This is a genomic window from Fodinicurvata sp. EGI_FJ10296, from assembly GCF_040712075.1.
Lineage (GTDB): Bacteria > Pseudomonadota > Alphaproteobacteria > DSM-16000 > Inquilinaceae > JBFCVL01.
Map to the genome: position 1 here is coordinate 113,897 of NZ_JBFCVL010000003.1, position 55,833 is coordinate 169,729.

Annotated in this window: 62 protein-coding genes and 1 pseudogene (2 of these 63 only partly in view); 31 read left to right on the forward strand and 32 right to left on the reverse strand. The window is 61.1% G+C overall.

Annotated elements, in window-relative coordinates; genetic code table 11:
• The 3 genes from ABZ728_RS06670 to ABZ728_RS06680 form a co-directional block, all read right to left on the reverse strand.
• Positions 1-240, reverse strand: the beginning of a protein-coding gene (locus ABZ728_RS06670; protein ID WP_366655264.1) for an ABC transporter permease. 645 nt of this gene lie to the left of the window's left edge; only the first 240 of its 885 coding nucleotides appear in the window; the start codon lies at positions 238-240; the stop codon falls past the left edge of the window.
• Between the two features lie 9 nt (positions 241-249).
• Complete coding sequence (locus ABZ728_RS06675; protein WP_366655265.1) at positions 250-1,191, reverse strand: ABC transporter permease; 942 nt, start codon at positions 1,189-1,191, stop codon at positions 250-252.
• A 65-nt stretch (positions 1,192-1,256) separates the two neighbouring features.
• Positions 1,257-2,885 carry an ABC transporter substrate-binding protein gene (locus tag ABZ728_RS06680; RefSeq protein ID WP_366655267.1) on the reverse strand — a complete coding sequence of 543 codons (1,629 nt, stop codon included), beginning with the start codon at positions 2,883-2,885 and terminating at the stop codon, positions 1,257-1,259.
• A 260-nt stretch (positions 2,886-3,145) separates the two neighbouring features.
• Between ABZ728_RS06680 and ABZ728_RS06685 the strand changes: the two genes are divergently transcribed.
• The gene (locus ABZ728_RS06685) at positions 3,146-3,793 is read left to right on the forward strand and encodes a cupin domain-containing protein (RefSeq protein WP_366655268.1); all 648 of its coding nucleotides are present in this window, start codon (positions 3,146-3,148) and stop codon (positions 3,791-3,793) included.
• Between the two features lie 73 nt (positions 3,794-3,866).
• Here the strand turns inward: ABZ728_RS06685 and ABZ728_RS06690 are convergent, their stop codons facing one another.
• The 13 genes from ABZ728_RS06690 to ABZ728_RS06750 form a co-directional block, all read right to left on the reverse strand.
• Entirely contained in the window at positions 3,867-4,172 is a 306-nt protein-coding gene (locus ABZ728_RS06690) for a DUF4387 family protein (protein ID WP_366655269.1), read from the reverse strand.
• A gap of 3 nt (positions 4,173-4,175) precedes the next feature.
• Positions 4,176-5,549, reverse strand: a complete 1,374-nt coding sequence (locus ABZ728_RS06695) for an acyclic terpene utilization AtuA family protein (protein WP_366655271.1) — start codon at positions 5,547-5,549, stop codon at positions 4,176-4,178.
• A gap of 13 nt (positions 5,550-5,562) precedes the next feature.
• Positions 5,563-7,497, reverse strand: a complete 1,935-nt coding sequence (locus ABZ728_RS06700) for a TRAP transporter permease (protein ID WP_366655272.1) — start codon at positions 7,495-7,497, stop codon at positions 5,563-5,565.
• Between the two features lie 117 nt (positions 7,498-7,614).
• Positions 7,615-8,583, reverse strand: a complete 969-nt coding sequence (locus tag ABZ728_RS06705) for a TAXI family TRAP transporter solute-binding subunit (RefSeq protein WP_366655274.1) — start codon at positions 8,581-8,583, stop codon at positions 7,615-7,617.
• Between the two features lie 4 nt (positions 8,584-8,587).
• Complete coding sequence (locus ABZ728_RS06710; RefSeq protein ID WP_366655276.1) at positions 8,588-10,006, reverse strand: amidase; 1,419 nt, start codon at positions 10,004-10,006, stop codon at positions 8,588-8,590.
• Positions 10,003-10,203, reverse strand: a complete 201-nt coding sequence (locus ABZ728_RS06715) for a hypothetical protein (RefSeq protein ID WP_366655277.1) — start codon at positions 10,201-10,203, stop codon at positions 10,003-10,005. Before ABZ728_RS06715 ends, ABZ728_RS06710 begins: the two co-directional genes overlap by 4 nt.
• The gene (locus ABZ728_RS06720) at positions 10,200-11,018 is read right to left on the reverse strand and encodes an IclR family transcriptional regulator C-terminal domain-containing protein (protein WP_366655279.1); all 819 of its coding nucleotides are present in this window, start codon (positions 11,016-11,018) and stop codon (positions 10,200-10,202) included. The genes ABZ728_RS06715 and ABZ728_RS06720 overlap by 4 nt, the downstream gene beginning before the upstream one ends.
• A 367-nt stretch (positions 11,019-11,385) precedes the next feature.
• Entirely contained in the window at positions 11,386-12,414 is a 1,029-nt protein-coding gene (locus tag ABZ728_RS06725; protein ID WP_366655281.1) for an acetamidase/formamidase family protein, read from the reverse strand.
• 78 nt (positions 12,415-12,492) lie between these two features.
• The gene (locus tag ABZ728_RS06730) at positions 12,493-12,930 is read right to left on the reverse strand and encodes a hypothetical protein (protein WP_366655282.1); all 438 of its coding nucleotides are present in this window, start codon (positions 12,928-12,930) and stop codon (positions 12,493-12,495) included.
• A 151-nt stretch (positions 12,931-13,081) separates the two neighbouring features.
• Positions 13,082-14,011: a VOC family protein gene (locus ABZ728_RS06735; protein WP_366655283.1), complete on the reverse strand. Its 930-nt coding sequence runs from the start codon at positions 14,009-14,011 to the stop codon at positions 13,082-13,084.
• A gap of 238 nt (positions 14,012-14,249) precedes the next feature.
• Positions 14,250-14,486 (reverse strand): HigA family addiction module antitoxin, encoded by a 237-nt coding sequence (locus tag ABZ728_RS06740; protein ID WP_366655285.1) that lies wholly within the window; start codon positions 14,484-14,486, stop codon positions 14,250-14,252.
• A 108-nt stretch (positions 14,487-14,594) separates the two neighbouring features.
• Complete coding sequence (locus ABZ728_RS06745) at positions 14,595-14,906, reverse strand: BrnA antitoxin family protein (protein ID WP_366655287.1); 312 nt, start codon at positions 14,904-14,906, stop codon at positions 14,595-14,597.
• The gene (locus tag ABZ728_RS06750) at positions 14,887-15,114 is read right to left on the reverse strand and encodes a BrnT family toxin (protein WP_366655289.1); all 228 of its coding nucleotides are present in this window, start codon (positions 15,112-15,114) and stop codon (positions 14,887-14,889) included. Before ABZ728_RS06750 ends, ABZ728_RS06745 begins: the two co-directional genes overlap by 20 nt.
• Before the next feature lie 647 nt (positions 15,115-15,761).
• Between ABZ728_RS06750 and ABZ728_RS06755 the strand changes: the two genes are divergently transcribed.
• The gene (locus tag ABZ728_RS06755) at positions 15,762-16,904 is read left to right on the forward strand and encodes a hypothetical protein (protein WP_366655290.1); all 1,143 of its coding nucleotides are present in this window, start codon (positions 15,762-15,764) and stop codon (positions 16,902-16,904) included.
• Between the two features lie 392 nt (positions 16,905-17,296).
• Positions 17,297-18,145: a DUF4238 domain-containing protein gene (locus tag ABZ728_RS06760; RefSeq protein ID WP_366655292.1), complete on the forward strand. Its 849-nt coding sequence runs from the start codon at positions 17,297-17,299 to the stop codon at positions 18,143-18,145.
• Positions 18,146-18,539: 394 nt separating this feature from the next.
• Here the strand turns inward: ABZ728_RS06760 and ABZ728_RS06765 are convergent, their stop codons facing one another.
• From ABZ728_RS06765 to ABZ728_RS06810, 10 genes are all read right to left on the reverse strand, one after another.
• Positions 18,540-18,779 carry an AlpA family phage regulatory protein gene (locus ABZ728_RS06765; protein ID WP_366655293.1) on the reverse strand — a complete coding sequence of 80 codons (240 nt, stop codon included), beginning with the start codon at positions 18,777-18,779 and terminating at the stop codon, positions 18,540-18,542.
• Positions 18,779-19,237, reverse strand: coding sequence for a helix-turn-helix transcriptional regulator (locus ABZ728_RS06770; protein WP_366655295.1), 459 nt, complete (start codon positions 19,235-19,237; stop codon positions 18,779-18,781). Before ABZ728_RS06770 ends, ABZ728_RS06765 begins: the two co-directional genes overlap by 1 nt.
• A gap of 2 nt (positions 19,238-19,239) precedes the next feature.
• Positions 19,240-19,500 carry a hypothetical protein gene (locus ABZ728_RS06775; protein ID WP_366655297.1) on the reverse strand — a complete coding sequence of 87 codons (261 nt, stop codon included), beginning with the start codon at positions 19,498-19,500 and terminating at the stop codon, positions 19,240-19,242.
• A complete protein-coding gene (locus tag ABZ728_RS06780) occupies positions 19,487-20,722 on the reverse strand; it encodes a hypothetical protein (RefSeq protein ID WP_366655298.1) in 1,236 nt (411 codons plus the stop codon). Before ABZ728_RS06780 ends, ABZ728_RS06775 begins: the two co-directional genes overlap by 14 nt.
• Complete coding sequence (locus ABZ728_RS06785; RefSeq protein WP_366655299.1) at positions 20,719-21,537, reverse strand: hypothetical protein; 819 nt, start codon at positions 21,535-21,537, stop codon at positions 20,719-20,721. Before ABZ728_RS06785 ends, ABZ728_RS06780 begins: the two co-directional genes overlap by 4 nt.
• Positions 21,534-21,953, reverse strand: a complete 420-nt coding sequence (locus ABZ728_RS06790) for a hypothetical protein (RefSeq protein ID WP_366655300.1) — start codon at positions 21,951-21,953, stop codon at positions 21,534-21,536. Before ABZ728_RS06790 ends, ABZ728_RS06785 begins: the two co-directional genes overlap by 4 nt.
• Positions 21,953-22,654 (reverse strand): hypothetical protein, encoded by a 702-nt coding sequence (locus ABZ728_RS06795; RefSeq protein ID WP_366655302.1) that lies wholly within the window; start codon positions 22,652-22,654, stop codon positions 21,953-21,955. The genes ABZ728_RS06790 and ABZ728_RS06795 overlap by 1 nt, the downstream gene beginning before the upstream one ends.
• 137 nt (positions 22,655-22,791) lie before the next feature.
• The gene (locus ABZ728_RS06800) at positions 22,792-23,073 is read right to left on the reverse strand and encodes a hypothetical protein (protein WP_366655303.1); all 282 of its coding nucleotides are present in this window, start codon (positions 23,071-23,073) and stop codon (positions 22,792-22,794) included.
• 175 nt (positions 23,074-23,248) lie between these two features.
• Entirely contained in the window at positions 23,249-24,037 is a 789-nt protein-coding gene (locus ABZ728_RS06805) for a helix-turn-helix transcriptional regulator (protein WP_366655304.1), read from the reverse strand.
• Between the two features lie 265 nt (positions 24,038-24,302).
• Entirely contained in the window at positions 24,303-25,136 is an 834-nt protein-coding gene (locus tag ABZ728_RS06810) for a hypothetical protein (protein WP_366655306.1), read from the reverse strand.
• Between the two features lie 58 nt (positions 25,137-25,194).
• On the opposite strand from ABZ728_RS06810, the gene ABZ728_RS06815 reads away from it, so the two are divergent.
• The 12 genes and pseudogenes from ABZ728_RS06815 (at position 25,195) to ABZ728_RS06870 (ending at position 31,531) form a co-directional block, all read left to right on the forward strand.
• Positions 25,195-25,458, forward strand: a complete 264-nt coding sequence (locus tag ABZ728_RS06815) for a hypothetical protein (RefSeq protein WP_366655307.1) — start codon at positions 25,195-25,197, stop codon at positions 25,456-25,458.
• On the forward strand, positions 25,455-26,039 hold the full coding sequence (locus tag ABZ728_RS06820; RefSeq protein ID WP_366655308.1) for a hypothetical protein: 585 nt from the start codon (positions 25,455-25,457) through the stop codon (positions 26,037-26,039). Before ABZ728_RS06815 ends, ABZ728_RS06820 begins: the two co-directional genes overlap by 4 nt.
• Before the next feature lie 59 nt (positions 26,040-26,098).
• Positions 26,099-26,695 carry a GapR family DNA-binding domain-containing protein gene (locus tag ABZ728_RS06825; RefSeq protein WP_366655309.1) on the forward strand — a complete coding sequence of 199 codons (597 nt, stop codon included), beginning with the start codon at positions 26,099-26,101 and terminating at the stop codon, positions 26,693-26,695.
• Positions 26,692-26,946: pseudogene (locus ABZ728_RS06830) on the forward strand (DUF2312 domain-containing protein); the annotation flags it as partial. The gene ABZ728_RS06825 and the pseudogene ABZ728_RS06830, both read left to right, overlap by 4 nt.
• Positions 26,947-27,128: 182 nt before the next feature.
• Positions 27,129-27,515 carry a hypothetical protein gene (locus tag ABZ728_RS06835; RefSeq protein WP_366655311.1) on the forward strand — a complete coding sequence of 129 codons (387 nt, stop codon included), beginning with the start codon at positions 27,129-27,131 and terminating at the stop codon, positions 27,513-27,515.
• Positions 27,515-27,952 carry a VRR-NUC domain-containing protein gene (locus tag ABZ728_RS06840; protein ID WP_366655313.1) on the forward strand — a complete coding sequence of 146 codons (438 nt, stop codon included), beginning with the start codon at positions 27,515-27,517 and terminating at the stop codon, positions 27,950-27,952. Before ABZ728_RS06835 ends, ABZ728_RS06840 begins: the two co-directional genes overlap by 1 nt.
• Positions 27,949-28,353 carry a hypothetical protein gene (locus ABZ728_RS06845; protein ID WP_366655314.1) on the forward strand — a complete coding sequence of 135 codons (405 nt, stop codon included), beginning with the start codon at positions 27,949-27,951 and terminating at the stop codon, positions 28,351-28,353. Before ABZ728_RS06840 ends, ABZ728_RS06845 begins: the two co-directional genes overlap by 4 nt.
• Positions 28,350-29,024: an MT-A70 family methyltransferase gene (locus ABZ728_RS06850; RefSeq protein WP_366655315.1), complete on the forward strand. Its 675-nt coding sequence runs from the start codon at positions 28,350-28,352 to the stop codon at positions 29,022-29,024. The genes ABZ728_RS06845 and ABZ728_RS06850 overlap by 4 nt, the downstream gene beginning before the upstream one ends.
• A 111-nt stretch (positions 29,025-29,135) precedes the next feature.
• On the forward strand, positions 29,136-30,449 hold the full coding sequence (locus ABZ728_RS06855) for a DnaA N-terminal domain-containing protein (RefSeq protein WP_366655317.1): 1,314 nt from the start codon (positions 29,136-29,138) through the stop codon (positions 30,447-30,449).
• Positions 30,450-30,471: 22 nt separating this feature from the next.
• Complete coding sequence (locus ABZ728_RS06860) at positions 30,472-30,756, forward strand: LapA family protein (protein ID WP_366655318.1); 285 nt, start codon at positions 30,472-30,474, stop codon at positions 30,754-30,756.
• Entirely contained in the window at positions 30,753-30,929 is a 177-nt protein-coding gene (locus ABZ728_RS06865) for a hypothetical protein (protein WP_366655320.1), read from the forward strand. Before ABZ728_RS06860 ends, ABZ728_RS06865 begins: the two co-directional genes overlap by 4 nt.
• Entirely contained in the window at positions 30,926-31,531 is a 606-nt protein-coding gene (locus ABZ728_RS06870; RefSeq protein ID WP_366655322.1) for a hypothetical protein, read from the forward strand. Before ABZ728_RS06865 ends, ABZ728_RS06870 begins: the two co-directional genes overlap by 4 nt.
• Positions 31,532-31,602: 71 nt before the next feature.
• Here the strand turns inward: ABZ728_RS06870 and ABZ728_RS06875 are convergent, their stop codons facing one another.
• Positions 31,603-32,064: a thermonuclease family protein gene (locus ABZ728_RS06875; protein WP_366655324.1), complete on the reverse strand. Its 462-nt coding sequence runs from the start codon at positions 32,062-32,064 to the stop codon at positions 31,603-31,605.
• Between the two features lie 1,040 nt (positions 32,065-33,104).
• Between ABZ728_RS06875 and ABZ728_RS06880 the strand changes: the two genes are divergently transcribed.
• Positions 33,105-36,368, forward strand: a complete 3,264-nt coding sequence (locus tag ABZ728_RS06880) for a site-specific DNA-methyltransferase (protein ID WP_366655325.1) — start codon at positions 33,105-33,107, stop codon at positions 36,366-36,368.
• 6 nt (positions 36,369-36,374) lie between these two features.
• On the forward strand, positions 36,375-39,176 hold the full coding sequence (locus ABZ728_RS06885; protein WP_366655326.1) for a BPTD_3080 family restriction endonuclease: 2,802 nt from the start codon (positions 36,375-36,377) through the stop codon (positions 39,174-39,176).
• A 39-nt stretch (positions 39,177-39,215) separates the two neighbouring features.
• On the opposite strand, the gene ABZ728_RS06890 is transcribed toward ABZ728_RS06885, so the two are convergent.
• From ABZ728_RS06890 to ABZ728_RS06900, 3 genes are all read right to left on the reverse strand, one after another.
• Positions 39,216-41,231, reverse strand: coding sequence for an ATP-binding protein (locus ABZ728_RS06890; protein WP_366655328.1), 2,016 nt, complete (start codon positions 41,229-41,231; stop codon positions 39,216-39,218).
• Positions 41,228-42,517, reverse strand: coding sequence for an SIR2 family protein (locus ABZ728_RS06895; RefSeq protein WP_366655329.1), 1,290 nt, complete (start codon positions 42,515-42,517; stop codon positions 41,228-41,230). The genes ABZ728_RS06890 and ABZ728_RS06895 overlap by 4 nt, the downstream gene beginning before the upstream one ends.
• Positions 42,518-42,676: 159 nt before the next feature.
• Positions 42,677-43,567 carry a hypothetical protein gene (locus ABZ728_RS06900; RefSeq protein ID WP_366655331.1) on the reverse strand — a complete coding sequence of 297 codons (891 nt, stop codon included), beginning with the start codon at positions 43,565-43,567 and terminating at the stop codon, positions 42,677-42,679.
• Between the two features lie 435 nt (positions 43,568-44,002).
• Between ABZ728_RS06900 and ABZ728_RS06905 the strand changes: the two genes are divergently transcribed.
• From ABZ728_RS06905 to ABZ728_RS06955, 11 genes are all read left to right on the forward strand, one after another.
• The gene (locus tag ABZ728_RS06905) at positions 44,003-44,569 is read left to right on the forward strand and encodes a hypothetical protein (protein ID WP_366655333.1); all 567 of its coding nucleotides are present in this window, start codon (positions 44,003-44,005) and stop codon (positions 44,567-44,569) included.
• A gap of 427 nt (positions 44,570-44,996) precedes the next feature.
• The gene (locus ABZ728_RS06910) at positions 44,997-45,611 is read left to right on the forward strand and encodes a Terminase small subunit (DNA packaging protein Nu1) (protein WP_366655334.1); all 615 of its coding nucleotides are present in this window, start codon (positions 44,997-44,999) and stop codon (positions 45,609-45,611) included.
• Positions 45,559-47,601, forward strand: coding sequence for a terminase gpA endonuclease subunit (locus tag ABZ728_RS06915; RefSeq protein WP_366655336.1), 2,043 nt, complete (start codon positions 45,559-45,561; stop codon positions 47,599-47,601). Before ABZ728_RS06910 ends, ABZ728_RS06915 begins: the two co-directional genes overlap by 53 nt.
• A gap of 12 nt (positions 47,602-47,613) precedes the next feature.
• Entirely contained in the window at positions 47,614-47,817 is a 204-nt protein-coding gene (locus tag ABZ728_RS06920; RefSeq protein ID WP_366655338.1) for a phage head-tail joining protein, read from the forward strand.
• Positions 47,817-49,397: a phage portal protein gene (locus ABZ728_RS06925; RefSeq protein ID WP_366655340.1), complete on the forward strand. Its 1,581-nt coding sequence runs from the start codon at positions 47,817-47,819 to the stop codon at positions 49,395-49,397. Before ABZ728_RS06920 ends, ABZ728_RS06925 begins: the two co-directional genes overlap by 1 nt.
• Positions 49,381-50,424, forward strand: coding sequence for a head maturation protease, ClpP-related (locus ABZ728_RS06930; protein WP_366655342.1), 1,044 nt, complete (start codon positions 49,381-49,383; stop codon positions 50,422-50,424). Before ABZ728_RS06925 ends, ABZ728_RS06930 begins: the two co-directional genes overlap by 17 nt.
• A gap of 4 nt (positions 50,425-50,428) precedes the next feature.
• Entirely contained in the window at positions 50,429-50,800 is a 372-nt protein-coding gene (locus tag ABZ728_RS06935; RefSeq protein WP_366655343.1) for a head decoration protein, read from the forward strand.
• Between the two features lie 12 nt (positions 50,801-50,812).
• A complete protein-coding gene (locus tag ABZ728_RS06940) occupies positions 50,813-51,871 on the forward strand; it encodes a major capsid protein (RefSeq protein WP_366655345.1) in 1,059 nt (352 codons plus the stop codon).
• Positions 51,868-52,200 carry a head-tail joining protein gene (locus tag ABZ728_RS06945; RefSeq protein ID WP_366655347.1) on the forward strand — a complete coding sequence of 111 codons (333 nt, stop codon included), beginning with the start codon at positions 51,868-51,870 and terminating at the stop codon, positions 52,198-52,200. Before ABZ728_RS06940 ends, ABZ728_RS06945 begins: the two co-directional genes overlap by 4 nt.
• The gene (locus ABZ728_RS06950; RefSeq protein ID WP_366655348.1) at positions 52,197-53,024 is read left to right on the forward strand and encodes a hypothetical protein; all 828 of its coding nucleotides are present in this window, start codon (positions 52,197-52,199) and stop codon (positions 53,022-53,024) included. The genes ABZ728_RS06945 and ABZ728_RS06950 overlap by 4 nt, the downstream gene beginning before the upstream one ends.
• A gap of 4 nt (positions 53,025-53,028) precedes the next feature.
• Entirely contained in the window at positions 53,029-53,526 is a 498-nt protein-coding gene (locus ABZ728_RS06955) for a phage baseplate assembly protein V (RefSeq protein ID WP_366655350.1), read from the forward strand.
• Positions 53,527-53,542: 16 nt separating this feature from the next.
• Here the strand turns inward: ABZ728_RS06955 and ABZ728_RS06960 are convergent, their stop codons facing one another.
• Both ABZ728_RS06960 and ABZ728_RS06965 read right to left on the reverse strand, forming a co-directional pair.
• Complete coding sequence (locus ABZ728_RS06960) at positions 53,543-53,986, reverse strand: hypothetical protein (protein WP_366655352.1); 444 nt, start codon at positions 53,984-53,986, stop codon at positions 53,543-53,545.
• A gap of 5 nt (positions 53,987-53,991) precedes the next feature.
• Positions 53,992-54,339: a hypothetical protein gene (locus ABZ728_RS06965; protein ID WP_366655354.1), complete on the reverse strand. Its 348-nt coding sequence runs from the start codon at positions 54,337-54,339 to the stop codon at positions 53,992-53,994.
• Positions 54,340-54,483: 144 nt separating this feature from the next.
• On the opposite strand from ABZ728_RS06965, the gene ABZ728_RS06970 reads away from it, so the two are divergent.
• The 3 genes in view from ABZ728_RS06970 to ABZ728_RS06980 are tightly spaced (at most 14 nt apart) and all read left to right on the forward strand, a layout consistent with a single transcriptional unit that may run on beyond the window.
• On the forward strand, positions 54,484-54,780 hold the full coding sequence (locus ABZ728_RS06970; protein WP_366655356.1) for a PAAR domain-containing protein: 297 nt from the start codon (positions 54,484-54,486) through the stop codon (positions 54,778-54,780).
• A gap of 14 nt (positions 54,781-54,794) precedes the next feature.
• The gene (locus ABZ728_RS06975; RefSeq protein ID WP_366655358.1) at positions 54,795-55,136 is read left to right on the forward strand and encodes a GPW/gp25 family protein; all 342 of its coding nucleotides are present in this window, start codon (positions 54,795-54,797) and stop codon (positions 55,134-55,136) included.
• On the forward strand, positions 55,133-55,833 hold the 5' portion of the coding sequence (locus ABZ728_RS06980) for a baseplate J/gp47 family protein (RefSeq protein WP_366655359.1). 214 nt of this gene lie beyond the right edge of the window; the window shows 701 of its 915 coding nt (coding positions 1-701); its start codon is at positions 55,133-55,135; its stop codon lies beyond the right edge, outside the window. The genes ABZ728_RS06975 and ABZ728_RS06980 overlap by 4 nt, the downstream gene beginning before the upstream one ends.

Sequence of the window (55,833 nt, forward strand, 5' to 3'; positions counted from 1 at the left end):
GCCATACATATCGGTGCCGAACCAGTTGCTGGCGCTGGCGCCCTGCAGCCGGTCGATGGCGTTCTGCCGCAGCGGATCCGCGACGCCGAAATACGGCCCGACGAACGACGCGAACGCCATGATGAACAGCACCACCAGGCCGAACAGCATGGTCGGATTGCGGCGCAGGCCGTCGCCCATGGAGGCGAAGGTTTCGGCCACCCGGCTGGACACCGTCAGGTCCCTTGTCTCGGCGCTCATGCGTTGGCCTCAGTACCGGATGCGGGGATCGAACAGGACATAGCTGAGATCCACCAGAAGATTGAGCAGGACATAGGCGAAGGAGAACACGAGGATCACGGCCTGGATGACGGGATAATCGGTCCTGAGCACCGCATCGACGGTCAGCCGCCCCAGCCCGGGGATCGCGAACACGCTTTCGGTCACCACCACACCCCCGATCAGCAGCGCGACGCCGAGACCGATCGTGGTCACGATCGGCACCATGGCGTTTTTCAGCGCGTGCTTGATCAGCACCTTGTGTGTCGGCACGCCCTTGGCATAGGCGGTGCGGATATAATCCTCGTTCAGCACTTCCAGCATCGTCGCCCGGGTCATGCGCGCAATCAGCGCCATGTAGACAACCCCCAGCGTGATCGCCGGCAGCGTGATATGAAGCAGAAATTCCCATGGGTTGACGAACAGGCTGGTATAGCCCTGCACCGGAAACCAGCCGAGTTGCATCGATCCGCCGGCAATAAGGAAATAGCCCAGCACGAAGACCGGCATCGAAAAGCCCATGACGGCAAACGCCATGACGATCCGGTCCAGCCAGCCGCCCGCCTTCCAGGCGGCGATGACACCCAGTGGTATGGCGCAGGTGACCGCGATGGCGATCGTGCACAGGGTCAGCAGCAGCGTCGGCTCCACCCTTTGACCGATCAGCCGGGTGACCGGCAGGCCCGAATAGATCGAGGTGCCGAGGTCGCCCTGCAGCAGCGAGCCCAGCCAGCTGCCGAACTGCACGATCAGGGGCTGATGAAGCCCCAGCTGACGGCGGATCTCCTCGACCTCTTCCGGTCCGGCGAAGTCACCGGCGATGATCACCGCCGGGTCGCCCGGACTCATATGGAGCATCAGGAACACGAAGACCGCCACTATCCCCATGATGGGGATAGTGGCCAGGACGCGTCGAATGACATAGGCAAGCATGCGGCTTTGTTACCCTTGTCTGGTCATGGAGTGCGACGGCGCCCTATGGGTCTTCATCCGGGGGGTCATTCGACTTCGATGTTCCAGAAGAACGGCACCGGCGTGTTCATGACGCCCGTCACGTTATCCCGATAGGCTGTCGGCTGATAGTACTGACCGGTCGGGATATAGGGGACGAAGTCGTACAGTTCCTGCTGCAGTTCTTCCACGACCGCCATCTGGGCGTCGAAGCCCTCGGCCCGGGCGAAATCGTCGCGAAGCTGTTCGATCGTTTCGTTCTCGGGCCAGCCGAACCAGGCATCGTCGCCGGAACCGGAAACCGAGATGTTGCTGATCGGGTTCAGCTGATCGACGGCCAGCCACCAGGTCGGGAAGATGTTCCAGCCACCCTCCTCCGGCGCCTCGCGAACGGCCCGGCGCGAGGTCATGGTCGCCCAGTCCATGGCGACCAGCCGTACATTCATGCCGATTTCGCGCAGCGCCTGCGCCGTGACCAGCGCCTGACCGTGGGCCACGGGAGTGTCGGTCGGATCCAGGATCAGCACCTCGCGGCCATCGTAATCCGACTGTTCGAGCAGCGCGCGCGCCTCGTCCAGGTTCTTTTCCTCAAGCGGCTCGCTGCCGACATCCGTTTCGTACGGGCCGCCGCACATGAAATAGGCACCGCAGAATTCCTCGAAATATTCCGGATTGCCCAGGATGGCGTACATGTAATCGCTTTGCTGAACCGCCATCATCAGCGCGCGGCGGGCGTAGACGTCATCGAAAGGCGGGTGCAGGAAGTTCGGCCGGATGACGCCCTGCGATCCCAGAGGATCGATCAGCTCGATGTTGATCCCCGAGTCCTGTTCCAGCATCGGCAGAAGATCGACCGGCGGTTCCTCGTAATAATCGACCTCGCCGGCCAGCAGCGCCTGGGTCGCCGTGGACGCATCGGGGATGTAATGCCACTCGACCCGGTCGACATTGGCAACCTTGCCGCCGGCCGCATAACTGGCGGGTTCGTCGCGCGGGACATAGTCCTCGAAACGCTCGTAGACGACCCGGTTGCCCGGCTGCCATTCCTCCTCCACGAAGCGGAACGGGCCGGAGCCGATAACCTCCTCGATCTGCGTGTTGGGGTCCGTCTCGGCCAGGCGTTGCGGCATGATGAACGGAACGTTCGACGAGATCTTGCCCAGCGATTCCAGCACCAGGCCATACGGTTCAGACAGCGTCAGCGTGAATGTCAGGTCGTCCACGGATTCGATGGAGTCCGTGAAATCCATCAGCTTCTGGCCCATGCCGTCGCGCGCCGCCCAGCGCTCCAGCGACGCGACCGCATCGTCCGCGGTCACCGGCGCGCCGTCGTGGAACGTCATGCCTTCGCGCAGGGTGAAGGTATAGACCAGACCGTCGTCGCTCACCTCGTGGGTGTCGACCATCTGCGGCTGCACTTCGAGATTTTCGTCCAGGGCGAACAGCGTGTCCCAGACGAGATAGCCGTGATTGCGCGTGATATAGGCCGTCGTCCAGATCGGGTCGATGTTGCGCAGATCGGCGTGCGGCACGATGCGCAGAACGGACTCCTCGTCATCCGCCACCGCGGGTGTCGCCAGCGTGGCCGCCGCGACCAGCGGAACGGCAAGCAAACTCGCGCCCAGCATGGTTCTCAGGCCAGACGAGGGAGTCCGACTGCGAAGACTGTACGTCATAATCCGCCTCCTTGTTCGTTTCGTTCTCATTGAACCTGGCTGGCAATGAGGAGCCTTCGCCCCCTGGTTGCCGACCCGATCCCGGACGATCGTTCATCGAGTTTCTCATTCACCCGTACCATCGTACCGCGACATGATGCAAGTCACTTTCCCGCAGGGCAATGCCATTGACAAGCAGCGACCGGCACCGGTTATTTTGCCGACTGCAGGTCCGCTTCTGCGGGGCCGACACCCATGACGACCGCAACCGGGGCAATGGAATGAACCGCGCTTCAAGGGCCGAAAGCCGGGATACCGGGGAGGATGAAGGGGTCGTCGAGGGGCCGGTGGGCGAAGCGAATCCGCCCGACGCCATCGATATCGGAACACGGCTGAAGCATGCGCGCCGGGTGCGTGGATTGAGCCTCAAGGAGGTTGCATCCAGCGCTGGCTGTTCGGAAGGCTATCTGTCGAAGATCGAGAACAACAAGGGCGCACCGTCCCTGACCATGCTCCACCGCATCGTCCGGGTACTCGGCATCAATCTGGGATCATTGTTCGAGAACGCCGACAAGCCGCCGGATGCCGTGCTGCGCCAGGGCCGCCGGCCAGTGGTCGATCTCGACCCGCTGCGCCGGGGCGACGGCCTGAAGCTGGAACGCATCGTGCCCTATTCGGAACGGCACCTGCTCCAGTGCAATATTCATATCATCGAACCCGGCGGCGGCAGCGACGGCCAGATCCAGCACGAGGGCGAGGAGGTCGGCTATGTCCTGTCAGGCCGGATCGAACTGCACCTCGACACCGAAACCCATATCCTGACGCCGGGCGACGCGTTCTATTTCCCGTCGGTGCGGCTGCACGGATACCGCAACATCGGCGACGACGAAGCCCGCATCCTGTGGGTCAACACACCGCCGACGTTCTGACAGAACCGTCAACCGGCGGGGAACGGGCAAACCTGTCCCCGCGCCCGACGGCAGGCGCTGATTCAACGCGGTGTCAAAGCGGCAGATCCATGATCAGCGCGTGATACTGGGCGCCATAGATGTCGCTGTCGGTCAACGATCCCGATGAAGCCGCACGCGGGAACGTGATCTTAACGGCGTTCGCCTTTTCATAGAAGATGACGGCCACTGCCCCTTTTTCGCAGTGGAGCAGGGTTTCCAGCTTTTCGGCCCCGAACAGATCGCTATTCCTGAACCGTTCGAAATCGGTCTGGTCCTTGAAAATGACGTCGATCGTCGCGAGGAAAGCGCCCGCGTTCTTCGATCGCACCGTCGTGGCAACATCCTTGAGGCGCGGCATTCGTCACACTTCCGAAAAGGTGATGGGGAAAATTTCGCAGGGATCGTCCAGTTCCATCGCGTGCCAGAGGGAGAATTCCCAGGCCGACCCGACGGAAATATCGGATGGAGAGAATGGCATCGCCAGATTGCCGGAACTCGAAAGGCGTCCCTTGAATTCCGTATGCATCCCGATGTACCGGGCCTTTGCGAGTACGGAAGCGGCAATTTCCTCCGTCCGGCCGACCACGTCGAGCACAAGACCGAGTTCGTGTCCCGGCTCGCTTCGCCGCGGTTCCAACGGGCCCAGGACGCCGTCCAGCCCGTAGCGCCGGATCGTTAGCGTCCAGTCGGAGTCCGCGATGCCGAGATTGCGCGCTTCGGTGACCACCCTGTCGTTCATGGCATCGCAGAAAGAGTGAATTTCCTCGATCAGCCGGCTGTCGCGAATGCCGGCAATCATGATCGACCGGTGGCCGACACACCGCACACCTTCCAGTTTGACCGTGTATTTTTCCGCCCGATTGTACTGCGACCCGGTCACCCGGACCCGCCGGTCGTCCAGCGCGGTATAGGTGGCATCACGGGTATCGACCACGCCTGACGGCTCGATGAAATCGTATGGCGAGGGGTTCTCGTACAAGGTATGGGCGGCGACGCTCTCCGGCGTGCATCGCTTGTCCGGGTGCCCGGGCTCGACCTCGAATCCGTCGTCGTCCAGGTGGCCGATAACGCAATCCTGACCGATCTTGGGCCGGACGATCGCTCCGCCGCATTCGATGGTCTTGCCCAGGTGCCAGGCCGGGCCGGCGGGATACCCCTGCATAAGCGGTATTGCCGCGAACAGCGCACTGTCGGAACACCGGCCGGCCAGAACGACATCCGCACCACCGCGAAGCGCGGCTTGCAGAGGCTCCGCACCCATCATGGCGACCATGACATCCGTTTGGTCAAGCGTCTCCGGCGTCAACGGCGGGACGTTCTCCAGAGGCCGTATCCGATCCTGCTTCAAACGTTCGGCCACGAGATCCCGATCCGGCACCGATGAGATCACCGCCAGTTTGAAATGCAGGCCGCGTTCGGCGGCGATTTCACGGATCAGCCGCTCCAGAATGGCGACATGGGGTGTCGCACCGCCACCGCCGGCCGATCCGATGATCACCGGCACGCCGACGCGACGCGCGCCTGCCAGCATGATCTCGAGATCGCGCCGCAGCGCCTGTTCGGAGACGTACGGCTTGCCGGCACCGAGATACCATGGACCCGGGTCCATGGAACCGGCATCACAGGCGATGAAATCGATGCCTGATTGCAATCCGGCGTCAAAAGCCGTTTCTGTAAAACCGTATCCAAGGCAGCCTGAGACGGCCAGCATTCGAATGCCGCGTTTTTCGCTCACGGTGATCTTCTCCCTATGGGGCATTGCTTTGTGGAACTGGACTGGGAGCCTCGCGGCTTGAACGCCAATACTGCCAGGCGACGACACCCCCTCCGACAGTAAGACCGATCATGTCCGTCGCAAGGCCCGGATAGAGCAAGGCCCCGGCGGCGACAAAGGCGGCCAGTCGCTCGGCTGCACTCATCGGCCGGATCAGGCATCCGAAAGTCGCCGCGGCAATCAGGCAGGCGCCGATCGCCGCCGTCATGACGGCCCATGCCACGCCGCCGGCGCTGCCGATGAACAGCAGCTCTTCGTGAAAGACGAACATGTACGGGACGATGAATGCCACGATCGCCAGTTTGCACGCGGTCACAGCCGTTCGCTGAGCGCCCGACCCCGCGATCGCCGCAGCCGCATACGCCGCCAGCGCGACCGGCGGCGTGATGGCCGACATGACGGCGAAATACAGGATGAACATATGGGCCGAGATCTGGCTGGCGCCCAGATCGATCAGGGCCGACGCGCCCAGCGACGCGATGAGAATATAGGCCGCGGAGGTCGGCATGCCCATTCCCAGTATGATGCAAGTAACCATTGCGATCATGAGACCGAAGAGAAGATATCCACCGCTGAAATTGACGATCATGCTGGAAAAACGAAAACCGACGCCGGTTTGCGTGAACGCGCCTATGACGATCCCTGCGCAGGCGCAGGTGACGCCGATCTGAACGGATTGGCGTGCGCCCCGGATCATGGCGGCAACGACGCGGCCGGGCGTCAGTCTGTGCTCGCGCTTCAGCCACGAAACCGGTATCAGCATGACGATGGCGGCGAAACAGGCGTACATCGGGGTATAGCCGGAAATCAGCAAGGTCAGCAGCAGCGCGATCGGCGACAGCAGAACGCCTTTGCGGATCAGCAGCGCCAATGCGCTCTCGGTCTTGTCGCCGGCATGGATGCCCAGATTGTCGCGCACGGCAATGAAATGCACGGCAGCGAGTACGGACAGAAAATACAGTGCCGCCGGAATCGTGGCATGGCCGATGATCGAGACATAGGGAATGCCCGTATTTTCCGACATCAGAAATGCCGCAGCCGCCATGACCGGGGGCATGATCTGCCCGCCATTCGACGCCGCTGCCTCTAGCGCGCCCGCCATGTGGGGCTTGTAGCCGGCGCGTTTCATCAACGGAATGGTAAACGTGCCCGTCGTCGCCACATTGGCGACGCCGCTGCCTGAGATGGATCCGACAAAGGCACTTGCAAGGACCGTCGCCTTCGCCGGACCACCGCGCGTCCTGCGCGTCGTGGCAAAGGCAAGATCGGTCAGGAATTCGCCGATCCGCGAGACTTCGAGAAAGGCCGCGAACAGGATGAACAGGACAATATAGGTCGACATCACCGCAATCGGCGTTCCGAATACGCCTTCGAGCTGGAGCGCCTGAAAGGAAATGATCTGGTCGATGGAAAAACCGCGATGGGCAAAGGTCCCCGGCATCGACTGACCGAAATAGGTGAACAGCAGACCCAGCATGGCCAGCATCGGGATGATCATTCCGACCGCACGCCGTGTCGCCTCGATGACCACCACCATGATAGCGCCGCCCGCAACCAGGTCGGTCGTCGTAAAGCGGCCGGCCCGTCGGACGAAGGCATCGAAATCCCACAGGATATAGCCGCACGCGGCGATCGCCACCGTCAGCAGTATGGCGTCGATCGTCGTGCCCAGCATCCGGCCGGGCACCCGAAACGGATAGATCAGGAAGCAGAGCGACAGCAGAAACGCCACATGAACGGTCCGGTGCCACTGTGCCGGCGGCGTGCCGAAATATCCGGTCCACAGGTGATAGGCCGCCATGGCGAAAGCGATCGCTGCGATAATCCAGCCGCGCCGCGTATTCTCGATCACGCCTTGACGAACGGGCGACAACGATCGGAGCCAGTCCTGCATTTTTGCCGAAATCATCAATGCCCCATCCCGGCGCGGCGCGGCTTTGCTGGCGCACCGCGCCGTCCGGATTATGACGTGTCAGATGTGACCGTCGTCGATCTGGATCAGTCGATCTGGATCAGTCGATCTGGATCAGTCGATCAGCCCGGTTTCCCGGAAGTAGCGCTCGGCGCCTGCATGGAACGGTGCATTTTCCATTCCGTCCATGGCAGTTTCCGGCGTGATGCCTTCCGCCGAGGCATGGACCGAAGCCAGCCGATCGCGATTTTCCAGCAAGGTCCGGGTGATGTCGTAAACGAGATCTTCGTCGAGATCGCCGTTCACGATCAAAGCCGTCGCCACCGTCAGAACGTCGACCGGCTCGTCCTGGCCTTCGTAGAGGCCGCCGGGCAGTTCGGTGACATAATAGGCCGGATAGGCGCTGGTGATTTCCTCCAACTTGTCGTCGGCGATCGGCAACAGCCTGATCGGCTGGGTCGAGGCGAGATCCATGAAGAACGCCGCCGGTGCGAAGGTGATCGACCCGTGCCAATCCAGATGGCCGTCCTTGATCAGGTTCACCGCTTCGCCGGACGAGGTGTAGTTGATCTGCCCGCCAGCGGCTTCGATGCTGTCATAAGACAGGCCATGCGCGTCGAGCAGGATCTGGGTCAGGATTTCGCCGCCGAAGCCCACCTGACCGGGGGAAAGGCGCGCGTCGGCAAGGTCCTCGACCGCCTGTATGTCGCTGGAAGCCGGCACGCCCATCTGGAAGTACAGCGGGAACATGCTGAACATGACTTCAACATTGTCGTATGACCCTTCGTCGAACGGCGCCTCGCCGGCCCAGGCGGCGAACGGGTCGGTGGCGAAAACGAAACCGATCTCAGCGGTGCCGTCACGGACGTCGCGAACGTTATTGGCCGATCCGCCCGGCGTTGCGGTGACATTGATGCCGTCCAGGTTCTCGTTCAGCACTTCCGCCATCGCGCCTGCCAGCGGATACCACGACCCGCCGGTACCGCCACTGGTGATCGTGATGAATTGCGTCTGTGCGGCTGCGGTGCCCGCACCGAGCAACAGTACGGCGGCAGAAGCCGTGCTCAGCAGTTTCGTATTCATTCAATTACCTCCTGTCCTGAAGTTGAAAGATTGTTTGGGCCGATTCCGCCCCCGCGGCGGACATCAGCCAGCGAGCGACGGCGAGAATCCGCCGCTCGGCATGGGGTTTGCCGACGATCTGCATCCCGATGGGCAGACCGTGCCCGTCGACGCCGATGGGGATCGACGCAACCGGCAGGCCGAGATAGCTGAAAGGTCTTGTCAGCCGGGTGATTTTGGCAACGACCTCGAACACGGCATCGCCGCGCTCCATATCGGCGTCGACACGGTTCGGAATTTCGACGGGAATCGTGGGGCAGACGAGAACATCGGCTTTGGCGAACGCGGTTTCGATCACGTTCCTCAAGATGCGGCCGCGAAGTGTCAACGCCTCGGCATAGCGCTGCGCCGGGATCAGAAATCCCGGTTCGGTGCGCGTATAGACGGCCTTGCTGTAGGACTGCGGCGACCGCGCCATGCTTCTGGCGTGCAGCGTTGCCGCCTCCACCTTGGATATTGCATCGCCCAGCGCATAGGTCAGCGCAAGATGTGGCAGGTCGACGTTTTCGCGGATTGTCAGACGCTCGCCCAGCAGCGCGATCGACCGGCCCCATGCGTCGGCAATCGGGGCATCCAGATCGCCCAGAAGGCTTGGGGCGATAACACCGATCCGGGTCGCGGTCGGCATCAGCAACCTGCCGCTGGCCGCATCGCGCTCATCGACGGCCGATCCCGCGATGACGGATGTCACAGTCATCGCATCCTGCGCATTGCGTGTCAGCGGCCCCACGCAATCCAGGCTTTGAGCGCGCGGAAACGTCAGGTCCGCAGGCGCCAGGCCGTATGTCGGCTTCAGCCCGACGCACCCATTCGCCGAAGCCGGCAGCCTTATCGAACCGCCCGTATCAGAGCCGAGACTGGCAAACACCACACCGGACGCCACCGCCACGGCTGAACCGGACGATGAGCCGCCGGAAATGTAATCGGGATTCCAGGCATTCAGGCAATCGCCGAAATGCGGATTCTGTCCCGTCGGGCCCGCCACCATTTCGCTGAGATGCAGCGTGCCGATCGTGATGCTTCCCGCCGCTTCCAGCCGTTCGATCGCCGACGCCGTCCCACGGGCCGTGCGCGGCAGGTCGACGATGGATCCAACGGTCGGCGTGTAGCCGTCGATGACAAAGCAGTCCTTGTGTGCCATGGGAATGCCATGCAGCGGCCCGCGTCGATCGGCGGGAAGCGCGTCGAGCGCGTCGGCCCTGGCAAGGGCGCGGTTCGTCCATATCTGAAGAAACGCGTTATGCGATGCCGTGATCTTCTCGGCCCGTGCCAAAGCGGCTTCCGTTATGGCCCGCGCAGAGATATTTCCCGCTCTCAAGCGCAAAGCCGCGTCGGCCATCGAGCCATCCAGCAGCTTTTCAGCGTCGCCGGTGCCCGCCGTCACAGGTCCTGCCCTTCATCGGCCATATCCACCAGCGCAACGCGGAAATCATCGATGCGGTCCCATGGCTCAAGCATTTCCGCAGACGCGTCGCGGATCCGGTCGTTAATCGCCTGGGCCTCACGCTCGGGCCGGCCGGTCGTCGCGCGGCTCGTGATGCCGTGCCATTCGGAAAGGGCGTCGGGCGTCGTTTCCATCATTGATTCCTCGAAGCAGCTTTCGCGGCCTTGATGGGCGCGAAGCGCCGGCCGCCGATGCGGGTCGCCAGGGCGTCGCCCTGTTCGACAAGTGAACACAATGCAGCCTCGCGGCGCTTGCCGGTAAGGCGCTCGCTGATCGCCAGACAGCTCAGCGCGGCGATCGGACGGCCGCTCTGATCCAGGATGGCCACTGCCAGGGCGCTCATGCCGGCCACGATGTCGCCGGCGCTTTCGGCAAAGCCGTTTGCACGGGTGGTCGCCGTCAACGACCGCAATCGATCCTTGGTGAAGGAAGGAAACGACTGTCGCGCCGCCTCGTCTTCCTCGATAACGCGCTCGACCGCCGCATCCGGCATGGCAGCCAGCAACGCCATCGAATGTGCGCCGCAACCCAGTGGCCGTGTCACCTTTACCTTCAGGTTCATCGGCAGAATTGGATGGTCGCCTTCCTCGCGCCCCACCACGCGGGCGGTCCGGCCGAATGGCACCGACAGGATCGAAACGTCGCCGGTTACCTCGGCAATCCGCAGGAGACAGTCGCGGCCATGGGTCGTCAGGGAGTGGCGCTCGGTTGCCGCCTCGCCCATCAACCAGGCCTGAACACCGAGCGAATATCCCAATGGCGTCACCTGGACCAACCCTTCGGCACACAGCGCCTGGGCGATGCGGCGTGTCGAACGCTCATTTAGCCCGACCGCATCTGCCAGGGCGGACAACCGCCAATCAGCCTGCGGATCGCTGGCGAGCGTTCTGAGAATCGCCGTAGCCCGGGCAATTGATCGCAGCGACGTATCGGCAGGAGAGGACGAATGCATGGCACCGTTCCGACTATTCTTGTGCGTCGAGAATGAGAAACGGGGACCAGCGAGTCCAGTAAATGCCGATTTTTCTGTCGTAACAGGCGCACAGCGCCGGCAATTCGACTCTGGGGAGCATTCGATGCCATGGCACTACTGCCTGACGCGGTCCAATTGCGCAGCATCTCGCCTTGTCGAAGATGCCGAGAACCTTCGGGTTTTGTCACCGGGTTGGAGAGTGGTCGAGCCGAGGCAGTTTGATTTTTTGGGGGCCGTTCGGGGCGCGGCGATGATGAAACTGCGCCACAGCGAAAGGATCGCGCGCCAGATGGACGCCATGCACGGGGACGCCCTGCTCGTGGATGGTGGCCTGGCTTTACAGGGATTACTGCGCCGGGCTGGCCTGATCGCCGCCCTGATGCATGATCCATTTGGCGACTGACGCGCCGACGGTATATTTCGGGTCGACCATGTTGCCCAGCCGCGCCTTGCCGCATTGCGTCAGCAACATATAGGCGTCCATCGTGTCGAAACCGAAATCCGCCGCTGCCCACCGCACCAGTTCGCGATAGGCGATACGGGCCGCATCCTCCAGCGGGCGGGCACTGCCGATCGCCATGTAGAAGTCTTTGGTTTCCAGGCGCGGCCAGGCGATATCCAGACCCTTGATCAGATCGACATGCAGCGTGGTCGTGGTCGCCTGCTCGATCGCAACACCGCACAGCTCGCCGTCGCCCTGGATGGCGTGGCCGTCGCCAAGATAGAGGAAGGCGCCGGCATGATGGACCGGCAGATAGATGATCGCGCCGGGGGCGACATCCGGCAGATCCATGTTGCCGCCATAATAGTCCGGCTGGAGCGAGGTGATGGCCTCGATTTCCGGCGACACGCCAATGGTGCCCAGAAACGGCTCGTAAGGCAGCGTGATCCGGTCCGACCAATAGACGCCATTCTCGTCGACATTCACCTTCTTCACCCGTTCGGGCAGCGGTGCATTCAGCAATGCGGTTGCCGTCGTTCCGGTCAGCCCGCCGAATTCCGGAACGAGCGCGGTCGTCCCACGCGGCTGCGGGCCGCGCGGGGCGATGGCGTGTATATGGACGGCGAGCACATCGCCCTTCTCGGCGCCGGTGACGCGGATCGGTCCGCTTTGCGGGTTCAGGAACGGCATCTTCAGCTTCTCGCTGGGGCGGTCCTGCTCTGTCTTCAGCTTGCCCTCGAAGGCGTCGACGGTCTCGACCGAAACAACATCGCCGGGATCGATCTCCAGCACCGGTTCGGCATAGGGGCCGTAGACATAGTGATACGTGCCGGCCTGAACGGCGTCGGTCAGTTCATGGCGGCGTCCCGGCACGCCACCGGCAACACCCTGCCGCGCCATGATCGAGGTCCTGAACCAGTCAGCGTCGGCCATCCGCCACCCCACCCGTTGCCCTTGTTGCAAGCCGGTTCCGGGCGTTTCCCGCCACTGGACGAACCGGAGCCTATCAGATCAATCTGCCACCTGGACAGACACGACGACACGGCGACCCAGCGCCGCCAGAGCCTGATCGACCTCTTCCATATAGCAGCGATTGTGGAGATCGAGCAGCCGATCGACATAGCTTTCCGGGCGGTCCAGCCGATTGGCCAGCCCCGCCTTTCCGATGCAGCCTTCACACAGCGTTTCATAAAGCGCCAGCTTTGCGGCTACGATGGCGGGCACCGTCACCGTTGCCTGATTCTCATCGGCAAGCGACGGAACCGGCAAGGATTCGCCCATCTCGATGCAGAAATTCAGGGCCGTTATCAGCGCATCGGCTGCCCGATGATTCAGGTCAGTCAACCGTTCCGCACCATTGATCGCCTCGGGAATATCCGGAAAGCGGGTTACGAAAAAGCCGTTGCTGTCGACCTCGACGGTGCAGGGATACGCGTAGCGCCCGATCATCTTGTGCCACTCCCGCCATTGAAATCGGAGTATTCAAACCATATCACAGTATGCACCGATTACCTTTCCGCGAGAAACACAAAAACAACAGCCTTGGGTAGCACCGACCGCTCCTGGTTTCACGGAGCCCAAAACACGCTTTCCCCAGACGTCAGCGACCCTCATGTTCGGCTTTGAGCACCTCGATGTCGATCTTTTTCATCGCCAACATGGCCTGCATTACCCTGGCGGATCTGGCGGGGTCCGGATCCGCGAGAAGCCTGGGCAGGATCCGCGGCACGATCTGCCACGAAACGCCGAACCGGTCCTTGAGCCAGCCGCAGCGCTCGGCATCCGGCACCGCCGACAGGCCGGACCAGTAATGATCGACCTCCGCCTGGTTATCGCAGCCGACCATGAACGAGACCGCTTCGGTGAAGCCGAAATCGTGAGCGGCCGCACTGTCCATTGCCATGAATGTCTCGCCCGCCAGCCTGAATTGAGCATGCTTGACCGTTCCGGCCGGATCGGGACCGCCATCATAGCGCAGGATTCCGTCAACGGCCGTGGGCGCGGTTGATGACGCGGCAGGCGACGTGCTGAAAACAGCCATGTAATGCTCCATCGCTGCTTCGGCCCGGCCGTGTTGGGCGCCGACGAACAGCAGGGACGGGCAGATGGCCTGATGCCCGACCTCGGCGCAGTCGCCGAGCGCGATCTGCCACGACACGCCATAGCGATCGCTCAACCAGCCATATTTCTCCGACCAGTCATAGCGGTCGAGCGGCATCAGGACGGTGCCGTCGGCGACCAGCCCCGACCATATTGCGTTCACCGCCTCTTCCGTTTCCAGGGTGACGAAGAACGATATCGCAGGGGTGAAACGGAAATGCGGCCCGCCGTTCAGCCCCAGCATGTCGTATCCGGCCAGGGTGAAGGGCACCGTCATGGCCTGTCCTTCCGGCTGGCCATGCACCTCCTGACCGGTCTTGCCATAGCGGCTCACGGTGCCGATTGCGGAATCCGGGAACAGGGAGGCGTACAACCGGGCGGCGTCTTCGGCTTCCCGGTCGAACCACAGATGGGGCGTGATTTTCTGCATCGGATGCTCCCTCACGGTCGGCATCAACTTGCGTTGTCGACTATATTAGTTGATATCAACGCTATAGATCGCGGTCAAAGATTATTGTGGCGCGGCCGATCCGGCCACGACCGACGCCCGGACGCAGCCTTCATTAGCCTAGACGCAAAGCATTCGACACCACCGGGCCGAAACTGAGGCTCCGTAGATTTCAACTGACGGGGCGGGGTTCGACCTCCCGCTCAATGGCCGGACCGGCTCAGGCTTCGGCCTTTGATAACGAGTAGGCTGACTGAGCATTCAACCAGAACCGCGCCGTCGTTCCGAAATACCGCCCGAACCGCAACGCGGTATCGGCGGAAATCTCCTGCCGTCCCCGGATGATGTCATTGATCCGATTGGCCGGGACGTTCAGCTGTCGCGCCAGTTCGGTACCGCTCAAGCCCAGCGGCTCCATGAATTCCTCTTTCAGGATTTCGCCTGGGGATGTGCGCACGGGCATATGTCCCTCTACCTTTGCACCGGATGCCGCATAACACCTGTTGCGATTCAGGTGCCAAGCAACGGCAACCATGGCTGGCCGTCCACGGATGATACTATCGCCTCAGCGTTTCAAGGTGTCTTCCATTTCCCTGCGGAGGATGGCGTTAATGCGCGTCTGGTATCCCGGCCCTTGCGCACGCAGCCATGCAAGCACATCGGCATCTATACGGACGGTGGTCGACGCTTTCTTCGGCTTATAGAACGGGTTGCGCACCGCTTTTCGCCAGAAATCATCCGACAGTTCCGGGATATAGGACGTATCGATCTCGGCATCTGTCTTCGCTTTCAGCGCCTCGAGCTCAGCCTTCTGATCGTCGCTGAGCACCGGTGGGTTCTGGGGGTCCATCGTGACCTTAACGTCGTTCGCGCTCATAGCGTTTCACCTCATGGCCTGTGGCTCGTCGGGCCGAAATAATTCGAATGCGTTCGATCGCATCATCGTCAGCAACTGTGTGGGCAACCAGCAGCATCACGCAGCCGTTTACGAGCCCGATAGTTTGCCAACGATATTCGCCATTTTCGATCCGTTCCATTTCAGAGACGGCGAACGTGCCGCCCGCTTCCCGCTCGGCCCCCAGCACCTGAGCGCCACGAAAACCGCCCCTCGGGGATCGGACAGGGTGATTGGAAACGGCGCTTCGGCCATGCCTTGATCGTAGAAAGCAAGAATATCGTCGCCGGTCATCCCCATCTGAAAGCCAAGCCCTAGACCTTAACCACTCGCCGGAACGATGCCCGAGAGACCCTGCGCGACGCAAGAGACAGCACGGCCGAGGAGGTCATGCCGCCGAATGAGGGGATGATCATGCGGGTCACCTGACCCTCAGACCAGATCGTCACGATCGACCTTCAATGCCCCGACGATGGCTTACGAAGCCGGTGAAAAGCCGTCAGCGAGCCCTACTATTCTATCGCTCGCATCCTCTTATTGATCCATAATATGCGACGACCACCATCGACCGCGAAACAGGGTATACGCCGAGAATACGGATGGTAATATAGGACTAGATTAGAGGCAACGATCGACCGAAGTCGTCGCTATAGATAACTCGGCGAGCCAGAAGATGTCTTATTGAACAAAACGGCATATCATGGTATGTTTTTGGCGCCCTATTGAGGGAGAGTTATAGAGAATTTTTGGAAATTTTTATTTTTATCCTTACCAGAATTGAAAATCTCTCTTCATGCCCCATCTCTACTATTGAGCTACGAAAGGTTGTCAACGAAAATGTGTAAGATAAATTACGTTTTTATTATATTTTTTGCGTTAGTTTTCCATTTTCAATCTTTAGCAGCAGAAAACCTGACTCACGATATTGATCGGCGGTTTGCTATTTCCTTGACTTCCGAAGCCCGAGAGATGGCTCGCGAAATAGACGATTCAACTGAACGAGCTATGGCCCTCACAACTATTACCACTGCACATGCCAATCTGAATGATTTCTATGTAGCTCTGAAATCCATCTATGACATTCGAAATACACACGTTCGCGAGGAATTGCTGAGAGATATTGCTATCACACAGGCTGAAGCAGGTTTTATGCTGGAAGCTTTGACGACAATCCGAACAATCGAAAGTTCTTGGCCCAAGGCATCAGCTTTGATAGCCATTGCTGAACAACCTCAAAACGGCGATCAATGGACTTTTCTACGCCCAGATCTTATCACAGAGGCCTTAGAAGTTGCCCGCCAAATCGCATCTCCGCTCCACCGCAGTCAGGCTCTCAGCAAATTCGCTCTCACACAAGACAATACTCACCTATTTGAAGAAGCTTTGGACGCAGCCCGAGGCATCGAGACGGAAGGTGATCGGAGCATAGCGTTCGCAGCTATCGCTTCTGCTCAGGCGAAAGCTGGCTTATTCCATGAGGCTCTGAACACAGCCGACGACATTGTTGACGCACTATGGCGAGCACAGGCGCTTGGAGATATTGCCGCTAGCCGATCCGACCCAAGTGTTTTCATAGAAGCTCTGCAGCTAGCAAGAGGAATAGAAACCGCCACTAGTCGATCTTTAGCGCTCCAATTCATCGCTAGCGCACACAACGACCGAGAACTTTTTATCGAAGCACGCGACGCCGCACTAGATATCGCATTTGAAACTAGTCGCGAGATGGCGCTGAGCGATATAGCAACAGCCCAAGCTAATGCTGGATTCCTAGCTGACGCCCGACAAACAGCCAGTCAAATTGAAACTGAATTTTATCTCGGTTGGGCGCTTGGAGATTTGGCATTTGCGCATTCACAAGCAGAACTTCACAGCGAAGCACTGCGCATGATTCAACAATCAAGTAAACCACTGAATCAAATCATCGTATTATCGGCAATCGCTAGATCGATAAATTATAATGACGACAATATCGAATATTAATTCAAATTATTATTTAGTGTATTAGCCATTGTAGTCTATAACTATGTAATGATTCCGTTTTGTTTTTATGTCCAACTTTCATCCTCGGACCTCGGAGATTAAAAAAAATTTGTGTCCAATACTGTATGCTGTTCAACACACCGGCTTCAGAGACCATTGCATAGGTCCAATCCTTGGGAAGGGACGTACTTTTTATCTCAGAATTGTGGAGTAGGGTCTACAGGGCTTCCTTTGACATAAAATGCGCGTTAGTCTCGGATGACCAGACCGGAACTCCCATCGGAATTTCATTGGTAGATGTATCAGCTCTATGGCTCTGAACAGTGCAATACTAATTCAAAATTAATTTGTTATTTAATTCTCAGATAACCGCAGAAAGAACGAGAACAGCATTGACCACACCAAAAAAACACCACTTTGTCCCTCAGATGTTGTTAAGGAATTTCTGTGATGTTGACGGGAAAATATGGCATTACAATAAAAAATTTGGAAAAAGGCGCGTTATTTCCGCCAATCCTGAGAGTATTTTTTTCAACACGAATTTATATAGAATAGAAACCGGGCAAAACAATGATCTTTCAGCCGAACGCTATTTTTCCCATATGGAAGGGCTGGCGAAACCGGTCATTGATAAAATGTGCATATCTGCTCGCAACGGAAAAATACCAGCTCTTACGGATGAAGATAAAAAAATTTGGAACATGTTTCTATTTTTGCAATGGAAAAGGACTCCAGATTCATTGAGCGAACTAAAAGAAAACGTCGATATGGAAGTATTAATCAACGACTGCATCAACGATTTTGGCAAAATTTACCGTTCACTTGCAGACGAGGAACGAAGGAATTATTTCACTACAAATGTAAAACAACGTATGAGCAATAATGCTTGGATAATGGCGATCGGCCACTTTGGCCCTGAAGTTGAGGCGGCTATTCGCGACATGAGCATTGCGATCGCGGTCATTCGGAAATCAAAGAAAAGCTTCATCATCGGTAGCAGGCCAGTAGCCAAACTAACGCCGCCAAGCACAAGCCATCTAGGGCATCCGGGCGTAGAGGTGTGGCTTCCAGTCGCCTCCGACGTCGCAATCGGCATATTTGCCGGAAAAGGAAAAGACTTGGTCATCCAGCTAAATGACTTCGAATGGCTTCGAGAATTCAATTTTAGTATATATATCCAGTCAACTGTGATCGCAGGACGGTCAGAGCGTCTTGTGAAGTCTTTGATTACAGCCCGATGAACCCTCCATCATACGGCGCCGCTCCTGATATTTCTGAACAGCCGATTAAATAGCACCTATTTTAAGGCCATGCCTCCCTGTCGTAGCTGACAATGAAAGCGATTTGGAAGGCAAGCCATCTTGGGTGTGTGGAAATCATGTGTGGAAGGCGAGGGTCTGTCCCCCGCTTTTCTGTTTTAAATCAGTCAGTTTGCGGTCGCGCAAAAGGGTGGCGGAGAGAGAGTCCTACCTATAGTTGCTATATGTCATTGATTTTTCGCCATTTTCTCCCGTGCCGCGACGCGCCATGGTACACGGTATTGTACACAGTGCGCGGAGATCACCGTGAATGACCATAGACGAATCGCGAGCGCCACCGTATGTCCGCCAACCTGCGGCAGCGCTCGCCACCCGATCACGATACAGCCTGACCACCCTGACTTTCAAGCCAGCCCACGATATCGTCCAGACGCCAACCGACCGCCCGGCAGCCGAGCGGCTGTTGCCGCGGGAATGTCCCCAGCTTCACGTGCTTGTAGATCGTCGGCCGCTTGAGGCCGGTCATTTCTTCGACCTCGGATATGCGCAGCATCCGCGTCACGGGTCGGCGGGGCTTTTCCGCGAGCCCTTCCATCTGCAATTCTTCCAGTATCATTATGCCACCTCCTGACAGCCCGTTGCGCTCGCTTCCCTGCCCCCTTGCCTGCCGGCCGGACAACACGACTGGCCTAGATGCTCGGCCAACTGAATCACAGCCCGCAGATGCACGGGGTCTGTGATGGCGCTTACCGCCCGCGCCGCCTCCAGATTCGGCAGGGGATGCGGGAATTCCTCCGCTCCGGTCGATCCCGGCAGCAACGCCGCGGGACGCACGCCCAAAACTTCGGCCAGCCGGACCAGCCGACCAGCAGAGATCCGGTTGGACGCCCGCTCGTATTTCTGGATCTGCTGAAACGTCACACCAACGAGATCTCCCAACCGTTGTTGCGACACCCCAGCCATGACCCGGTAAACCCGCAACCGCCGCCCGACTTCGACGTCGATCTCGGCGGGTGACAGGTGTGCATCCGGGGGACGCCGGTGGGTCGGCGCCTCGATCGTCTGCAATTCCATTTCTAACCTTTCTGATTCGGTATGTCGGCTTCGAGGATGGCGTAGCCCGCTTTGGTCAGCGTCCACATCACTCCACCCGGCTCGATGCCGCGCTCCGCCGCGAACGGATCCTCCAGCGCCTGCTCGTCGACGGGCATCAGCTGGATCAGGCCGGCTGCTTCCATCCGGTCGGTGAGCGTTTCCCTTTCCGGGAAATTGTCGGCGTCACAAAACGCGGACCGGTGCCGGCGCAGGTCCTCGGCTTCCACCTCACCGCCCGCCATCGCGAACCCTCATCGGCATCATGACCGCCTGAAATCCGATGGGGTCGACCGGCAACACCTGAAATGATCCCGTTCCGATCACTCCGGCGTTGAAAGCCAAGTTGACGCGTTTCACGCCGTGCAGGCTGTCGAGGATCCGGCTCATGAGCGTGGGGTTGACGCCAATGCATCGGTTCTCGCCTTCAAGCAAGTCGGTGTCGGGCCGGCAATCCAGAACGGTCGACACTTCCCCGCCGTCCTGGCGTTTGGCGCGCAGCACGGCTGTGTCGCCCTCGAACGTGATGGTGACCGAGTGGGTCCAATGGTTTTGGGTATTCGAAGCCGTCCGCAGCAGGTCGATCGCCTGGCGCAGGCGCCCCCGGTCGAACGTCGCCATTTCGCGGTTATCGGGAATGACCTTCCGATAGTTTGGAAAGGTCCCGTCGATGCACTTTGTGCGCACCGTCACGTCGCCGATCGTCCAGACGGCTACCGGCGTTCCTTCGGCAACAATCTCGGATTCGGACCCGTATTTCGGCGGCGTCATGTGGATCGCGAGACGGACGGGCGCCCCCCGCCGCCGGCGCGCGATCTGCAACACGGTCCCAAGGGCCACGTGCGGCAGGATCACGCCGGACGTGTTGCCGGAAGCGGTCGGCATCTCGCCAGCACTCCCGGGCAGATCAACATCGGCAAGGCCCATCACGTGGCCGGTGGTGGCCACCAACCGGTATGCGCCTTCTTCCCCTTGTTCAAGATATACGCCGTTCAGATAGTACCGGGTGCTTTCAATCGAGATATAGGTTTGGAGACGCCGCAACGCGGTCAGGACCCCGTCCCCCAGATCGGCCGACCAGACCGGGCTGTCGTCGTACCGGGCAAATGCTGGGAACTCTTCTCCGGGAATGGTCTGAGCCTCGATGTCGAGGCGGCCGCAAATGATTCCACAATGTTGGCTGCTATCAAGCGGTGACAGTTTGACGGATCCGCCGCCGCTGCCGCGCATGGCCTTGGCAAGGCTGCGGGGGTGACCGATGCAGCAATCGGGCGCCCAGCCGTTCATTGTCGGCACGATCGATGTTTCGACTTCGTGGTCGATATCGGTGGCGACCATGGCCAGCCGATCGCCGTCCCGCCGCAGCCGGACGGTTTCCAGCACAGGTACAACCGCTTCACGATCAATGGCAGTCGCGGCTGTATCGAGACCCGCCGAAAATTCCTTGGCGTCCAGGATCATGCTCATGTGTTGCCTCCATTTTCTGGCCGTTCGGATCCGTGTCCCGCGCCCGACCGCTCAGAGAGCAGGGTGTCGACGTTGGCGAGGTGCGGCGTAAAGGTTATGCGCCACACCCAGTCGTTTCGGTCCCATGCACCAGGGCCGTGGATGCCCTCCCACATCTCGGAGAACCCCTCCCGGTAGGAGCCGTTCACCGACGGGTCATAGGATCGGTTGCGGCAAAGCTTGATGGAGCTGGAGTATTGAGGCGCACCCTCAGCAATCGCATCCGCCTCGCTGATGTCCTGGACGCGCTCAAAGCGCACGTCCGTCACCCGCAGCGTGAGGCGACTGACCCAGCGTGGCATGTGTAGAGGCGTTACCATTCCCTTTCGGGCGGCCTTGGGAAATCGCCAGTCGCCCACATCGACATCGCAGTCCTGCAGGTGGATTTCGGAATCGTCGGCGGCGTACCTAATCCGAAGATCCCAGTTCGAATAGCCCTGCAAAGGGCGCCACGTCTCGCGAACCCAGAGCAGGTCACCGGGTCTTAAAGTCGGCTTGCCCAGCCATTGGCTCAGCACGCCCACTTGGTTTGGGACGCAGTCAGCCTGCCAACTCAGCAGGCCTTCGATGAAGCGAAAACCGCGAGCGTTGTTGAGGGCAGCCGTCATCATCGCTTCATCAGGCCTGACGTATCGCCCATCGAAATCTAATCCGCCCGTCCAGATGCGCAGATTCTGTGGCGATAGAATCCGCCTTGTCTGCGTCTTGCGCTTCTCCTGGATCGCTCGAGCCATCGGGCCGTTGAAGGTGATCGGCTTCGTCGCGACTCCGCTCATGATTGCCCCCACCTGTTGCCAAGCTTCCCCCTGACCAGCCGGCCAGTCCCCCGGCCGGATCGCCTCCGGCCGCCGCCGGGGGCTCGTGGCCGGTGGCTGTTGCGCGTTGATTCAGGCGTCGCCGGATAGGGATCGGGATATCCCAGCGGGATCAGGGCTTCGCCGATCTCGCTGTGGCGGACCTGGAACGGTCCGTGCGGTATCCAGGCCGCCGGCTCGAGGCCGTTGGTCCAGATGCGGTTGAGGATCCGGAGAGCCGCATCGGCCGCACCCAGCCGGCCGGCGACCTCGCGCAACAGATCGGCCGATTTGTTGCAATCCGCCCCCCGCATCCGGCGTTCCAGCTCGGCCAGATCCGCAACAAGGGCATCGGTCGGCCGCTGTTCCGGCCCCGGTGGTATCGGCACCGGCTGCATCAGAAGTCACCGATCGCGGTGACGACGGAATCCTCATCGACGATCAGCTTGCCGCCCCGGCAGTAGAGCGCGAACAGCGTCCGATGATGATCCTTCCAGCTACCCAGACGGGCGGATTTTTCCATGTCGACGCCGTCGAGAAAGAGCGCGCCGATTTTGCCGTCATCCCTGACCAGCGCGCGCACCTCGCAGCTGTGCCTTTTGACGTCTTCGCCCTCATCAAGACGCACCCAACGGGACCCGTACTCTGTCTCACCGACGTCGCAGGTGACGTAACTGCCGAACCGGTCGCTCTCGCCCTCGAGCCGTGTCACCATTTCCTGGACGATCTCGCTCAGCTTCACCTCGCCGGCGCCGATACCGAGGATCTCATCCAGCTCGATCTTCAGCCGCTCGTTGATGGTCGCATCCATGTGCTCTTCGACCTTCGCCTGAACGACGGCCGAGACCATGTGGCTATAGGACGGGATGGTCAGGTCGCCCACCTCGAGCGCGGCCCCGACCTGTTTTTGTATCTGCTTTCCGATGTCGCCATAGCTGCGCAGCGCACTCTCGACGGTCTGCTTGATCAGCGCCTCAACATTCTTGGCCACGATGCCCCGCACGGCGTCGTCGGTGGTCTGGCGCTGGACCTCGTCGATGACGATATTGGCGAGTGGCTTGTTGGTCTGGACAGCCGGGGCCGTTTGCGTCTCATCCATGGGACACATCCTTCTTCTCGGAATTTCGGAGGGGTTTGGATTCCGTCAGCGCCAGTCGGCGTAGCGGATTTCATATCGTCGCCGGGCAATGCGGCGGCGCCGGGTGGCGCGGTTGATCAGGCTGGCAATAAGCAACGTCAGCATGCCCGCACCTCTCGGCCGGTGGGCGCGGGGTTGCCGGCGGAAACGGTGCGGCCGTCGACGGCGACCAGTCGCGGGCCGCTCGGCAGGGGCGTGACCTGCCCTGCCCCTGCGATCACAGTCCGGTCTTCTCCGAAGACGTCGATGACGGCGACGACATTGCCGCAGCTGACGGCCCGGCCAGCGACGCGGCCGACTTGGTCAGTTCCGGATATGCTGACGACGGTTCCGGTGGGCGGTATTCGGGTAGCTTTGAAGATGAGAGTATTCAGAGGCATGTTTGCGCTCGACATTAGCGATCCCCAGTTGAAGGCGTTGCGTTTGCCTGTCTGGATCGCGCGTCTGAGCATACCCCATGACGACTGGAGGACACGCGATCCACAACATACCCAATATGGGTAAGATAGAAACAGCGTGTCAACCAAAATTGTGTAAGGTTACCCTACTGAGCAATCACAAGTTGCCGTCACCATGGACTTTGTGGGTCTGACGCGCCGTTCCGCGCGGCACAGCCCGAATATCGGCCATTGCGACAACGATACCTGAAATGCGGGTCTCGCCAGAATCCACTGGCAACGGCGCTTTATGATCTCGATGATCCGAAAGGGGCCACAACCATTCGTTTCCCATTTCATCGACTCGATATTCCGCGACTCGTCGCTCCAGCTTCTCACCGTCGATCCGCTCAGCGACCACATGGTCTCCGGATCGCACGGGACCAACTGGGCCATCGGCGTTCGCACAGAGCACGTGTGACCCGTCCGGATAAACCAGGTTTGTCGCCGGCCCTGAAATCTGGACGACGAAATCCGCCTGAACAGGCGGAAATCCAACAAACGACGGAACAGTCACGTAGTGCACAGGATCCTCGGTCATGATTGGCTGCCAAAGGCCGGGAGCTGCTTGCCCAGCCAGAACAACCCTCTTCATGCCAACGTCTTCGTTTATTAAAGGTTGATTTCCGCGAGGAATATTCTCGTCTTCAATAATCTCCGCTGGAAGGACGTCTAGCGCCTTCGCCAAGCGATTCAGCCACTCAACGGTAAGCCGCCGCTCACCGCGCTCGAGTTTCACGATCTGGCTTTCGCTGGTTTCGGCAGCACTAGCAAGCTGCCGTCTGGACCAACCCTTGTTTTCCCGAATCGTACGAATTCTATGCATCATGCCCTCAATATGGAGCAGACGACCCGGAATGGGCATAACCCATTTCGGGTACAATTTTCGTGTTGAAATCTTCCCCATAATGGGTAACTTCGGGTCTCATGCACCTGCGAGAATACCTCCGACAGCATCAGTCATCCCCGGCGGATTTCGCTCGCAAATGCCAGCGATCAGAAAGAGCCGTGATCAAATGGTTACGGGGTGAGCGCTTACCCCGACGCGAAACAATGATGAAAATCCTTGAGATAACGAACGGCTGCGTAGGACCAGAGGACTTTTATAAACCAGATATCATGAGAAATTGATGCCTAGTGAACATCGAATCCATCCGGACGCTAACGCTCATCTAGTCAGAACTTTCTCCATACTTCAGAAGGTCAACAAAGCCGCACTGCGTTGTACGATTCACGCGAACCATCTCCAGATTTTCATTCCGTATTCGAAATTCTCTGAACTGAACTTCTCCTGGAGTAACGGTGCCTTGAATGGTCGGGATATCCGGACGCGCATCCGCCACCTCGATCAATCGCTTCGCCGATCTCAGAGTGTTGGACCAACTCGTCAATTTTGCTCCGGGATGATCATACAGAATGTCACCTCTACCAAAGGCATATGCCGGAGGCACCCCCTGCGAATACATGTGGTCTGGGTTCAATCGCGCACGCACAGAATTAACGCTCCCGACGAGATCAAGCGCCCCCTTGAATGCCGCATCAACGTGAAAATGCCAGCCCGGAAGTCCGCCGTTCGGACCGCAAAAGCTGAGCCCATGCTCCACCGTTCGCAGCCGGGATACCTTTCGATCAAGCCCGATACTGACAACCCGTTCAGGGAGCCCGGCCGCAACGAGCACGCGCTTAAGATTCAGTATTTCTCCCGTTTCAGCATCGATGGCCTCAATAACCCTATCTGCAAGGTAGGTTCGGACCGGCCCCTGCGCCTTGGATGCCTCCCTATCAAACGAAACGAGATGGATCACGACACGATCAATTTCGACATTTGTCGCAAATATCGTTGCCTTCGCTGTTCGAATGAACGTGCTTCGATAGACGACAGTGCCTTTGTTGTAGTGCAGCACGACGTGCCGATTAATCGGAATGGTTGTGACTGTAGGCCCATCCGGCTCCCCATTTCCTACCTGCCCCCGCAGATCACTCGGCATAAACCCTACCCGCTTCATCACCAGACTCGCGCTCCGGTAGAATTTGAAGCCAATAGTGATCCACGTCGAGAGGTTAGTGAAAATCACCCCAGTTGTTCTTCTCCTGTTCGCACTCAGCGCCATTGAAGGCCAGATTTTGCACCATGATTCGCAATACCGCCGTGCGGCCGCCGCTCTTGGGCAAATCTACCGCCAACGGTGGGCGGCCGGGCACACCCTGACGAAAGAAAGGTCGCGAATGATGACACCACTATTGATTGAGAAAACTCGCTTTAATGTCCCTCTTATGATGTCCGCCGCTTCGACCTTTCTGGCCGATTTGAACGGGTGCAATCCATGACGACGATGACCATGAAAGCGCCGCCGGACGAACTGGTGGCAGAGCGGCTACGAGGCTGGCTGCGCGCCTATTCGGCCAAGGATGTCGCCCGGCAACTGGATATCCGGCTGCGCACGGTCGAGGCCTGGCGCGTGGGCCAGACGTCGCCGAACCTGCGGTATCTGACGGCCATGATCGCTTTGTGGGGCGAGCCTTTCGTTCGCGACATCTTCGCGCCTGTCATCGAGGATGGCGGCGCCGATCTGCCCAAACGCCTGGAACGGCTTGAACACGAACTGCGCTCGATCCGGAGTGACTATAATGAAATGGCTAAGAATTCTGCGCGCCCGCGTGATGCTGACGATCGCGGAATGGACCGGCAGGCAAGCGCGACGGGATCTGGACGCAGCGGATCCGCGGCCAAGGCGGCCCGGTCCATGGCGCGGTCCATGGGGGTAATCGCGCTGGCCGCCCTGTCCGGATGGGCGGCCACCGATTCCGACGTCATCCGCACCACGACCCGATCCAATGTCCGGACGCCGATAACGCAATCGGCCCGCGTCGCTCGGGCCACGGCAGCCGATAGCGGCTTGCCTGCTTAGTCGCTGGCCCCTCCCCCGAACGCTGATCCGAACCGAGCCGAGATGGAGTTCGTATTTCCATGACCACAACCTTTAGCGGAAAATCCTCCGCCACCGCTATTTCGGTCGTCGAGGAGCCGGATGACACCGCACCGATGCCGCCGGCCAATCCGCCGATTCCGCATTTCGACCCGGATGCCGGCATCAGCATCGAGAACGATGTTCGCCGGCTGGCAGCGCGGATGATCGATATCGACAAGGACATGGCCCAGCTGCGGCGCGAGAAGTTGCAGACGGTCGCCGAAGCCAAGGAACTGGGCATCGACACGTCGGCCCTGAAACAGGTGGTCAAGCTTCAGACGACGCCGGCGGCCGAACGCCAGCAGGCCGAAGACACCCTCGACGCCTACAAGCGGTTCCTCGGCCTGATCCCGGACTTCGCGCAGACGCCGATCGGCGCCCACATAGCCAAGGACCACGCCCGCGAAGCGATGGCGAAGCTGCAATCCGATCCGGCATTGGCGGCGACGGCGGCGCGGTTGGTGGATGCGTTCGGCTCGGTCGAGGCCGCGCGCGGCGCGATCGAGGCCGTCACCGCCATGTCAGATCAGGAAACAATCGCCGGTGGGGGCGCGACAGTCACCCCGATCGGCCGGACCGGTGGGGGGCGGAATTGAGCGAGGACGCGACGACGAACGTGGGCGGCATCGCGGGCGACCAGCTTGCCTCCTACATCGAGCGGATCGAGCGTCTGGAAGAAGAAAAGGCGACTCTTCAGAATGACATGAAGGAAGTCTTCGCCGAGGCCAAGGGCAACGGCTTCGACGTCAAGATCATGCGCCAGATCCTGAAACTGCGGAAGATGCAAGCCGCCGACCGCAGCGAGCAGGAGGAATTGCTCGAGCTCTACAAACGCGCGCTGGGCATGGACACCGGCCCCGATTCCGACCCCGACGATACTGGGGCCGACCCGGCACTGGCGGCGACGGCAGCGCGGCTGGTGGAGGCGTTCGGATCGGTAGAAGCCGCGCGCGACGCGATCGAGGCCGCCAGAGCCATGGCGGATCCGGAAACCGATCCCGGCGATGACGCTAACGTTGGGGCCGCCCAATGACCGCCGATCATTCCACCGACATCAATCACGTCGAGCTGCGCGGCCGACTGATGAGCCCGCCCCGGATGCTGGAGACCAAGCGCGGCCCGCTGTGCCGTCTGTCGATCGCCACGGCCGACGAATGGCTCGGTCCGGAGGACACACGGCGGTGCAAAATCACCCATCACGAGGTGGTTGTCTGGGTCCCGGCGCTGATCGAGCGGATCCGCGAGCGCGGCGTGACCAATGCCCGTGTCCACTTGACCGGGCAGATGATCACCCGCCCGGACTTCAGCCATCCGACCCGTCGGATCCGCGAGATCGAGATCAATAGCCGCTGCGGCGACATCGACCTGGTGCAGCCGGTGGTCGATACCGCGCCGGCCTGGACGGGGGTCGCGTGATGGCGGCAGCGGTGCAAACGGCAATCGCCCCCTGGCTTGTCCGTCTGATGACGGTGGCCGCCTATACCGGCCACCGGGCGGGGCCGGAGGACCGCGAGGCGATCGCGCTGGCCAATCGCCTGCGCGCCTGGACACTCGAGGGACGCCTGCAGGCCGTGTGGTGGCATACCGCGTCCGAGGTCGGCGGCGGCGGCAAGAACGCCGGCCTGCGGTATGCGCTGGCCAAGGCCATGGGACTGACTCCCGGATCGCCCGACTATGTGTTCCTGACGGACGCCGGTGCCTACGCGATCGAACTCAAGGCCACCAACGGGCGCCAGACCGACAGCCAGCGGGATTTCCAGTCATGGTGCGCGGCGCGCGGCATCCCCTATGCCGTCTGCAAAGGCGCCGACGCGGCCGAGACCCAGTTGCGGGCGTGGGGTGTCGTGGCATGAACCCGCAACCGTACAAAGACTCGGCTGACTGGATCGAGCGCAGCCGTATCGCTGCCGAGAAACTGATGGCCGAGCACCGATTCCGGTCGGAAGATTTCGTCACGGTCACCGAAGCGGGTGATGTCGAACCGTGTGACGTCACCCTCGATATCGACCCTGGGCGTATGCCGCTGGAATGGGGCGAGTATGTTCGTCGAGACGAAGACGGCACTGTCGTCAGCGGGTGGGTGCGCGAAGACTGCATCCCGATCGGCCTGACCATTTTTTGGCCGGACGGCTTGGATTGCTGCGGAGAAGCGCACGACGCAGCGGACCCGGAATATCTGCTAAGCGACGTCGAAGCTTGGGAGAACCTGACCGACGACGAAATGCGCGCGCTTTGCGAAGGGAGCGCGGCATGACCGGCTCGCTGTTCGCATCGACGTCGCCCTTCGCGCCGATCGCCGACGAAGGTCCGTTCGGGGCCATTCTGGCGGATCCGCCTTGGTCGTATGCCAATTTCTCGGCCAAGGGCGAGGCCAAGAACCCGAACGCTCACTATGGCTGCATGTCACTGGCCGACATCGCCGCCCTGCCGGTGGCCGAAATCGCCGCCCGGGACTGCGCCCTGATCATGTGGGCGACCGCGCCGATGATGCCGCAGGCTTTTGCGGTGATGGACCGATGGGGGTTCCGGTTCTCGACGATGGGGGCGTGGGCCAAGCAGAGCAAGACGGGCACGAAATGGGCTTTCGGCACCGGCTATGTGCTGCGCTCTGCCGCCGAGTTCTGGCTGATCGGCGTGCGCGGGAAACCTCGCGTCAAGGTCCGCAATACCCGCAACCTGATCGTCGCCCCGGTGCGCGAGCATTCGCGCAAGCCCGACGAAATGCGGGCCACGGTCGAGCGGTTGTTCGATGGCCCGTACCTCGAGCTCTTCGCCCGTGAGCGGGCGCCCGGCTGGTCGGCCTGGGGGAATGAGACCGACAAGTTCACCGAGCCGAACCCGTCACCAGCACCGCCTCCAACCGTTACGGCCGTGACGCCGGAAGCGTCACACCTACCGTCACACTCAATGATTTCAGAGGGTTAGCCATGTCACGCAGCGTCACGCCGAGCGTCACACCCCGTCACGCCGAGGCGTTACGCGTGACGCTTGGCTGCGTCTATTCCATCCGCTGATTCATCCCGAAAGGGGGCGATAATGACGGCATCAGTTCCTGCCGACGATTTCCCTGACCCATTGTTGCCGCCGGAAATCGACCTGACCCGGCTGCCCAGCATGATGGTGAACATCCGAGAGATCAAACGCTCTCCGATGATGCTCAAGGTCCCGGATCGCGCGTTGCGGGCGGCGATGGCGCTGCTCTGGAGCGCATGGGAGCAGATTCCCGCCGGCACGCTGCCAACCGACGACGCCGAACTGGCGTATCTGGCCGATCTCGGCGCGGGACCGCGAGCAACCACGCGATGGCTGAGGATCAAAGACGAAGCCTTGAAGGGATGGACCCTGTGTTCGGACGGCCGCTATCACAACGCCATGATTGCCCGATGGGCGCTGGACGCATGGGCCCGCATCGGTGGCGAGGTTCCGGGCCAGCCGGGCAAGCAGCGTACGCGCGCCCCCGCAGCAACCAAGGAGGCCGAACGCCAGCGCCGCTATCGCGCCCGCAAGATAGCCGAGAAGGCGGCCGAAGAATCGACGGCAAAGGCGCCGGCCGATGGCGGGTGTGACGCCGGTGACGCCCGTAACGGTGGCGTCACATCCGTAACGGTGGGAAGCGTCACATGTGACGTCACATCCCCCCTTAAAGGGAAAGAGAACAGAAAACAAAAACCTTCCCCCCAAAGCCCCCCGGCGGGGGGTGGTGGGGAGATGATTGATTCCGGTGGGGGTCGGGCCGGTGGCGCCGACGGTTCGCCGGATGCCGAGGCCCCACCGCCCCGCAAGGTCATGCTGCCGGCGGACTGGACGCCCACCGCGGCCGACTGGGAACTGGCAAGGGAACGCGGCATGTCCGACAAGGCGATCCGGGCCCAGGCCGACCAATTCCGCGATTATTGGCGATCGCGAGGCGACCGGCGACTGGATTGGTCGGGAACCTGGCGCAACCGGATCCGCGATCTGACCCGCAAGCTGGACGAAGCCGCCGACGACACGGCCGAGGCCAAACCGGCCACCGACGACCGGCCGCCCGGCCCGGGTGCGGAGGATCCGCAGTGGCAGGCAATCGCCGAGGCCTTCCGCCGGCTGGACCGGCGCGGCGAAGGCGACTTCCGGTCGTGGCTGCGGCCGTTGGGCTTTCAGGGGATCGACGGCGGTACGCTCCGCCTGACCACCGACAGCCGGTTCGCGGCAACCAAAGTCCGCCAGACCATGGCCGACCGGCTGCGCGACGCCGCGCTGGCCGCCGGGATCCCGATCGACGATGTCGAAGTGGCAGCCGCCCAACCGCCGCCGAACGCTGCAGCGACGGCAACGGCCTCACAAAGCCCACCGGCCCGCGCGGCCGCCTGAACGATCGGAAGGAACCATCCCGGTGACAGTCTTCAGCATTGCCCTCGCCATCGTGCTCGCCGTCCTGATGCTGATCGGATGCGGCCTGATCGGCTTTGTGGCCGGCTTCGTGATGTTCGCTCACGTGAAACGCCACGAGATCAGGCGAACCTTAGCTGCCATCAAGGCGTCGGAATCCAAGACGTCGGAGCCGCCAGGATCTGCGTGGTGGGATGATTGGCCCGGCGCCCGAAGTCGGCCGCCCGGCGCCCGGTTTCGACCAGAGGACTTGCGGCGCCCGGATGGCCCGGAAGGGCCGGCTCAATGACTTTGGGTGGGCTACTGTTCCTGACTTCGATCGTGGCCGGCATGGGCCTGGCGGTGGGCGCCCGACTGGGCATCGCGGCCATGGACGCCATCGTAGACCTTCACGACATGGCCATCGCCCGGCTGGGCCGGTGGTGGCGCAATCGATTCCGTAACGCAGATGGCGGCAAATGAGCAAAGCACGGCGCAAGGGCAAAGGCCCGACCTCCCGCACCCGACGGCGCGCCCTTGCGCGGACCACGACGCCCACCCAGGACCGGCGACCGGCTGGACGCCACCGCGCGCCCGGATACGACACCCATGTCACCAACCGGCCGATGCTCGGCGCGGACGGCAAGCCGCTGCCGACGACGCCCGACGAATGGCAACAGCGCCACAGCCCGACCCGGACAGTGACGATCGCCGCCGGCGAACCGCACGAGCGGCAGAAGACGGCCAAGGTCCGCCGCCGGATCGCCGACGACAATCTCTGGGGTCAACTGACGCCGGAACAGATCCAGGCGGCCGAACAGATCCTGTGGTGCTGTAACTACCTGACGCGCGGCGTCCGCACACCGTCACGCGCCATCGAACCCCACGCCGTCACAACCCCGGGCCACAACGGCGCCGCCGCCCCCATGGCCGATTGGCCGCTCACGCCGTGGGAACTGCGCTGGCTCGACCGCTATAAGGCCTGGCGCCGGGAATGCCGGTGGGCGGGGCACACGGTGCAGGCGCTGGCGGCGGGAACACAGACGCCATCTGAGTTTCTGGCTGAGGCACTGAAGGAATGGTAAGACGCAAGGGCGATTGTGCCCTTTGCGCATCTCGACCCCGAGCGGGGGAGAACTTCGCTGAGGTCAGGCTATCAGCAAATGATGAAGCCGTAGCGACGTTCGGCATGATCGGCTTCGAGCATCGCGCAGGAGAGATCGACGCCATCGGCTTCACATCGGCCGAGCGTCCGGCCATAGCGGTCCGTGCCCTCTGAGGTGCACTCGACCCGTGTGCGGGTGATCGACGAAAGATAGCTCGTTGCCGCACGCGGATCGCCAGCGACGCAACGCCGCCCTGGGCGGCAGTGTCCTGGCATTTCCGGCGCGTCGATTCCGACCAGGCGCACCCGCTGGCCGTCGCACCCGAACGTGTCGCCATCGACAATATCCGGTTGATAGCAGGCGAGATCAGCCGTGCCCGGACTACGGGCCCCATCCTGATCGGTCTGCGCGGCAACATCGCGCGCCTTCGTCCCAAGGTTGCCGCTCCATTCGAGGCCGCTCTGAGCCAGCCATGCCGCCGCGAGTATGCCTACGACCAGGATCGGCATCATGAAAGGGAAGCGCCCTCGCCACTGTTTCCGCCGTCTCTTTGGTCGCTGGAACTTAATGATGTTATGAGGTTTCAGAGCGCACCTGTGTGCCCGTGAAATTATGTAAAATTTGGAGCGGACCCCAGAGTTTGCGGACTTTAGATAGTCATGAACCGACGCGCCAAGGGATCTTTGGTAAGTTTACGTTGCTTAATTCAAGGACTCAATAGTGAGCCAGTTTGCTTGCCGGTCCCTGCAACGATCGCCACGTTTTCAGTACATGATCATGCGTTCGGTTACACCGTCATAAGATGACAGACCAGGGGCAAACATCGCCTCAGGGAGGCCGTCAGCTCGCGCCGGAACAGATCCAGGCGTCCGAGCAGATCCTGTAGCGCAATGACTACCTGACCCGCGCCCATAGCCGACTGGCCGCTGCCCCCCTTGGGAACTGCGCTGGCTGGATCGCTATAAGATCTGGCGCCGCGAATGCCGGTGGGCGGGGCACACGGTGCAGGTATTGGCCGGTGATGCGCGGGCGGCGATGGGGCTGGTTTCGGATGCGTTGGGGGATTGGACGATAATCTCGTAGCGGGGCATCTGCCTTAAAGCATCCTCGACGCACGAAATACTTGATACCCCGTGAACGAACTCTTTAAATTAACGTATACACAACAAACTGAGAAATGTATTTGCAAACAGGACTTGAAAATGATCAGAGTTACATTTAAAAATGAAAAGGCTCAGTCTTTCTCAGGAAGGATCCCAGAAGCTTTATCTTTCCTCCAAAATTTGCGATCTGAAGACCGAAATCCTTTGATAATCGAATTTTCCAACGGTCAGAAGGATGAATATCACGACGCTGCCGAAGCCATCAGGTTTCTGAGCTCCGTCAAGATTTGTGCAGTCGATTCGAACGGCAGTCTGGAAGGCTTTCCATAGCCGCGGGCGAGGAGCGGCCATTCGCTATGTTGCGCACCAAACTCCGCCCTCCGTGATCCCGATGTCAAGATCGGTACCACCGCAGCCCAGCGCAGCCTGGGTGGATAGGTCAGCTCAAAGTGGATTCGAGCGTGCAAACACAAGGTCTGCGCGATAGGGTCGCGAAAAAGCGCACCCCTTTGCAAGTGCTGAAAGCCGCACGAATGTCCAAAAGCCTGACCGACCTAATTCTCTCTCTGACCCCTGAAGACGGTTCTTCCATCGGCAATGGCGCGATGATGGCGCTGGTGCGCGAGCATGTGTCGAGCCTTTCCGATGAAGATTACGTTGCCGCGCGCGATGCGTTGGTCGATGACGGGCTTTTGGCTCGTGGCCATGGGCAGGTCGGATCGATAATGCGGGTAGTGGACGATGCGGAGGACGAGGCAGATGGCGAAAACGCGTCCGACGAGGACGACGACGAGGTAGGTGGGTTCGAACTGATGCCGACAGATGAGCCGGCACCGCGGCAACGCGCGGCCTCTGGCAGGAAGAAGGCCGCCCGCAGGCCGAAGGGTCCCGCGGAGGTGCTGAGCTATCGCCATGAGCAAACCCGGGTGAATAACCCGGAGGTCGGGATGGTTCATGCCGGCACCGATCCCGATGGCGAGAAGTCGAACTGGGCCTACGATCCTCATCTCGATCCGGTACTGAACTTCGACAGCGCGCGGGCGGGGATCGAGAAGCTGATCGACGACGCGCTGGCCAGCGACGATCCCGAACGCATGAAGGACGCGCTGCAGGAGTTGAAGCGGCTACAGGCACCCTATCTCAACTGGACGGGCAAGGCTGAGCGGACGAGTTTCGAGGTCGATACCGTCTCGCTGCATGTTCATGAACGCGTCGACCCAGCGACGATCCTCGCTAATGCGGCGAAGCGGCTGAAGGGCAAGGACGCCGAGACGCAGTGGCGGCAACCTGACCTGCTCGCGGCGCCTTTCGAGAACCTGCCGCTGCGTGAGGCGCTGGATTTCTACCGCCACGAAAAGGGCTGGTCGAACCGGCTGGTGGCCGGCGACAGCCTGCTGGTGATGAATTCGCTCCTGTCCAAGGAGAGCATGGGCGGTAAGGTCCAGATGATCTACATCGACCCGCCCTACGGCATCAAATACGGGTCGAATTTCCAACCTTTCACAAACAGGCGCGACGTGAAGGACCGCTCCGACGACGACCTCACCCAGGAACCCGAAATGATCAAGGCGTTCCGGGATACGTGGGAGCTCGGCATCCACTCCTACCTCACCTATCTGCGCGACCGGCTGATGCTGGCGAGGGAGCTTTTGACTGAGAGCGGCTCGGTGGTTGTTCAGATTTCGGACGAGAATTTGCACCATGTTCGCGAAGTGCTCGATGAACTCTTTGGGCCGGACAACTTCGTCAGCAACATCGTGGTTCAAAAGACTGGCGGACAGGCGTCGCAGAACCTCGCGAATATCTCCGACTACTGCGTCTGGTATGCGAAGAACCGGAGCAAACTGAAATATCGACAGATATACCGCGAGAAAATAGCGGGCGAAGGCCATGGCTCCGGCGCGCGGTATAACTTGGAGGATGACGAGGGGCGGGCCTACCAATGGACTGCGCTCGTTTCGAACCGCCCGCCGGGATCCTTTCCAGTAGATTTTGAAGGAAAGGAGTGGAGCCCTTCTGGCGGATACTGGAAAACCGGCGAGGTCGGTTTCCAGCGGATCATTGCTGCGGGCCGAGTCAGCGGAAGCGCCACCACGCTTCGTTACAAGAGATACCTCGACGACTTCCCAGCATATGAAATTTCCAATATTTGGTCAGATGTCGCCGGAAGCCCGGGAAAAATATACGTGGTTCAAACGTCTGGCGCGGTTGTCGAACGCTGCCTGCTGATGACCACCGATCCCGGCGATTTGGTGCTCGACCCCACCTGCGGATCGGGCACAACCGCCTTTGCGGCGGAAAAATGGGGGCGCCGCTGGATCACCTGCGACACCTCTCGCGTGGCGATCACGCTGGCCAAGCAGCGGCTGATGACCGCCAGCTTCAATTACTATGCACTGCGCTATCCACATGAAGGGCTGAAGGGCGGCTTCGACTACGAGACGGTCCCGCACATCACGCTGAAGAGCATCGCGAACAACCCTGATATCAACACGATCTACGACGAGGGCTACCCGAAGATCGCAGCGGCGTTGGCCGACCTCAACGCTGCGCTGGCTGCTCAGCCCCCGAAGCCGCACAAGCCGACGCAGGGCGTGCGCAAGGGCAAACCGGTGAACTTCGCCAAGGGCGGCACCCTGCACGAATGGGAGGTGCCCTTCGACTGGCCGAAGGATTGGCCGGAGGCCGCCCGCGCGCCATTCGATGCTTTTCGGGCCGCCCGTCAGGCGATGCAGCGCCGCATCGACCAGTCCATCGCCGACCATGCCGAGCAGGAGACGCTCTACGACAAGCCGCGCATCGACGACACGAAGCGGCGCATCTCCGGGCCATTCTCGGTCGAGGCGGTTCCGGCGCCGACCGTCCTGTCGCTGGACGAGAGCATGCCGCAGCAGGAGGCCGACGAGACCGTCGCCCGCTCCGGCGAGACCTCGCGCCAGACGCTTTGGCGGGACGAGCTTCTGAAGGCCGGCGTGCGCGGCAAGGGTGGCGCCATGCTCCGCTTCGCCGAGTTCGAGACGCTGCCGGGTCTGCGCCACATCCACGCCAGCGGGTCTCTGGCCGAATCAGGCGACCGTGTCGTCGTAAGCTTTGGCCCTGAGCACGCAGCATTGGAGCAGCGGCAGGTGGAACTGGCGCTGACCGAGGCCGAGACGCTGCGCCCGTCGCCCAAATTCATCCTGTTCTGCGCCTTCACCTTCGACCCGGAGGCCGCGAAGGACCTCGACGAGGTGAACTGGCCCGGTGTCACGCTGCTCAAGGCGCAGATGAACACCGACCTGCTGACCGAGGATCTGAAGAAGAAGCGCGCCTCGAACCAATCCTTCTGGCTTATGGGCCAGCCGGACGTGGAGCTGCGCAAGCGCGAGGACGGGTTCTGGGAGATCGAGGTGAACGGCTTTGACTATTTCGATCCGAAGGCGGGCGACCTGGTGTCCGGCGGCAAGAAGCAGATCGCGATGTGGTCGCTGGACGTGGACTACGACAATCGCTCGCTGATGCCGCACCAGGTGTTTTTCCCGATGGCAGACGCGAAAGGCGGCTGGAACCGCCTACGCAAGACCGTCCGCGCCGAGCTGGACGAAGACCTGTTGGAGCAGTTCCACGGCACCGTCTCGTTGCCCTTCGAGGCGGGCGATAACCGGCGGATCGCGGTTAAGATCGTGGACGACCGGGGAATCGAGTCGCTTAAGATCATGCCGCTCGAGGAGTAGACTCCGATGTCGCTTATCATTAACAAGCCTTGGGAGCAACCCGAACAACACTGGGTTGACAGCGCAGGCGGCAAGCTGGAAATCAAGCCGAAGCGGCGCCCGGCGAGCTACGAAGTTTTCGATGCGCGGAACAACACCAAACGCGTGCATGATCTAGATCTGGTCAACACGATACGGGATCGCGTTGATGCTTGGCGTAAAGCGGGCTGGCCGGGCGTGACCATCGTCACGCGCAAGCTACTGGAACACTGGCACGACCAAGAGGGGCGGCAGCACCCCTTCTACTTCTGCCAGCTCGAGGCGATCGAGACGCTGATTTGGTGGATCGAAGGCGCCGAGGCGTACAAGCAGGGCATCGCGATCCCTGGCGATGGTGGGTCGTGGGAACGGCTGTGCAACAAGATGGCGACCGGGGCCGGCAAGACGACGGTGATGGCAATGATCATCACCTGGCAGGTGGTCAATGCACTGACATATCCCAAGCGGAACAAGGACTTCAGTCGCGCTGTTTTCATCGTGGCACCTGGGCTGACCGTGAAGGAGCGGCTTCAGGTACTCATGCCGAGCGAGGGCAGCTACTACGACGAGTTCAATCTGTGCCCGTCCGAAGCGATGCGCCAGAAATTGAACCAAGCAGTGGTTCTGATCGAAAACTGGCACACACTAATGCCGCTGAAAGAGGCGAGTCGCTCGGTGGTTAAGAAGGGGCGCGAGTCGGACGAGGCCTTCACGCGGCGGGTACTGGGCAAACTGGCCGCGCACAAGGACATCATCATCATTAACGACGAGGCGCATCACGCTTATCGTAAGCCGCCCGAGGTGAAGATCAGCAAGAAGCAGGCTGTGGAACAGGGCATCGACCTAGACGAGGCGACCCGCTGGATCGAGGGGCTGGACCGCATTCACAAGACACGACGCATCCAGCGATGCTTCGATCTGTCGGCGACGCCCTTCGCACCAACCGGCAAGAAAAGCACTGAGATCGCTCTGTTTGACTGGGTCGTCTCAGATTTTGGCCTGAATGACGCGATCGAGGCCGGGCTGGTCAAGACGCCGCGCGTGGTGGTGCGCGACGATGCCGTTCCGGACGCGAAGACACTTCGCTCGAAGCTCTACCACATCTACCGTGACCCGTCCGTCTCCGAGGACCTGAACAGGGCAAAGGCCGAGCCGCACGAGGCCCTGCCGAAGCTTGTCCAGGACGCCTACACACTGCTTGGTGCCGATTGGCGGGAAACCCGTCGGCAGTGGCAAGAGGCAGGACATCAAGTTCCTCCAGTCATGCTTACAGTCTGCAATCGCACGGAGACCGCGGCCCGTATCGAGAACTATTTCAACAACGGCGATGCGCACTGGCCAGAGTTGGAGGCTCCGACCCGTACGCTCCGGGTAGATTCGAAGGTGCTGGAGAAGGCTGAGATCGGTGAAGCCGCGTCATCGGACAAGGACTACGAAGCGCGCCTGAACGCGATTATCGACGCGGCAGACATTCCTGAAACGCGCCTCCAGCAGTTTCTCGCCATGAAGAAGGAGGATCTGCTGCGCGAGATCGTGGACAACGTCGGGAAGCGAGGAGCAGCCGGTCAGGATCTGCAAAACGTTATATCCGTCGCGATGCTGTCCGAAGGATGGGACGCCAAGAACGTCACGCATATCATGGGTTTGCGCGCGTTCACGTCGCAGCTCTTATGCGAGCAGGTGGTCGGCCGCGGTCTCCGCAGGGTCTCTTACGACACGGATGAGAACGGGCTGTTCCTTCCGGAATATGTGAACGTCTTCGGCGTTCCGCTTTCTATCTCGGAGACCAGCGAATCTGGCGATCCTCCTCCGCCTCCCAAACCGACCACCCAGATCGAGGTCATACCGGATCGGGCACATCTCGAGATCAAATGGCCAAACGTGCTGCGTGTCGAAACTGTCGTTAAGCCGCAACTAACCATGGCGTGGGACAAAGTGCCGGCTCTGGCGCTTGACCCGGCTACAACGCCTATCAGTGCCGAACTGGCACCGGCGTTGGGAGGGGCCACAGACATGGGCAAAGCGACCGCTATTGATCTCGAACGCCTTCCCGATGGATTCCGGCTCCAGCGACTTGTTTTTCAGGCCGCCCGAAAAGGCTTTGCTGAGCTACGGCACAGCTTTTCGGGAACCGAGGAGTTCCTTGCTGCACAACTGGTGCGCATCATCGAGAAGTTCATGAATTCCAATCTACTAGACATCCCATCCCTTTTCCACTCGGACCCTTTGCGTCGTCGGATTCTCATTGCCCTGAACATCGACCTCGTTGTTCAGCATGTCATGCGCTATGTGAGCGAGCAGAACACGGAACGCCTTACCCCTGTCTTCGACGAGGAGAACCCGATCGGCGCCACCGGTCAGATGCGAACCTGGTATTCGACTAAGCCCTGCTTCCCGGCCATGAGGTCGCACATTAGCCACCTCGTCGGAGACTCATCATGGGAAGGTCACGCAGCCAATGTTTTCGAGGGGCGGGACGAAGTGGCCGCCTATGCGAAGAACGATCATCTCAGTTTCCAGATCCATTACATGTGGGCCGGTTCACGCCGGCGATACCTGCCCGACTTCCTTGTCCGGCTGTCCACCGGTAAGATGCTTGCCCTCGAAATCAAAGGGACCGACAGTCCGCAGAACAGTGCCAAGCGCGAAGCACTGAATGAGTGGGTCAATGCGATCAATGGGACTGGAGGATTTGGAGAGTGGGCCTGGGACGTTGCGTTCAATCCGAGTGACGTCCAAGACATTATCACAAAACACGCGAATATCCGGATGGCAGAGACGGTCGCTTAGTAACGTCGCAAGGCCAGACGCCGCGGCATGGCCATCCTGCTATTCAAATTCCAATTCGTCCGCGCGCGCTTGACCGGGCAGTTGTATATGCGCAGGGCGCCCCCCTTCGTGAAACCAGAGATCGCGAATTCTTGCGTCATCACTCATTGGCAGAGGGCTCGCTTCACGGACGCAAAACGTCGTTGGCAAATTGACCGACGTCCCAAAAACAAGTGCATGCTGCTTCGGTAGGGACGGCAAGCGCTTCAAGACCGAATCAGAAATGAAAGGCGTCATCTGGCGAATCTGTGAAAGATCGTCCGGATTCTGGATACGATGAATGACGAAGTTCGAGCACTGCGACAGAACCGTCTTCGAGAGCTCGCTCGGTCTTTGGGATGCGACGAGCAAAAACAGCCCGTACTTGCGGCCTTCCTTCGCAATACGTTCATAGATGCGGGTAGCGTCTATGGAATAGCGAGAAGGAGTCTCTGCAATATATCGATGCGCTTCCTCAAGGAGAAGATGGACGGGAAAGCGGCTTCGTGGCTCCGCCCGCCGGAGCAATTGAAAAATCATACGAGCCAGTACGGACCCCACTAATTCTACAACTTCGTCTTCGACGGAATTCATATCAACGATAATTATCTGACAGCATTTAGACCACATGTGGCCATGGCGGTTCAGTCCGAGCAATTTTTCCAAGAATACATCGATAGACTTGGTCTCGCTTTCACCTCGCACACCGTGCCGCAAAAATTCGTACTCAGGACGTTCTTCGAGAGACTTAAACCTTGTTAACATCTGAGAGCAGTAGTCACGAATTTGCCGATTTCCATGCGCCTCTTCATAGAGAATCGCCAAATCGAGCGCTTCACCTAAAACAGCGAAATCGAATGGCGAATTGTCGTAATTGGGTAGCTTCAATCCTTCTATCAGAAACCCTCCTCCACCTGACCCACCTGTAAGAAATTCGATTAAACCTTGAGGATCAATCAGCTTTCCCCAGTCTATCCTGATAAAATTCTCTATTCTTTTATTGTTTATATCCCGCGTGCTGAATCGATTTAACAGTCCGACCATACGATCATGCTTAGATGGACTCCCTGATTCTTCGCGAAGTATCTGGCTGAGACAGGTTGCCAGAATATGATTCTTGAGGTCCTCCAGCTCACCAGAGCTCTTGTTAGAAAACAATGTCGCCAGCCCGAGTGCTGTTCGCAGTATCGGCACTTGAGTCCGCTCGCTTGCCTTGAGCAGTAGTTCCCATTCGGATTGATCCAAGAACCAGTGAGGCAGCCGGAACCGGTCCTCGGCTGCCGATCCATCAAGAACCAATCTGGCCACCCCAATTCCATGTTCATTGGCCAAAGGCGATAGCGCCTGTGAATATTCCCCATTGACATCAAAGACTACAAAGGTCGCGCCACGGGCAAGATGCTCATCAGGCTTCTCGAATATCGACTGCAGTATGGAGGCTACAGTACAGGACTTGCCACTGCCGGTGTTGCCTAGAACTGCTGAATGGCCACCAAAAAAATCGTCGATCCGGACCTTCACGTCGTATCCGTCAAAGACAACCGAGGTGCCAATCGTCAACGCTCTATAGCGCGTCGCCTCCAGCGGTGTGGGCGGAATTCCTCCCATTTTCGGCGCTGGCTCGATAGGGGCGTCCGTCTCAAACACCCTATCTAATTCTGCGTCAAGTGCGTAAAGCGCATCCGCGTAGAGCGACGGAAAGACAGAGACGCCGAATCGAAACCTCTCATTCTCGTCCTGCGGCAACATTCCAACGGGAACGACATCGAGATATTTTGCCGAGGCTGCCTTGTCCAAATCGCCGTCAGCATTGCTGGGACCGCCTACGTCACGTTCGCGCAACCCAGTCACCTCGACCACGACATATTCCGCCTGGACGGGCACCATTAGAAAAGATCCGAGCCGCGCGACGTAATGCACATCGTCGAACCCTACGACTGTGAAATTATCCGTGCCCGCATGCATTTCAACGACCAACCTGTCGGCTGCGACAGAGATGATTTTGCCGATTGCACGCTTCTGATTGTCCCGGCTCATTCGTCGCCTCCCTTCTTAGCTTCTCTTCTTGGCGACATCGCATCCATCACCCTTTTCACGGCATCATCAATGCGCTCACTCGGTCGCTGGGGCAGGAATTCTTCGACGATTGTATCGAAATAATGGGCCTTCCGGTCTTCTTCCGGGCCATCACCTCCGATGATCCAGATCCTCGGATCATCAAGCTCACGAAGCTTGGCAATTTCACCCTGGGCCATTGGATCAGCAAAGATGACCAGACGAAACGTCGGAATCGTCAGACCCTGATAGATAATGTTGTTAATATGCTCATCGCCGAAACCATAACCCATGGTGAAAAGCACGCTCTGTTCACGTACGATGCGTGACTGGAACTCTCGGAACAGATCGGCATAAGGAGATCCCAAAGCGGAGTTCTGTTTTGCAGGTGTCGGATAGATCATCACCTTTCCGGGATCTTGCGTTACCGCTGCTTCGCGGATCGGAAACAGCCCGTGATCGTCCTCAGTCCAACTAACCGAGCCGTGGAGCTTGCAGAGATAAACAAACCCATCGACCGCTGACCACTTTCGGCTCGTCAGATCGAGCTGTTCGGCCAATGCATATCGAAATGTTGAGGGATTGAAACGTCTTTCCACTACGCCGGAAAAGCCGTTCGCATAAGGCAACCCGAGCCGGTCCATGGCCGTCTCGTTGAACAAATCGTAATTTGTCGTGAAAACCCATGGCCTCGGCAACGATCGATCCCGAAGAACGAGCTTTCGATAGAACGACTCATAGAGACCCATAACGGAGTTGTTGGCGCTGGCTAACTCTACGTTCGTGCATTTTCCCCAGACGAATCTCTGAACCTTGCTGATTACAGAATTAATGACCCAAAGTTGGCCCCTTGCCTCGCTGAGCGAGCTTCGCTTGAGGGCGAAGCGCAAGCTGAAGAGAAGTTCCATCAACCTTTCAAGGTTCTGCGAATACTCTTCGGCGCCAATTTCAATTCCAAAACTGCGGAGAAGCAGTTCGCGTTCGGCGGCGGTCGGAAATTCTGAATCGCCCGCTTCGCGTACTTTCGTGAACTCTTTTGCAAGGGGTGCCATAGTTGGCACGCCGACTTCCAGTCCTCCAACCCGATATGACGAACATCCCGCGCCCAAAAGAAAGGCTACGTTCTTTGCATTCAGCGCCTCGGCCAGCGCTTGGCGCGCCTTTTCTGCACCGGTTGGCCATCCGTATTCTGAACCATCACTATCGCCACCTCGAATAAATTTGAACGTGCGCTGCGGCAGTTCCTGATCGACCGTTTTCGCAATCATTTACGCGCCCAATCTTTAATATATTTATTAATACATCTCATTATTGATCCACCTATAATCGACGAATGTTTCTAATCCTTTCGGAAACTGGAATTGTATAAATCACAGTTTACAGTGTTGGTAAAAGAAGTGAGTTACATTTTTCTGCAAACATATACATTACAATTCCGAATCGGAAACGAGAATATTACGAAGATAAGCTTGTACGTCAATCTCAAGACCCTCTTCATTCTGTAAACCTCTTGCGCCCGAGGCTGCTGCTTTGGCTATGAGTTCACGGACGCAGCGATCATGATAGCGTGCCAGCCACACGTATTTTCGTCGTGTACGCAGGTCGCGTTCCTGAGATAGTCCAGCGCGAATCAACGCAGAATGCTGTGACAGGAAGCCGAAATAGGATTCATAATCGTCGTATTCACTTCGGCTAGCCCTTATGTAATCCAAGAATAGAGTCCCATCGTCTCCAGACGTTATGAAGCTATTTATGGCCTCTATATCCTCTTCTACATCATTATCTTCGTTGCGTAAGTACGGATCATTTCGATATTGCTCTAAAGCATGGCTGTCAATAACAATTCTCGGATAGATAGATTCCTTACTCTCGATGTCATAAGCTCGGATCATTGCTGGGCCAAACATTGGCCCTTCACCCCGCAAGCCAACATGTGCATTTCCCACCGTTACGCCACCGCGGATAAGGACGTTGCTGCTCACCAGTGAAATTTGAGCGTGGAGCAAGTCATATAGTTCCCAAAAGAAGGCACCGTCACAAGATTGCGTATGATAGGGGCGAGCCCTCACGACGGCGTCAGAGACTGAAAACGCGAACGCTCGGCTATGAAGGCGAATCTCATCCGATGACCGCGGCGGCGGCTCCGACTCCGGCCGGGTAAAGCGTTCGAGACGCAGCAGAATATTGTGAACTTCCGCCGCCGGTCGCGTGTCAATAATGTCACGAAAGCCCAGCACATCGATAAAGCTAACAATGCACGCTTCATAAGCAACGTGACGGCTTTCCGATGGTGTATCGTCGTTTGCACTGTCTGACATATAAATTCTCCATGTTTTTAGCCCATACCACGATATCAGTTCAGCCTCTAGCGATGACCGCATTCGGAACGCTTGTCCATCGTACGCGGCCAGATTCGTCGTTCTAAAGAGGAGCTGATGAGAGCGGTTCTAAAGAGAGGGTGGCTAACTCGCAGAAGACTCTACCAGTGATATTCGGAAGCCGTACCGTTCATTTTTCATTGACGACGTAAGCTCGCGAGAGCGTTCATTCGGCCTCCACCGGGAGCCGACGCCTCATTGCAATTCAGGAACTATCTCGGAAACTATGTCAGTTCCACTTGACAATCGATCGAGCCGACTGTTATCAGCACATCCATAACGTCGCGGCGCTGTGGGTTTTTCACCCCTCGCGCGACGTTTTCGAGGGCGCACCCAGCCGGGCGGCGCCCTTTTTCGTTTCAGGGCTGATTCGCCATGCTGGTCATCACCGACGACATCACCCGGCAGATCAACCGGCTGCGGCGGCACCAGCGTCGGCATGTGCCATTCGCGATGGCCCGCGCAATGACGCTGCTGGCCCGCGAGGGGCGGGACGCGGTGCGGGAGTCGCTGCCGCAACGGTTCAACATCCGCCGGCCCTGGGTGATCCAGGGTGTGCGATTCGTGTTCGCCACCAAGCAGTCGCTAACCTCGACCGTCTATTCCCGCGACCGGTTCATGGTCGAGCAGGAGACCGGCGGCACCAAGACGGAGAATGTGCGGCCCATCCCGGCCGGGCGGCTGGCGACCTTGCACCGGCGACGACCGATTCCGCGGTCGCTGTCGGCGGAACGCATGAAGGACCGGTCCGACGTGTTCGAGCGCGACGGCATGCTGTGGCAGACCAAGCCCGGCGGCCTGGAACCGCTCTATGTTCTGGCTGGCCGGCTGCGGATGAAGAAGCGGTTCGGCATGCGCGAGCAGATCACCGAGTTGGCCGGGCGCCGCAGCGAGGCCGTGTTCGCCCGCGTGTTGCGCGAGGCGACGGCCGACGATCGATAGCCATTCATCATAGTTTAGCATCCGAAGCGACCGCCGCGGCTCCTCCGAAATGCTGTCGGCGCTCATTGGTATGCACTTGTTGATCGCTGCAACGGCCCGTTGTGGCCGCGTCGACGCGCGCCGTTCGATCGGGTTTTGCACGCTGAAACGGCCCGATTTCGGCGCTCCCCGCCCCCTCTGAGGCCCGCCGGAGGGGGGTCATTTGGGGGTCCCTGGGGGCCCGGAATCCAATGCGGTGCCGCCGCGCGGCCTTCCGGTGGTTTGAAGATTCTGGAACTCGAGGCAGCGTCAGCATCCCCGGCCGATTGATAAGCGATTTCAATGGATTAACACCCAAGGGGATGCACAATCGGCCGATTCCGGCGTGGCACCCATGCCCGGCAAAAACCGTTCTGTTTCAGTCTGTTACGGCAAAAGGGGTGCACAATTGGCCGGCAGGACCAGACGCGCCAGTGGCAAACGCACCGAAAGCCTGGTCAACGCCGCCGCGATCCTGGGCCTGCACCGCAATACGCTGGCCCAGTGGATCAAGCAGGGCTGCCCGGTGGTCACCGAGGCCGATCGCTCCCAGGGCATCGAATGGGCGATCTGCGTTGCCGACGTCGTCGAATGGCGGATCCGGACCGCGGTCGAGGATGCGCTGTCGGGCTATGACAGCGGGTCCGATCGGATCAGCCGGGACGAGGCCGACCGCCGCCGCGCTGTCGCCCAGGCGATCACGGCCGAGGTCGAGGCCGATCAGGCCCTTGACCAGGTCGTCGACCGCGGCGACGCCGAGGCCGATATCGCGACCTTCTGCGCCGGCCTGCGCGCCGGGCTCTCCAACGCCGCGGCCAAGATCGCCTCTCGCACCGTCACCATGGAAAGCGCCCCGGAGATCCAGGACCTGGTACTGGGCGAGCTGAACCGCGCCTTCAACACAGCCGAGGCCGAACTGGCGGAACAATGGGCCCTCGCCGCAACGGAGGACGGGGACCCGGAGACGACCGATGACGCACACGGGAACGGCGGCGGAACGGATCGGACGCCACCGTCGGGGTGATTACCAGCGCGGGCGCCACAGCCTGCGCCGGCACATCCGCCAGCTGTTCGACACCGCGCTCCGGTACCGTGAACGGCTCAGCGGGTCGGAATGGGCCGACCGTTACGGCGTCATCCCCAAGGGCACCGGCGCGGAACACGGGCCGGTCACGCTCTACGGCTATCAGCGCGGCCTGGTCGATGCGATGTGCGACCCGTCGATCCCGCTGGTGACGGTGCTGAAGGCAGCCCGGGTCGGCTATACCCGCTGCGCGACGCTGGCGATCGGCTATCACCTGCACCAGGAAGTCGCGCTGTGCGCCGTCGCGCAGCCGACCATTCCCGACGCGGAGGATTTCGGCGGCTCGGAGATCGCGCCGATGCTGCGCGAGACGCCGGTTCTGGCCCGGCTGCAGCGGCCGGGGCGCAAGGGCGAGAAGCCGGACAAGGCGACGTTTCACCAGCTGGCCAACGGCGCCCTGGTCCGGACGGTCGGGGCGGCCTCCGACGATGCCTTCCGGCGCTATTCGGCGCGGTTTCAATTCGCCGACGAGGTCGACGGCGACGGCTGGACGCCCGGCGCCAATACCCAGGGCGACAAGCTGACCCTGTTCTGGACACGCGGCGAGACGTTCTGGAACCGCAAACAGGTGCGCGGCTCGACGCCGCTGATCGAGGAAACCTCGCGCATCTGGAAGCTCTGGCATCAGAGTGACCAGCGCCGCTATTTCGTGCCCTGCCCGCAATGCGGCGAGATGCAATATCTCGACTGGGGCGGCCCCGATCAGGTTCACGGTCTCAAATGGCGGCTGACCGAGGACGGCAAGCTGAACGACGTCTGGTATGTGGGCACGTGCGGCTGCATCATCGAGGAACGCCACAAGGTCTGGATGGACGCCCAGGGCGAGTGGCGGCCGACCGCGACGCCGCGCACGCCGGACCATGTCGGATTCCACCTTTGGACCGGCATGTCGCTCAACCCGAACGCGGCCTGGCGGGTCATCGTTCAGGAATGGCTCGACGCGCTGGAAGATCCGGCCACCCTGGTCCAACCCTTCGTCAACCTGCGGCTGGGCAAGCCCTATAAGGCCGTCCACGGCAAGGCGCTGGACAGCCACCGGCTTACCGAACGCCTCGAGGACTACGGCGCCGAGGTACCGGCAAGGGTCCGGCTGCTGACGGCCGGCACCGACGTCCAGGCCGGCGTGACCCACCCGCGCATCGAGGTCGCGGTTTATGGCTGGGGTGCCGGCAGCGAATGCTGGCTGATCGGCCATTGGGTGATCGCCGGCGATCCCGGCCAGACCGCCGTCTGGGCGGAACTGGACGCTCTGCTGCGGCGCGGGTTCCAGCGGGCCGACGGCCGGACGATGCGCATCGAGGCCACCACCATCGACAGCGGCGGCCACCACACGGCGGAGACCTATCAGTTCGCCAACGAACACCGTCACCGCCGGGTCTGGGCGATTAAGGGCCGCTCGGAGCAGAAGGGCGAACGCGGCCGCATCTGGCCGACCAAACCGAGTTCGAAGCTCGGCCGAGTCTGGTACATGATCGGCGGCAACGCCGCGCGCGACTGGGCCTATGGCAGCCTGGCGGTCGAGGATCCCGGGCCGCGTCACGTTCACTTTCCAGCACTGCCGCCAACGGGCTCGCGGGCGATTGACGATGAATTCTTTACCCAGCTGACGCGGGAACGGCTGAGCGTCAACCGGCACGGCTATACCGAATGGATCAAGCCCAAGGGCGCACACGAAGCCGGCGTGTGCTTCGTCTATGCCTATGTCGCGCTGTGCGGCCTGCAGGCGGTCAGTCAGCGCTTCGTCAACGCGGTCAAGACGGATGGCGCCCCGGCATCATCGAGCCCCGACGCCGGGGCGACCGGGACGCCGGCGACCGATCCGTCCCAGTCTCCGCCGCAAGCTCAGCCGCCGCAAACCCAACCCCGGCCCGCCCCGAAGCCAACCCCCCGCCGCCGGCGGATCGGGCGCCGGGCGATCAGGGGGCGATAACGGAGATTCCCGATGGCCTGGACCCATGCCGACCGCGATAGGCTCAAGCGCGCCATGGCGCTGGGAGCGACCGAGGTTCGCCACGGCGACAAGGTGACCCGATACCGATCGCTGAACGATATGCGCCAGACCCTGGCGCTGATCGAGAAGGAACTCGGTGTCAGCCGTGGACGCCGGATCCGGTCCTTCGTGATCCATAACCGGAGGGGATGGTAATGACGGCGCGCACGGCCCGCACCCGTGTCCGGATCAAGGGCACCAAGCTCTATCTCAATCCCTCCCAGACGACCCCAACTCAGGCAGCCACCAGGACAGCCCCGGTCCGACTGGCCGCCACCGCGTCCTATCAGACCACTGCCGGTGGACCCCGCGCCCGGCGCTGGCAGCCCGGTGCCGCCGGTCCCAACAGCGTCGCCGACGAAGGCCTGTCACAACTGCGCGACCAGGCCCGCGACCTGTCGCGCCGGAACGCATTGGCCTCGACAGCTCTCGACCGGCTGGTCGACAACGTCGTCGGTACCGGCATCAAGCCGCAGCTGCGCGGGTCGATCCAGGATCTGTGGCTACGCTGGACCGATGCCGCTGACGCCGCCGGGCAACTGGATTTCTACGGCCTGCAGGCCCAGGCCTATCGCGCCATTGCCGAGGCCGGCGAAGTCTTCGTGTTGCTGCACCCGGATCCCGGCGCGCCGGTGCCGCTGACCCTGCAACTGGTCGAGGCCGAACATTGCCCGCTGCATCTCAACCGCCTCGAGGGCGGCGACCGGATCATCCGCCAGGGCATCGAGTTCGATCCGCGCATCCCGACGCGGCGGACGGCCTACTGGCTTTATCCCCGCCACCCGGGCGACGGAGACATGACCACGGCCCCGGCCGAACCGCAGCGGATCCCGGCCGACCGGGTGCTGCATCTCTACTGGCCGACGCGGCCGGGCCAGTTGCGCGGTGAACCCGCACTTTCCCGCGTGCTCGACCTGATCAGCGACGTCGCCGACTACAACCGCGCCGAACTGACCCGGAAGAAGACGGCGGCTCTGCTGGTCGGATTTGTCCGGCGCAACATGCCCGACGGCATGAGCGTGGAGGATCTGAAGGAAAGCTGGGGCGACGTCGCCATGGAAGACGATGCCGGCGACGACCGCGCTCACATCGACATGGAGCCTGGCACCATGCAGCTGCTGGCGCCGGGCGAGGAAGTGAGCTTTGCCGACACGACCGATGTCGGCAGCAACTACGACCCCTTCATGCGCCATTTGCTGCGCTCGATCTCGGGTGGCGCCGGCGTGCTCTACGAGCAGCTCTCCGGCGACTTCAGCCAGATCAACGATCGCACCTGGCGCGCGGCGGTCAACGAATTCCGCCGCCACTGCGAGATCCTGCAGCACCATCTGATGGTGTTTCAGTTCTGCCGGCCAGTCTGGCAGCGCTTTGCCCTGCTCGCCCAGGCGCTGGGCCGGGCGCCGGCGGGATCCGACGCCTCAGCGCCGGTCAAATGGACGCCGCAGGCCTGGCCCTACATTCATCCGGTCCAGGACGTGGAGGCCAAGCGCGAGGAAGTGCGGGCGGGACTTGCCTCGCGCACCGGCGTGGTCAGCGATCGCGGCGAAGACTCCGAGGTGATCGACCGCGAGATCGCCATTGACAATGCCCGCGCCGACCGGCTGGGCCTGGTCCACGACAGCGACGGCCGCTATCCGCGCGGCGGCGGCCGGGCGGGCGCCATGGCCCATACGCCGACCTCCAGTACCGGCCCCGACACCCCCAACAACGGAGACGACAATGCCGATCCTGACTGACGGCAACGAACTGGCCCTGGTCGGGCCGGTTGCCATGGAAGGCGGGTTCGCCGCGGCCGACGTCATCGCGGCCCTGGCGACCATCGGGCGCGACAGCGATATTGCCGTGCGGCTCAATTCCGGCGGCGGCCTGGCGACCGAGGGCGCGGCCATCCACGCGGCGCTCTCGGCCCATCGCGGCCAGGTCGCCGTAACGGTCGAAGGCGTGGCGGCATCGGCGGCATCGCTGATCGCGATCGCCGGCGACAGTGTCGCCATGGCGCGCGGCGCGGTGATGATGATCCACGATCCGGCGGCCGTCACCATCGGCACAGCGGCGGACCACACGCGCTCCGTCGCCGGGCTGGAACGGCTGTCGGCGGCTTATGCCCAGCTTTATGCCGACCGGACCGGCAAGGCCGCCGATGCCATGCGCACGCTGATGCAGGCGGAGACCTGGATGACGGCGGACGAGGCCGTCGCCGCCGGCTTCGCTGATTCCGTTCTCGGCGACGATGCGTCCGACCCCGAGCCGACCGCCTTTGCCTATGGGCTTTATGCCAGGCCGCCGGAACGCGTGATGACGGCCGCGGTCGCGACGCCCGACCGATCCCCCGGCACCGCCCCGGCGTCCTCGCCCAGCTCGTCGGCTCCAGTCTCCGACCCATGCACCCCGGCGTCGGGCGCGGATGCCGGCGCCATCGCGCAGCTGTGTGCCGAAGCCGGCGAACCGTCGACCATGGTCGCCCGGCTGCTGTCCGAGGGCGCCAGTGTCGCCACCGCCCGGGCGCGGCTGGCCGCCGCGGCGACGATCCGGGAACGGGTCACGGCCGCGCGCCGGCTGACAGCCTCGATCGCCGACACTTTCGCCGACGACGCTGTCGCGCGCGGCCTGTCACCGGACGAGGTCAGCACCGCCCTGCTGGCGCGGCTGACCACCGATCCCCTGCCCACGATCGACAGCCATCCGCCCGATCGCTCGCCGCCGGCGACGGCGCGCCTTGATCACACTGCCATCTTCGACCGCATGAACCGGATCAAAGGATAACCCCATGCCATCCGTGCTGAATGAAGGCCGGCGCACCGGCGAGTTCCTGGTCTCCGAGGCGAGCGGCTATCGCTCCCGCGACCAGGGCCAGCTGATGACCGACGAACCGCTGCCGGCGGGAACGGTGCTGGGCCGGATCACCGCCACCGGCACCTTCGTGCCGCTCAACCCGGGTGCTGACGACGGCGGCGAGACACCAGCCGCCATTCTATACGCCAACGCCGAGGCGTCGGAGAGCTCGCAGCCGGCGACCGTGATCCTGCGCGATGCCGAGGTGAACGCCCATTGCCTCGAATGGCCTGCCGCGATCTCCGAGGCCGAGCAAGCCGCCGCCGAGGCCGCTCTGACCGCCGCCGGCCTGATTCCCCGCCGATAAGGACCCCTTGCCATGCCGCAATACCAACTGCCCGATATCTTCACCGGCGACGCGTTCTCCGCCGTCACCCTGACCGCGTCGATCAACGACGTGCCCTACACCCCGCAGCTGCTGGGATCGATGGGGCTGTTCGCGGTCGACGGCGTGCGCACCACCGACATCGCCATCCATAGCCAGGGCGGCGCGCTATCCATCGTCCAGACCAGCGAGCGTGGCGCACCGCCCGGCCAGATCGCCAACCCCAAGGGCACCATGCGCAAGGAAAGCGTGCGCCGCCTGTCGCTGGAAGCGTCGGTCTATGCCGACGAGGTGCAAAGCACGATCGGCTATGCCCAGTCCACCGGCCAGCCGGTCACGCCGACCGCCCAGGATCTGCTGACCGAGCGCTTCTCAGGTCCGTTCGGACTGCGCGCGCGGCTGGAACTGACTCAGGAATACCACCGCCTCGGCGCCATCAAGGGCATGGTGCTCGATGCCGACGGTGCCGTTCTGCACGACTGGTTCCAGTTCTTCGGCATTGCGCCGCTGGCCGACGTCGAGATCGACTTCGCGACCTTCACGGCGGACGAGCGCAAGTTCGAGGTGCAGTGCACCCAGCTCGTTCGCGACATGGCGCGCGAGACGGAGGGTTTCCCGCTGGTCGGGCTGCAGCCGGTGGCGCTGTGCGGCGACCAGTTCTACGATCGGATCTATGCCAACAAGGAGGTCGCCGCCGCCAGGGGCAACCGAGATACCGGCCGCGACGCCGACGTCTTCGGCCAGTCCAAGGCGTTCAGCCGGTTCGAATACGGCGGCATCGTCTGGGCGAACTATCGCGGGACCAAGGATGGCGCTGTCGGGATCGGGGCAAACGAAGCGCGCCTGTTCCCGGCCGGTGTCCCGGGCCTGTTCCAGATGCTGTTCGGCCCGCCCGATATCATGGGCCTCACCAACATGCGCGGGCTGCCGGTCTATGCCTTCATGCCACCGGAACGCCAGACCAGCCGGGCGGCGGTGATCGAGGCGCAATCCAATCCGCTGACCCTGTGCATGCGGCCGCGCGCCCTGCGCCGGCTGATCCTCAAGCCATGAGCCGCTGGGCCGGGACAGTAGACGTCGCCATGGACGCGGTGCTGGCGGCGTTCGGGGACCCGGTCGCCTATCGCCCGGCCGGCGACGCCGACCAGGCGGTCGAGATCGAGGGCGTGTTCGACGAGGCCCACCAGGCGGTCGACCCCGGCACCGGCGTGCCGATATCGACGACTGCGCCGGCGCTCACCGTGCGGGTGGCCGATCTGCCCCGGCCGCCGGTCGCCGGTGATGCCCTGACCGTCGACGGCCGGGACTGGCTGGTCATGGACGTCCAGCCCGACGGCGCCGGCAATTCCCTGCTCAAACTGCATCGGGATCATGGACGATGACCACCCGTACCCAGCTGCTGGACGCTGTAAAGGCAGCGCTGCTGACGCCGGTACCGCAGACCGGCGCCGGCAAAGAAGTGCATATCGGGCGGCTGACGCCGGTGTTCGAAGCGCGGATGCCGACGATCCTGATCTATGCCGCGCAGCGCCGCATCCGCCGGAACCTCTCCGACCCCGCCCGCGCCCGGCAATGGGAAGCCACGATCAGCATCGAGGTCGGCGCCGCCGGAGCGGATGCGGAAACGACGGCCGAGACGGTCGCCGCCGAGGTCGAGCGGGTGCTGGACCGCGACCCGACACTGGGCCAGCTGGCGGAATCGCTGCAGCTGACCGAGGTCGAGACCGATGCCGACGGCGACGGTCAGACGCCGCTGGCCGGCACCCGGCTGAGCTATGAGGCGGTGTACTGGGACACGGCCGGCCGCGACGTCGATCTACCACCCGCCGCGGTCGTGTTCGATCCGGAAGCCGATGATCCGAGTGGCGAAGGCTATGCGCCGCTGGCCCGGGATGCGATCGACAACGGCGTTGCCCCCGTCCATGTCCGCCGCGACGCGATCGAGGCCCGCCTCGTCGCCCGCCAGTCCTTCATGCCGGGATCGTCCTTCGAGGATCAGCCGGCGCTGACGCCGGCCGAGGCCGCCACAGCCGTCGAACCGATGCTGCTGGTCCGGGAAACCCGGATCCTCGCGCTGCCGGCGATCCACCGGGACAGCGCCACCCGCCCCGGCCGGACCGGCGTCTTCGCCGGCCACGCGCCGGAGGTCGGGCCGGATCACGAAGACGCCTACACGGCCGTCGATGCCTGGGTGAACGGGGAGTAAGACCATGCCCGAACGCCGCCACCTGACCCGCGACCTGTCCGACGTCGAACGCCAGGTCAACGGCGTGATCCGCTATGCCCGCGTGACCGAGATCAATCACGCCGCCGCGCGGGTCCGGGTCACCGACGGGCCGATCGTCAGCAATTGGATCCGCTGGGCCGAAGTCCGCGCCGGCGCCGACCGCACCTGGGATCCGCCGACCGTCGGAGAACGCGTCATCGTCGTCTGTCCCGGCGGCGATCTGAACAACGGCACCGTCATCGCCCGGCTCAACTGCACCGACAACCCGCCACCCGATGACCGGCCGGCGGTGGACAAGCGCGTCTATGCCGACGGCACGGTGGTCGAACATGACGGCCAGGCCGGCACCACCCGGCTCACGACGCCCGGGCGCGTGATCATCGAAGCGGAAGGCGATATTGCGCTACGCTCCAAAGGGGCGATCGAGATTCGTGCCGAGGGCGCGATTACGATCAACGGGGCGACGGTGGATATCAATTAAACGGGCATTATATCGACTATTTTGTATATATACTTCGATCAATTCGGTGTCCGGCAGCGGGAACTGGATAAGGTTGCACCAATACCCGCCTTATTTTTACGCCATGATTATATTTTGTGAGTTTCATTATCGTATCGCTCAAATCCTTTTCAGTATTTTTCCATTTTAGAGCTCTTATCTGGTTTACAGGCTTATACAGTCCAACTCCACCCGACAGCCTGTCAAGAATTACTAATATTGCATCAAATCGATGGTATTTAAAGCTTTTATCTTTGTATCTCCTGTCAAACGTCAGGGACATATAATGATCTGGGCGTCTTGGGTTTGACAAGATATCCCTTAGTTCATCATCTTCTTCTATTTGACCAAATATATCTCTAAGGAAAAACTGTGTTTTTCTGTGCGTGTACAATTGGAACACATATTCCCGAGTTTCATCAATCAGTCTTTGTTCATTCATGTTGTTCACTCCTCATTTTCGTTGTTTTCCATGTCAAAATCGTCAGTCTCATTGATCGGGAAGTACTCCGAGAACACCTCGGCCGGTGGACGTCGATATTTCTCTACGATATCCTTTTCGACGCACGGAAATGTCTCGTCCAGATCAATAATGACCAAACCCATTTCAAGTGCTTCATCTTGAAGCTTTTGAATTGTCTCAGAGCGCAGTCGTTCAACTCCTAGCGCCGTCTTTAATTGCCGTCGTGTCAGACAGAACCGACCCCGCTTCTTTCCACGAAACTCCTCGTTATAAATGTTTATCTTAAGAGACCGCGCAACTTTTCGGATAGTCAGGTCCGTCGGCTTGATCATTATATCCCCCCTACGTTGCTCTCTAGAGCGAAAATACGATCTATTCCTACTTCTGTCAACCAAATCTGCTCTATGTAGCGATTTTGCGATCTATAATTCAGTCCGATGGTAGCTGTAACCCCGCTCCGTGAAGGTGAAAAACAGATGCCCCCAGCCACCCGCCTCGGCGATCTCTGCACCGGCCATGACTGCTGGCCGTCCCGGCCGTCGGTGACGGGCAGCGGCGATGTCCGGATCGAGGATGCGGCCGCGCACCGCGTCGGCGACGGCTGGGCCGTCCATTGTTGCGTCGACCGGCCGAGTGATTGCCATGCCGGGGTTCTGGCGGCCGGGTCCGGCACCGTGCGGATCAACGGCCGCCCGGCCGGGCGGATCGGCGACCCGGTGAGTTGCGGCTCTGTCGCCGCGACCGGCGCCGCCACGGTGCGCATCGGCGGATAGTTCGAGGTTCTCCCATGCAAGGAATGGATGCCATCACCGGCGAGCCTCTGGCCGGAACGGACCATCTCGCCCAGTCGATTCGCGATATCCTGACCACGCGGGTCGGCACGCGCGTGATGCGCCGGGAATACGGCTCGGACCTGCCGCGCCTGGTCGATGCGCCGCTGACGCCCGCGACCGTGGTCGATTTCTACGCCGCCACCGCCAAAGCCCTGCGCCGGTGGGAGCCGAGGTTGAGGCTGACCCGGGTCCAGGCGGTCGCCGGATCGCGCCCCGGCCAGGTGGTGTTGAGCCTGACCGGCCGGGTGGTCGCAGACAATCAATCCGTTTCCCTGACCGTGGAGCTGTCGCCATGACCGACATCAATATCCCGCCAGTGCGGGCCTATGCCGGGGTGGATCTGGCCAGCTTCGAGCCGCCGCCGATCGTCGACGAGGGCGACTTCGAGGTGATCTTTTCGGAGATGCGCGCCGAGTTGGTCCGGCGCTATCCGGATTACACGGCCATGGTCGAATCCGACCCGGTATCGGCACTGTTGCAGGCCAACGCCTGGCGCGAGCTGCTCCTGCGCCAGCGCATCAACGAGGCCTCGCGCGCGACCCTGCTGGCCAGCGCCCGGGGCGAGGATCTCGACCGCAAGGCCTGGGACCTGTCGCAGACCACGCGCCTACTGATCGAGCCCGGCGACCTGGACGCCCTGCCGCCGGTCGAACCGGTCTGGGAGGGCGATGACGCGTTGCGCGAACGCGCGCAGCTGGCGCTTTACCGGCTGAGCGTGGCCGGGCCGGACAATGCCTATATCTCCGCCGCCCGCGACGCGCATCCGGCAATCAAGTCGACCTCGGTCGCCAGCCCGGAACCGGGCCGGGTGATCGTCACGGTGCTGACCCGCGAGGGCAAGGGCGTGCCGGGACCGGAGGTGCTGGCGGCGGTCGAATCTGCGCTGTCGGCCCGCAATGTCCGGCCGCTGACCGACCAGGTCGAGATCCGCCCGGCCGCGATCCTCGTCTATCGGGTCGAGGCGCGCTTGCGGGTCTATGATGGCCCCGACGC

Bases quoted from the DNA above. Each gene is read 5' to 3' on its own strand.
- ABZ728_RS06675 (WP_366655265.1), bottom strand. From the start codon at position 1,191: ATGCTTGCCTATGTCATTCGACGCGTCCTGGCCACTATCCCCATCATG.
- ABZ728_RS06680 (WP_366655267.1), bottom strand. From the start codon at position 2,885: ATGACGTACAGTCTTCGCAGTCGGACTCCCTCGTCTGGCCTGAGAACC.
- ABZ728_RS06685 (WP_366655268.1), top strand. From the start codon at position 3,146: ATGAACCGCGCTTCAAGGGCCGAAAGCCGGGATACCGGGGAGGATGAA.
- ABZ728_RS06690 (WP_366655269.1), bottom strand. From the start codon at position 4,172: ATGCCGCGCCTCAAGGATGTTGCCACGACGGTGCGATCGAAGAACGCG.
- ABZ728_RS06700 (WP_366655272.1), bottom strand. From the start codon at position 7,497: ATGATTTCGGCAAAAATGCAGGACTGGCTCCGATCGTTGTCGCCCGTT.
- ABZ728_RS06705 (WP_366655274.1), bottom strand. From the start codon at position 8,583: ATGAATACGAAACTGCTGAGCACGGCTTCTGCCGCCGTACTGTTGCTC.
- ABZ728_RS06715 (WP_366655277.1), bottom strand. From the start codon at position 10,203: ATGATGGAAACGACGCCCGACGCCCTTTCCGAATGGCACGGCATCACG.
- ABZ728_RS06720 (WP_366655279.1), bottom strand. From the start codon at position 11,018: ATGCATTCGTCCTCTCCTGCCGATACGTCGCTGCGATCAATTGCCCGG.
- ABZ728_RS06725 (WP_366655281.1), bottom strand. From the start codon at position 12,414: ATGGCCGACGCTGACTGGTTCAGGACCTCGATCATGGCGCGGCAGGGT.
- ABZ728_RS06730 (WP_366655282.1), bottom strand. From the start codon at position 12,930: ATGATCGGGCGCTACGCGTATCCCTGCACCGTCGAGGTCGACAGCAAC.
- ABZ728_RS06735 (WP_366655283.1), bottom strand. From the start codon at position 14,011: ATGCAGAAAATCACGCCCCATCTGTGGTTCGACCGGGAAGCCGAAGAC.
- ABZ728_RS06745 (WP_366655287.1), bottom strand. From the start codon at position 14,906: ATGAGCGCGAACGACGTTAAGGTCACGATGGACCCCCAGAACCCACCG.
- ABZ728_RS06755 (WP_366655290.1), top strand. From the start codon at position 15,762: ATGTGTAAGATAAATTACGTTTTTATTATATTTTTTGCGTTAGTTTTC.
- ABZ728_RS06765 (WP_366655293.1), bottom strand. From the start codon at position 18,779: ATGATACTGGAAGAATTGCAGATGGAAGGGCTCGCGGAAAAGCCCCGC.
- ABZ728_RS06770 (WP_366655295.1), bottom strand. From the start codon at position 19,237: ATGGAATTGCAGACGATCGAGGCGCCGACCCACCGGCGTCCCCCGGAT.
- ABZ728_RS06775 (WP_366655297.1), bottom strand. From the start codon at position 19,500: ATGGCGGGCGGTGAGGTGGAAGCCGAGGACCTGCGCCGGCACCGGTCC.
- ABZ728_RS06780 (WP_366655298.1), bottom strand. From the start codon at position 20,722: ATGAGCATGATCCTGGACGCCAAGGAATTTTCGGCGGGTCTCGATACA.
- ABZ728_RS06785 (WP_366655299.1), bottom strand. From the start codon at position 21,537: ATGAGCGGAGTCGCGACGAAGCCGATCACCTTCAACGGCCCGATGGCT.
- ABZ728_RS06790 (WP_366655300.1), bottom strand. From the start codon at position 21,953: ATGCAGCCGGTGCCGATACCACCGGGGCCGGAACAGCGGCCGACCGAT.
- ABZ728_RS06795 (WP_366655302.1), bottom strand. From the start codon at position 22,654: ATGGATGAGACGCAAACGGCCCCGGCTGTCCAGACCAACAAGCCACTC.
- ABZ728_RS06800 (WP_366655303.1), bottom strand. From the start codon at position 23,073: ATGCCTCTGAATACTCTCATCTTCAAAGCTACCCGAATACCGCCCACC.
- ABZ728_RS06805 (WP_366655304.1), bottom strand. From the start codon at position 24,037: ATGGGGAAGATTTCAACACGAAAATTGTACCCGAAATGGGTTATGCCC.
- ABZ728_RS06810 (WP_366655306.1), bottom strand. From the start codon at position 25,136: ATGAAGCGGGTAGGGTTTATGCCGAGTGATCTGCGGGGGCAGGTAGGA.
- ABZ728_RS06820 (WP_366655308.1), top strand. From the start codon at position 25,455: ATGACGACGATGACCATGAAAGCGCCGCCGGACGAACTGGTGGCAGAG.
- ABZ728_RS06825 (WP_366655309.1), top strand. From the start codon at position 26,099: ATGACCACAACCTTTAGCGGAAAATCCTCCGCCACCGCTATTTCGGTC.
- ABZ728_RS06835 (WP_366655311.1), top strand. From the start codon at position 27,129: ATGACCGCCGATCATTCCACCGACATCAATCACGTCGAGCTGCGCGGC.
- ABZ728_RS06840 (WP_366655313.1), top strand. From the start codon at position 27,515: ATGGCGGCAGCGGTGCAAACGGCAATCGCCCCCTGGCTTGTCCGTCTG.
- ABZ728_RS06845 (WP_366655314.1), top strand. From the start codon at position 27,949: ATGAACCCGCAACCGTACAAAGACTCGGCTGACTGGATCGAGCGCAGC.
- ABZ728_RS06850 (WP_366655315.1), top strand. From the start codon at position 28,350: ATGACCGGCTCGCTGTTCGCATCGACGTCGCCCTTCGCGCCGATCGCC.
- ABZ728_RS06855 (WP_366655317.1), top strand. From the start codon at position 29,136: ATGACGGCATCAGTTCCTGCCGACGATTTCCCTGACCCATTGTTGCCG.
- ABZ728_RS06865 (WP_366655320.1), top strand. From the start codon at position 30,753: ATGACTTTGGGTGGGCTACTGTTCCTGACTTCGATCGTGGCCGGCATG.
- ABZ728_RS06870 (WP_366655322.1), top strand. From the start codon at position 30,926: ATGAGCAAAGCACGGCGCAAGGGCAAAGGCCCGACCTCCCGCACCCGA.
- ABZ728_RS06875 (WP_366655324.1), bottom strand. From the start codon at position 32,064: ATGATGCCGATCCTGGTCGTAGGCATACTCGCGGCGGCATGGCTGGCT.
- ABZ728_RS06885 (WP_366655326.1), top strand. From the start codon at position 36,375: ATGTCGCTTATCATTAACAAGCCTTGGGAGCAACCCGAACAACACTGG.
- ABZ728_RS06890 (WP_366655328.1), bottom strand. From the start codon at position 41,231: ATGAGCCGGGACAATCAGAAGCGTGCAATCGGCAAAATCATCTCTGTC.
- ABZ728_RS06895 (WP_366655329.1), bottom strand. From the start codon at position 42,517: ATGATTGCGAAAACGGTCGATCAGGAACTGCCGCAGCGCACGTTCAAA.
- ABZ728_RS06900 (WP_366655331.1), bottom strand. From the start codon at position 43,567: ATGTCAGACAGTGCAAACGACGATACACCATCGGAAAGCCGTCACGTT.
- ABZ728_RS06905 (WP_366655333.1), top strand. From the start codon at position 44,003: ATGCTGGTCATCACCGACGACATCACCCGGCAGATCAACCGGCTGCGG.
- ABZ728_RS06915 (WP_366655336.1), top strand. From the start codon at position 45,559: ATGACGCACACGGGAACGGCGGCGGAACGGATCGGACGCCACCGTCGG.
- ABZ728_RS06920 (WP_366655338.1), top strand. From the start codon at position 47,614: ATGGCCTGGACCCATGCCGACCGCGATAGGCTCAAGCGCGCCATGGCG.
- ABZ728_RS06925 (WP_366655340.1), top strand. From the start codon at position 47,817: ATGACGGCGCGCACGGCCCGCACCCGTGTCCGGATCAAGGGCACCAAG.
- ABZ728_RS06930 (WP_366655342.1), top strand. From the start codon at position 49,381: ATGCCGATCCTGACTGACGGCAACGAACTGGCCCTGGTCGGGCCGGTT.
- ABZ728_RS06935 (WP_366655343.1), top strand. From the start codon at position 50,429: ATGCCATCCGTGCTGAATGAAGGCCGGCGCACCGGCGAGTTCCTGGTC.
- ABZ728_RS06940 (WP_366655345.1), top strand. From the start codon at position 50,813: ATGCCGCAATACCAACTGCCCGATATCTTCACCGGCGACGCGTTCTCC.
- ABZ728_RS06945 (WP_366655347.1), top strand. From the start codon at position 51,868: ATGAGCCGCTGGGCCGGGACAGTAGACGTCGCCATGGACGCGGTGCTG.
- ABZ728_RS06950 (WP_366655348.1), top strand. From the start codon at position 52,197: ATGACCACCCGTACCCAGCTGCTGGACGCTGTAAAGGCAGCGCTGCTG.
- ABZ728_RS06955 (WP_366655350.1), top strand. From the start codon at position 53,029: ATGCCCGAACGCCGCCACCTGACCCGCGACCTGTCCGACGTCGAACGC.
- ABZ728_RS06960 (WP_366655352.1), bottom strand. From the start codon at position 53,986: ATGAATGAACAAAGACTGATTGATGAAACTCGGGAATATGTGTTCCAA.
- ABZ728_RS06965 (WP_366655354.1), bottom strand. From the start codon at position 54,339: ATGATCAAGCCGACGGACCTGACTATCCGAAAAGTTGCGCGGTCTCTT.
- ABZ728_RS06970 (WP_366655356.1), top strand. From the start codon at position 54,484: ATGCCCCCAGCCACCCGCCTCGGCGATCTCTGCACCGGCCATGACTGC.
- ABZ728_RS06975 (WP_366655358.1), top strand. From the start codon at position 54,795: ATGCAAGGAATGGATGCCATCACCGGCGAGCCTCTGGCCGGAACGGAC.